Raw genomic sequence first — 55272 nt, 5'->3', positions numbered from 1 at the left:
TCATTCCAAGTGGAAAAGAGCATCAGCATCAAAACGAGAGCGAGCCCGATCCGGAACCCGATCTCCTGAGCCCGGTCGCTGAGCGGGCGCCCCCGCAGGGCCTCGATGGCATAGAACATCAGATGCCCCCCGTCGAGAAGAGGCACCGGGAACAGGTTCAGCAGGCCGATCGAGACCGACAGGATCGCCATCAGGCTCATCAGGGGCCCGAAGCCGCCCGATGCGGCGACGTCCCCCGAGACGCGCATGATTCCAATGGGGCCGGAAAGCTGGTCGGGCGACTCGCGGCCCCGAACCAGGCGCACGACGACATTCACCGTCCGCTCGAAGATCGTCCAGGTCTCGCTCGCGCCCTGGCCGAGGGACTCGATCAGCCCGTAGCGGACATAGGAGATGTCGGCGGGATTGCGGGACGCCTGGAGCCCGAGAAGGCCGATTCTCTGCTTGGCGAAGCCCGGCACCTCCACCTCGTGCACGGCCGGGGTGGCGACGATCGTGACGTGGCGGGTGTCGCGGTCGACGAGGAAGGTCAGGCTGTCCCCGGCGCTCGTCGAGACGATCCGCTGCACGTCCGAGAAGCTCGTCATCCGGCGGCCGTCGATCGAGAGGATCAGGTCACCGGCCTGGAAGCCCGCCGCCTCCGCGGCGGAGCCGGGCTGGACCGCCTCGATCCGGGGCAGCAGGACCTGGCGCCCGGTGACATAGGTGAGCCCGGCGAAGATGACGATGGCCAGCAGGAAATTGGCCATCGGCCCCGCCGCGACGATCGCGGCCCGCTTCCACAGCTTCTGATGATGGAAGCTGACGCGCCTTTCCTCCTCGCTCATGACGGCGAGCGTCTCGTCGTCGGGTGCGCTGGCGCCGTTCTTGTCGCCGACGAACTTCACGTAGCCGCCGAGCGGAATGGCGGAGATCTTCCAGCGTGTGCCCTGCCGGTCGTTCCAGCCCCACAATTCGGGCCCGAAGCCGATGGAGAAAGCCTTCACGCCGACCCCGCACAGGCGGCCCACCCAGAAATGCCCGAATTCGTGGACGAACACGACGATCGTCAGCACGAACAGGAAGGCGAGCGGATAGACCAGCGCTCCGCCGAGCTTGCCCATGAGCAGGGACAGCGATTCCATGATTCCTTCCTCGCTCAGCCGGCAAGAGCCGACGGCAGGGGACCCCCCGCCAGCTTTTCCGCCGCGACGGCTCTCGCCTCGGCATCAAGGGCCAGGGCATCCTCGATCGTGCGGGGCGCCGGCAGCGGCGCTCCGGCGGCCCAGTCGAGAGTGGACTCCACCACGCGGGCAATGTCCAGAAAGCCGAGACGGCCTTTCAGAAACGCTTCCACCGCCACCTCGTTGGCGCCGTTCAGCACCGTGGGCATCGGCCCTCCCCCGGCGAGCGCCTCCCGCGCGAGGCGCAGGCAGGGAAAGCGGCCCAGATCGGGCTCTTCGAAAGTGAAGCGCCCGATCGCGGCGAGATCGAGACGGGGAACCCCGGTCGCGAGCCGGCGGTCGAGGCCGAGGCAATGGGCGATCGGCACGCGCATGTCGGGATGGGCCATGCCGGCCGTCACGGCGCCGTCGCGCCACTGGACGAGCCCGTGGATGATCGATTGCGGGTGGACCACCACCTCGAGCCGCTCCGGCGGGACGCCGAAGAGATGGTGGGCCTCGATCAGCTCGAGGCCCTTGTTCATCAGGCTCGCCGAATCCACGTTGATCTTCGCACCCATCGAATAGGTCGGGTGCCTGGCGGTCTGGGCCTGGGTCGCGGCGCGCATCGCTTCGAGCGTCCAGGTGCGGAACGGGCCGCCGGAGGCCGTGAGCGTCAGGGATTCGACGTCCTCGGGATGGCCCGCCGCAAGGGCCTGGGCCAGCGCGTTGTGCTCCGAATCCATCGGCAGGATCGCCGCGCCCCGCTCCGCCGCCTCGCGCATGAAGGCCGTCCCGGCCGAGACGAGGCTTTCCTTGTTGGCGAGCGCGACGCTGCGGCCCTCCCGCAGGGCGTCGCGGGTCGGCACGAGGCCGGCCACCCCGCTGATGGCGGCGACGACGAGATCGGCCTCGCGGTCGACCGCCTCGCGCAGGGCGGAAGCCCCCGCCCCGCAGGCGATCCCCGTGCCCGCGAGCGCCTCGCGAAGCTCCGCCAGGAGGGTCGGCTCGGCCAGGGCCGCGAAGCCGGCTCCCAGATCGATCGCCGCTGCCGCCAGTCCCGCGACATCGCGGCCGGCCACGACGGCCGAGACGGAGAAACGCTCGCGATGGCCGCGCAGCACGGCGGCCGTCGATCGCCCGATCGATCCCGTCGCTCCGAGGATGGTGACGCGCCCGCTCATGGAGCGACCGCCCAGAACGACGTTTTCGCGAAAGGCGCCAACAGGAAAACCAGGATCGCCACCGCGGCGAATCCGTCGAGACGGTCCATGAACCCCCCATGGCCGGGAATGAGCGAGCCCGAATCCTTCACGCCGAAACGCCGCTTCATGGCCGATTCGGCGAGATCGCCCGCCTGGCTCGCGCCCGATGCCAGCCCGGACAGAACCACGAGCGCGGCGATATCGAGCGCCTGAAGGGGCTGGGCGGCTCCGAGCGCGGCCACCGCCGTTCCCGCCACCATGGCGCCGGCGAGGCCGCCGGCGAAGCCCGACCATGTCTTGTTCGGGCTGACGGCCGGCCAGAGCTTCGGCCCGCCGACCGCCCGCCCGACGAAATAGGCGGCGACATCCGTGGTCCAGACCACGGCGAACATCCACAGGAGCGGCGTGAGGCTTCCGCCAGGATGGACGCGAAACATCACCGGCACCAGCGCAATCGGGGCGGCGTAGGCGAGGCCGGCGACCGCCCAGGCCCGGTCCCGCCCGGTGCGCGCGATCGCCGCCAATGCCGCGACCGCCGCCGCCACGACGCAGGCGAAGACGAGGGGCGTTCCGAAGATCCAGCTCCCCTGGATCGCCGCCAATCCGACGCCCGCCGCCACGGAGAGGGCCGGGACAGGAGCCGCGCGCGTCATCGCCGTCCATTCATGGACCACCGCGATCGCCGCGCCGAGCCAGACGATCGCGAGGAGCCAGCCGCCGAGCCAGGCCGATCCCAGCGCGACGGCCCCAAGCGCGGCCGAGGAGAGAACCCGCAGCCGCAGTTCCGACGAGCCGGCCGCATGGGGCGGGAACAAGCGCAAGCCTCAGACGGCCCGGGCATTCCGCCCGCCGAAGCGGCGGTCGCGCCGGAGGAATTGCTCGACGGCTCCCCGCAGCGTGGCCTCGTCGAAATCGGGCCAGTGCTCGGAAAGAAACACGAATTCGGAATAGGCGGTCTGCCAGGGCAGGAAATTCGAGATGCGAACCTCGCCCGAGGTTCGGATCACGAGGTCGGGATCGGGAAAGTCCCGCGTGTCGAGGACGCTTCCGAGCAGGTCGACATCGATCGCCTCAGGATCGAGCTGTCCCGCCCGGACCAGCCGGGCGAGAGCCCGCGCGGCCCGCGCGATCTCCTGGCGGCCGCCGTAGTTGAACGCCACCACGAAGGTGAGGCCCGTATTGCGGCGCGTCAGATCCTGGGCCTCGTCCAGGAGGGCGACCACATCCTCGTCGAGGCCCGCGCGATCCCCGATCACGCGGACGCGGACATTCGATTCGTGAAGCTCCGCGAGGTCGCGGCGTATGAAAATTCTCAGGAGGCCGAACAGGTCCGCCACCTCCTCGGCCGGGCGCCGCCAGTTCTCCGTCGAGAAGCCGTAGACGGTGAGGTAGCGGATCCCCATGGCGTCGGCGGCCCGCACGGCCCGGCGGAGCGCCACGACGCCGCGGCGATGTCCTTCCACGCGGGGCAGGCCCCGCGCAGCCGCCCAGCGTCCGTTTCCGTCCATGATGATGGCGACATGGGCGGGCATGCGCGCCCGTCCGGCATCCGGGCATCCGGCCTCGTCGGGCGGCGGCACCTGGGCCAGCTGTGATGGGAAGGGCATGAGCGTGTCCGGTCGTCCGATCCGACCCTACACCTGCATGATTTCCTTTTCCTTCGCTGAAAGCACGCTGTCCACCTCGGAGACGGCATTGTCGGTCGCCTTCTGGACCTCGGCCGATTGCCGCTTCTCGTCATCCTCGCCGATATGGCCGTCCTTGAGGAGCTTCTTGAGGATGTCGAGGCCGTCGCGGCGCACGTGCCGGACCGCCACCCGCGCCTCCTCGGCATATTTATGGGCGACCTTCACCATCTCCTTGCGGCGCTGCTCGTTCATCTCGGGAATGCGCAGGCGGATCACCTGGCCTTCGGTCTGCGGGTTGAGGCCGAGATCGGATTCGCGGATCGCCTTTTCGACCGCGCTCACCATGCCCCGGTCCCAGACCTGCACCGAGAGGAGGCGCGGCTCGGGCACGGTGATCGTCGCGACCTGGTTCATCGGCAGCGACTGGCCATAGGCGTCGATATGGAGCGGCTCGACGAGCCCGGGCGAGGCGCGGCCCGTCCTCAGGCTGCCGAGGTCGTGGCGCAGGCTCGCGACGGCACCTTGCATGCGGCGCTTGAGGTCGTTGACGTCGAAAGTCGGTACGGCCATGGGGCTGGTCTCGCGGAAGGATTTTTCGGATTACGCGGGCGGCGGGCCGGCTTCAAGCCCGCGTCGCGCCGCGGCGCGGGCAGATCAGGGGGCGACGAGCGTGGACGGCGCCTCGCCCGACAGGATCGCTTCGACAGAGCTCGGCGCATGGACCGAGCCCACGATCACCTTGAGCCGGTTCTCTCGCGCGAGCGCGAAGGCGGCCGTGTCCATGACCTTGAGATCGCGCGCGATCGCCTCGTCATGGGTGATGCGGTCGTAGCGCCGCGCCGAGGGATCGAGCTTCGGGTCCGCCGAATAGACGCCGTCGACCTGCGTGGCCTTGAGCACGGCGTCGCAGCGAAGCTCTGCCGCCCGCAGCACCGCCGCCGTGTCGGTGGTGAAGAAGGGATTGCCGGTGCCCCCGGCGATGAGCACCACCTGCTTGCGCTGGAGATAATGCAGCGCCGGCTGGCGCGCATAGGTCTCGCAGATCGTCGGCATCGAGACCGCCGACATGGTCCGCGCGCTGACGCCGGTGGCGTTCAGCGCCGTCTCCAGCGCGAGGGAGTTCATCACGGTCGCCAGCATGCCCATCGAATCGGCCGTCGGGCGGTCGATCCAGCCCGCCTGGGCCATCCGGGCGCCGCGGACGATGTTGCCGCCCCCGATGACGATGGCCAGCTCGAAGCCGCGCCGGGTGGTCGCGGCGAGATCCGTGGCGAGATGAGCCAATGTCTGGGCATAGAGCCAGTAGCCGTCCGGCGCGGCGAGCGCCTCGCCGGACAGCTTCACGAGCACCCGCTTGATCTCGTCGCTCACCACGTCACCCCCTCGCGCCACGCATTCCATGAAAAAGGCGGCCTCTCGGCCGCCTCCTTGCTCAGGTGCGGGGACCGACGCCTGATTGCGCCGCCACCTCGGCCGCGAAATCGGTCTCTTCCTTCTCGATTCCCTCGCCGAGGGCGTAGCGCACGAAGCCGGTGAGCGCGACGGGCTTGCCGAGCCGGCTCTCCGCCTCCTTCAGGAGCTGCGTGAAGGTCTTGCCCTCGTGCTCCGGGATCACCGAAGGCTGGTCGAGGAGGGTATTCTCCTTGAAGAACGACTTCAGGCCGCTCTCGACGATCTTCGCCAGCACGTGGTCGGGCTTGCCCGCATTCTTCTCGCGCAGGATGGCGCTCTCGCGCTCGATCACCGAGGCCTCGACGCCCGAGGCGTCCACGGCCGCGGGGTTCATCGCCGCCACGTGCTTGGCGATCTGGCCGCCGAGCTTCGCCAGGGCATCCACGTCCCCCTCCGATTCGAGGGCGACGAGCACGCCGATCCGGCCGAGCCCCTCGTTGACCGGATTGTGGACGTAGCTCGCCACATAGCCCTTGCGGACCGCGAGCTTGGCGACGCGGCGGAGCGTCATGTTCTCGCCGATGGTCGCGATCAGCTCCTGGAGCTTGTCCTTGACCGTGATCGCCTCGCCGGGGAAATGGATCGCCTCCAGCGCGCCGAGCGTGCCGTCCGTGTTGAGGGCCATCTTGGCCGCCTCGCGGGCGAAGGTCTGGAACGCCTCGTTGCGGGCCACGAAGTCGGTCTCGGAATTCACCTCCACGATCGCCGCGGAATGGCCGGGGCTCTCGACCGCGACGAGGCCCTCGGCCGCCGTGCGGCCCACTTTCTTCGCGGCCTTGGCCAGCCCCTTCTTGCGGAGCCAGTCCACCGCGGCCTCGATGTCGCCGCCGACCTCGGCCAGCGCGCCCTTGCAATCCATCATGCCCGCGCCGGTCTTCTCGCGCAGCTCCTTGACCAGTGCGGCGGTGATCGTCGCCATCCTCGTATCCTTTCCTGGAAATAGGAGAAGCCGGCGGAGAGCGCCGGCTTCGGTGTCTCGCGGTGCGTGCGGTGCGCCGTCAGGCGGCGTCGATCAGCTTGCGCGCCTGGGCGATCCAGCCGTCGCGGTCGATGCGCCCGTTGAGCTTCAGCTCGGCGTCGAGCTTCCTGACATCGGCCGGCGTCATCGCGCTGACCTGCCAGTAATGGAAGATGCCGGCATCGTTCAGCTTCTTGTCGAGCTGCGGGCCGACGCCGCTGAGCTTGGTCAGGTCGTCGGGCGCGCCGCGCGGAGCGGAGAGAAGCTCGAAGGTCTCGGCGGGAACCTCCGGCGCCTCGTCGGCGGCCGGCTCGGCGGGGGCAGCCGGGAGCGTCTCCATGATCGGCTCCTCGGATTCGCCGAGATCGATTCCGGCATGGCCCTGGCTGCGGCCGATCCCGTCGATGGCCGCTCGGGCGACGAGGTCGCAATAGAGCGCGATGGCGCGGCCCGCATCGTCATTGGCCGGAACCGGGAAGGCGATACCCTCGGGATCGCAATTCGTGTCGACGATCGCGGCGACCGGAATGCCGAGGCGCTGCGCCTCCTTGATGGCGAGCTGCTCCTTGTTCGTGTCGATCACGAAGATCAGGTTCGGCAGGCCGCCCATGTCCTTGATGCCGCCGAGCGCCTTCTCCAGCTTCTCCTTCTCGCGGGAGAGCATCAGGCGCTCCTTCTTGGTCAGGCCCTGGCCGCCGGCCTCCAGCGTCTCGTCCACGGAGCGCAGGCGGTTGATCGAGCCGGAGATCGTCTTCCAGTTCGTCAGCATGCCGCCGAGCCAGCGGGAATTGACGTAATACTGGGCCGACCGCTTGGCGGCATCGGCCACGGCCTCGGACGCCTGGCGCTTGGTGCCGACGAAGAGCACGCGCCCGCCATTGGCGACCGTGTCGGACACGGCCTGAAGCGCCCGGTGCAGCATGGGCACCGTCTGAGCGAGGTCGATGATGTGGATGTTGTTGCGCGTGCCGAAGATGAAGGTCGACATCTTCGGGTTCCAGCGATGCGCCTGGTGGCCGAAATGCGAGCCGGCTTCCAGGAGCTGGCGCATGGTGAAATCAGGAAGGGCCATTGTCTCGAATCTCCGGTTATGCCGCCGCGGGGCGATGGTCCGGCGAGAGCCGGACACCGGGACGCCTCATTGAATCATGAGGCCAGCACCGCGTGTGGAATGCGCGGGCATATAGGCCATGTCAGCCAAACCAACAAGCCGGCCTCGGGAGGAAAGCGCACCTTCCCCGTCAGCGCGCATATTCCCAAGAGGTCGTGCCGTTCCTGTTGTCCTTCAGCACGATGCCCATGGCTTTCAGCTCGTCCCGGATCCGGTCGGATTCCGCCCAGTCCTTCGCGGCGCGCGCGACGAGCCGCCGGTCGATCAGGTCGGCGATCCGGGTCTCGTCCACCTGCGGCCGCCGCCGCTCGGACCGCTGGAAGCCGAAGGCGCGCAGGCTCGCGCCGAGCCGCGGCGCGTCGCCCGCCCGGTCGAGGCTGTGGAGCGCGGCGATGGCCTTGGGCGTGTTCAGGTCGTCGCAGAGCGCCTCGATCACGCTCGGCGCGAAATCGTCTCCCCCCGTCTCCAGGTCGTCCCTCTCGAGCCAGCCCGACAGCACCTTGTCGCTCTCCTCCAGCCCCCGGAGCGTCCAGTCGATCGGCTGGCGGTAATGCGAGCGCAGCATGTTGAAACGCACCACGGCGCCGGGCCAATCCTTCAGCACCTCGCGGATGGTGACGAAGTTGCCGAGGGATTTCGACATCTTCTCCCCCTCCACCTGGAGGAAACCGTTATGGAGCCAGACATTGGCCATGACCGGCGTGCCGAAGCAGCAGCGCGACTGGGCCACCTCGTTCTCGTGGTGAGGGAAGATGAGGTCGATGCCCCCGGCATGGATGTCGAAGGTCTCCCCCAGATGCTTCCATGACATGGCCGAGCACTCGATATGCCATCCGGGCCGTCCGGGCCGCTCGATCCCGCAGGGAGAGGGCCAGGCCGGCTGGTCGTCCCCGGAAGGCTTCCACAGGACGAAATCGAGCGGCGAGCGCTTGTAGGGCGCGACGTCGACGCGCGCTCCCGCCTCCATCTCGTCGAGGGGGCGCCCGGAGAGCGAGCCGTAATCGGGCATCGAGGGCACGTGGAACAGGACATGGTCCTCCGCCGCATAGGCGTGGCCCGCCTCCACGAGCCGCTCGATCAGCCGGCGCATCTCCTCGATGTGCTCCGTCGCACGCGGCTCGATCATGGCGATGCGGGCGCCGGGCCGGTTCACGTCGTCGGGCGTCAGCACGCCCAGGGCGGCGACGTCCTCGTGGAACTGCCGCTCCGTCGTCGCCGTGACGCGCGCGATGGCCTCGTTCAGCGGCAGGTCCGGGAAATCCCTGTGCGCACGCGCACTGATCTTGTCCTCGACGTCGGTGACATTGCGAACATAGGTCACGCTGTCGGGGCCGTAGATATGACGAAGCACCCGAAAAAGCAGATCGAACACGATCACCGGGCGTGCATTCCCAATATGTGCGAAATCGTAGACCGTAGGCCCGCAGACATACATCCGCACGTTGGCTGCATCGATCGGGGTGAAGACTTCCTTGGTCTTCGTGAGCGTATTGGTCAGGCACAGCATGGACGTATGTCTATCCTCGTGTCCTTGAGCGATCTCATGCAAATAGGCAACACCATGGCGCCAATCCGGCCCCGGGCGCCGCTCCGCGATTGCCCTCGCGAGTCCCATGGGTCAAGACGGCGGCCGATCCGCCGGGGCCTTCCCGCCGGCGGATCAACCAAGTCTGAAGGTTTTTACGCTTAAGCCTTTGTTGAAGCGCAGGCGATCGAATATCGCCGAGACGCGACGGTCGGGTCGAGGGGCAATTGATGAGACGAGGGTCGTTCGCAGTCCTGGGTGCCGCATTGGCCGCGCTTGGCCTTGCCGCCTCCGCGACGCTCATGCCCGCTTCCAGGTCGCAGGCCGCCGAGGGGCCGACCTTCGTGATCCCGCTCAATGACGGCTACGGGGTGGGAGAATGCGTCGATGGCGGCTCCAGCACCTGCGGCAAGGTCGTCGCCGATGCCTGGTGCGAGGCGCAGGGCTTCCGCCGTTCCGCCTCGGTAGGCCCCGCCGATGTCGAGACCACCGGATCGATCAGCCGGGCGCGGAGCCGCATCGCGGTGACCTGCGCTCCCTGAAACGGACCTGATCGCTCCGCCTCCGCCGCAAGGAGCGGAGCGGGCTATCCCTTGACCCATTCGGCGCAGCGGGGCGCCTCGCCGGCCGCCCCCCACGGCATGATGGGAACGCTGGAGGTCGAGTTCTTCGGCGAACCCTCCACGACCCTGTCCGAATAGACGAGATAAACCAGGACGTTGCGCTTCGTGTCGCAACCGCGCACGATCTGCATCGTCTTGAAGACGAGCGAGCGGCGCTCCCGGATCACGACGTCCCCCTGCTCGAACGCCCCCTTGAAGCGGATCGGACCGATCTGCCGGCAGGCGAGCGAGATGTCCGACAATTCCTCGGCGAGGCCGAGCCCTCCCTTGAGGCCGCCCCTTTCGGGGACGGTGTAGTGGCAGGCGACGCCCTCGACGAGCGGATCGTCGATCCCGTAGACCGCGAGCTTGTCGTTCGGCGTCAGCGGACGCCAGACGGTCGATTTCCTGAAGATCAGGTCGGGCTCCTGCGCCCGCGCCGGCACCGCGCCGGCGAGGAGAAACAGGACGGCAAAGGCGGCCGCCCGTCGGCTCCCGGCCATGCCGGCATGCGGAACAGGCGGCCTATTCCGCGGCGGAGGGAGCGGCAGCGGCGGCATCGCGCTTCTTCTCCGCCATCACCACGGCGATGATCGAGGCTTCGTAGAGCAGCAGGGTCGGCACCGCGAGCGCGAGCTGGCTGATGACGTCGGGCGGCGTCAGGACGGCCGCGATGACGAACACGATCACGATCGCGTAGCGGCGCTTTTCTTTCAGGAAGGCCGAGTCGATGAGCCCCGCCCGCGCCAGCAGCGTGAGAATCACCGGCAACTGGAAGCAGATGCCGAAGGCGAAGATCAGGGTCATGATCAACGAGAGATATTCGTCGACCTTGGGCAGGAACTGGATCTGCGCCTCGCCGGGGCCGACCCCGAGCTGCTGCATGCCCACGGAAAACCGCATCACCAAAGGCATGGCGATGAAATAGACCACCGCCGCCCCGATCGTGAACAGGATCGGGGTCGCGACGAGGAAGGGCATGAACGCCTCGCGCTCGTTCCGGTAGAGGCCCGGCGCGACGAACTTGTAGATCTGGGCGGCGATCACCGGAAAGGCGAGGAAGCCCGCCCCGAACACCGCCACCTGGATCTGGGTGAAGAGGTATTCGAGCGCGTGCGTGTAGATCATCGGCGCGTTCTGGGTGCCGACGGCCCAGAGATAGGGCTGCACGAGAATGTTGTAGATGTGCTTGGCGAAGGCGAAGCACACGAAGAACATGACGACGAAAGCCGCCAGCGCCTTGATCAGGCGCGCGCGCAGCTCGATCAGATGATCGATCAGGGGCGCGCGGGACGCCTCGATTTCCGCCTCGTCCTCTTCGGTCCTCATGCGTGCCTCTCCTCCGGCGCCTGTGGCGCGGGATCGGCCTTGCGCGGGTGCAGCAATTCTTCCGCCGGCAGGGGCGGCTGAACCTCGGGATTGATGAAGCCGGGATTGAGGGTGCCGGCATCGAGGGGGCCCGCGGATTCCTGGCCGGGCGGCTCGCCCGGGCCATATTCCGACCAGCCGGATTTTTCCTCGCGCACGGCGAGGGGAATCTCCGTGGCCGGCTCCGGCGTCGCGGGCAGATCGACCGCCGCCGGGGCGCCGGACGGGGTGCCTTCCACTGCCCCCTTCAGTTCATCCCGGATAGTCTGGATGGGATTGAAGCCGCTGACGCCCGAGGCGGTCGAGCCCACCTCGCGGCCGAACCCTTCCATCTCCTTCTTGATGTCCTCGAGATCGGCCTCGCGCATCGCCTCGGAGAACTGGGTCCGAAACTCGCCGGCGAGCCGGCGGACCTTGGCGGTCATCTGCCCGACAGTGCGAAGCGCCTTGGGAAGATCCTTGGGGCCGATCACGATCAGCGCGACGCCGCCGATCACCATGACCTCGCCCCAGCTCATGTCGAACATGACAAGGTCTCACCCGGCCGCGCGAAGCCCGGCCGGCATCGAAAGAAAGATGCACAGGCCGGTATCAGCCGAGCTTGCGGTCCGCAACGCTCGACGGCGTGGAGATGCCGGCATTGTCCTGGCGGTGCTCGATCGGGCGCGCGGCCTCGGGCGTGGCCGGAGGAGGGCTGGCGGGATCGTCCGCCATGCCTTTCTTGAATTCCTTGATGCCCTTGGCCATGTCGCCCATCAGCTCGGAAATCTTGCCGCGGCCGAAGAGCAGCATCACGATGACGCCGACGACCACCCAGTGCCAAATGCTCACGCCACCCATGGCGAACCTCCTGCGCGCGAGCGCGCCCGTGTCTCCGATTGGCCGCAAACTAGGGATGCGGCCCCCCGAAGACAAGGACGCGAACCGCCCCCGCGCCCTATTGTCCCGGCCCGTCCCGCACCGCGCGGGACGGAGGGCGCTGGATCATATCGCGGCACCCTCTGGCTGAAACGGCCCGCATATGCCGATATTTTCCGCATAAGCCGGGGGATATCGCCAAAAAACTGTTCATGCTGCCTAAATGTTGAGCTAGAACCGCGCGCCTACCCTCAAAATGGAATGCGCGTACCGTGGTTCATATGGATGAGAAGCTGGAGCCCATCTTCACCGAGGTTCTGCGTCGGAACGCGGGCGAGGGAGAGTTCCATCAGGCTGTCAAGGAAGTGCTCGAGAGCCTGGGCCGGGTCGTGGCCAAGCATCCGCGCTACGCCAACCACGCCCTGATCGAGAGACTCTGCGAGCCGGAGCGGCAGATCATCTTCCGCGTGCCGTGGGTGGACGACGAAGGCCAGGTGCGGATCAACCGCGGGTTCCGGGTGCAGTTCAATTCCGCGCTCGGTCCCTACAAGGGCGGCCTGCGCTTCCATCCGTCGGTGAATGTGGGAATCATCAAGTTCTTAGGGTTCGAGCAGACCTTCAAGAACGCGCTGACGGGCATGCCGATCGGCGGGGGCAAGGGTGGCTCCGACTTCAACCCGCGCGACCGCTCCGCAGCCGAGATCATGCGCTTCTGCCAGTCCTTCATGACCGAGCTGCACCGGCATCTGGGCGAACATGTCGACGTGCCGGCGGGCGATATCGGGGTCGGGGGCCGCGAGATCGGCTACATGTTCGGCCAGTACAAGCGGCTGACCAACCGCTACGAGGCGGGCGTCCTGACCGGCAAGGGACTGGCCTATGGCGGCTCGCGCGCCCGCACGGAGGCGACCGGCTACGGCGCGACCTATTTCGTGCAGAGCATGCTGAAGACGAAGAGCCAGTCCTTCGACGGGCGGCGGGTCGTCGTCTCCGGCTCGGGCAACGTCGCCATCTACGCAGTCGAGAAGATCGCCCAGTTCGGCGGCAAGGTGGTGGCCTGCTCCGATTCCAACGGCTACGTCCTCGACGAGGAGGGCATCGACCTCGATCTCCTCAAGGAGGTCAAGGAAGTCCGGCGCGAGCGCATTTCCGAATATGCCCGCCTCAAGGGCGCCGGGGCGCATTACATCGAAGGCGGGTCGATCTGGGACGTGCCTTGCGACGTCGCCATGCCGTCCGCGACGCAGAACGAACTGACCGGCAAGGATGCGCGAACCCTGGTCGGCAACGGCGTCGTGGCGGTCGGCGAGGGCGCCAACATGCCCTCCACGCCCGAGGCCGTGCACATCTTCCGGGAAGCCGGAATCCTGTTCGGTCCGGGCAAGGCGGCCAATGCGGGCGGCGTCGCGACCTCGGCGCTCGAGATGCAGCAGAACGCCTCGCGCGACAGCTGGAGTTTCGAGCAGACCGAGGCGCGCCTCGCCGCGGTCATGCGCAACATCCATGATATGTGCGCAGAGACCGCGAGCGAATATGGCGCACCCGGCGATTACGTCCTCGGGGCGAACATTGCTAGCTTTGTCCGTGTCGCCGAGGCTATGGAGGCGCTGGGGGTGATCTGAGGCACGGAGAGATTCGCATGGTCCGAACACCTCTATGCGGGGTGGCGCTGAGCTTCGTGCTCGCGGCGACGGGGGCGGCGGCTCAAAGCACGCCCGCCCTTCCCGCCATGCCGCCGCCGCCTTCCTTCGGGGACGCCGCGCCCGCCAAGGCCGGCACCTCGGTCAGGAAGGCCCGCAAGGCGAAAGGGGCGGCGAATGCGCGCGCGGCGTCGCCCACATCCGACCCAATGGCTTTCGAGCGTCCCAACAAGTTCGTCCCGGCGGAATTCGATGGTCCCCGCTCGGGCTCGGCCCGCGGCGGCGTCTCCCCGATGATGTCGGGGAGCGGCCGGCCCGGCATGGGCATGAAATTCTGAAGCAGGTGACGCGGGACCGAATCGGGCCTCTGTCATCCCCGGTGGCCCGAAGGGCCGGGAAGGAGATCCAGGAGGGCTCGCTTGCGGCTCTGGATCCCCTTCCCCTCCGCTTCGCTCCGGCCGGGGATGACAGCGGGGGTGGTCCCGCGACGGCTCAGCGTTGCTCGCGCCGAGCCAGGAAGGCGAGCTTCTCGAAGAGCGAGACATCCTGCTCGTTCTTGAGGAGAGCCCCGTGCAGAGGCGGGATGAGCTTGCGCGTGTCGCGCTCGCGCAGATGCTCCGGGCCGATCTCCTCCGACATCAGAAGCTTCAGCCAATCCAGAAGCTCGGAGGTGGAGGGCTTCTTCTTCAGCCCCGGCACCTCCCGCACCTCGAAGAAGATGCGCAAGGCCTCCTCGACCAGGCGCCGCTTGATGCCGGGATAATGGACCTCGACGATCCGGTTCATCGTCCCGGCGTCGGGGAAGCGGATATAGTGGAAGAAGCAGCGGCGCAGGAAGGCGTCCGGCAGGTCCTTCTCGTTGTTCGAGGTGATGACCACGATCGGGCGCCGCGCCGCCTTGATGGTCTCGCCCGTCTCGTAGACGTAGAACTCCATCCGGTCGAGTTCCAGCAGAAGGTCGTTCGGGAACTCGATATCGGCCTTGTCGATCTCGTCGATCAGCAGCACCGGCCGCGCCTCGGAGGCGAACGCCTCCCAGAGCTTGCCGCGGCGGATGTAGTTGCGAATGTCGCTCACGCGCGGATCGCCGAGCTGCGAATCGCGCAGCCGCGAGACGGCGTCGTATTCGTAGAGCCCCTGCGCCGCCTTCGTCGTCGACTTGATGTGCCAGGTCAGGAGCGGGGCCCCGACCGCCTTGGCGATCTCCTCGGCCAGCACCGTCTTGCCGGTGCCGGGCTCGCCCTTCACCAGGAGCGGCCGCTCGAGCACGATCGCCGCATTGACCGCGATCTTGAGATCGTCGGTCGCGACATAGGACTCGGTGCCTGTGAAACGCATGGGACCTCCGGGAATCTTTGTCTTGTAGGCATCCCCCAAACCAGGGACAAGGAAATGATACGGACATCGCAGAGTTGCATGGTCCGGCCTCGCCGGAGGTCGGCGAGAAAGGGGAGCAATGGCGGCGGCGAGCTTTGATGCGGGAGCCTACAAGGAAGCCATCCTGTTCCTGGGGACGGCGGGGATCGTCGTCCCGCTCTTCACCAAGCTCCGTCTCAGCCCGGTCCTGGGCTTCATCGGCGCGGGCGCGCTGCTCGGCCCGTTCGGGCTCGGGCGCCTCGTCGCGGACGTCCCCTGGCTGCGCTACGTCACGATCTCCCAGCGCGACGAGTTCGCCCATCTCGCGGAGCTGGGCGTCGTCTTCCTCCTGTTCACGATCGGGCTCGAATTGTCCTGGGAGCGCCTGCGGGTCCTGAGGCGGCTCGTCTTCGGCTTCGGCGCCGGCCAGGTGTTCCTCTCGACTGCGCTGCTCGCCGGCATCGCCATGGCCTTCGGCCAGTCCGCGAAGGCATCGCTGATCGCGGGCATCGCGCTGGCCTTGTCCTCGACAGCCATCGTCATCCCGATCCTCGCCGCGCAGCGGCGGCTGAATTCGCCGAGCGGCCGGGCCAGCTTCTCCATCCTGCTCTTCCAGGATCTCGCCGTCGCGCCGATTCTCTTCACGCTCGCCGCCCTCGGCGCGACGAAGCCCGGCAGCCTCCTGACGGATCTCCTCGCCGCGCTCGGCCAGGCAGCGGTGGCGATCGCCGTCATCTTCATCGTGGGGCGGCTGGCGCTCCGGCCGCTGTTCAGCCTCGTCGCGCAGACCGGAAGCTCCGAGCTGTTCATGGCGATGTCGTTCCTGACCGTGATCGCAGCAGCGTTCGCGGCGGGCGCGACGGGATTGTCCATGGCCCTCGGCGCCTTCCTCGCCGGCTTGCTGCTCGCGGAAACGGAATACAGGCGGGCGATCGAGGCCGTGGTCGATCCCTTCAAGGGGCTTCTCCTCGGCATCTTCTTCGTCTCGGTCGGCATGGGGCTGGACGTCACCGCCCTCCTGCGGGCGCCGGTCACGATCATCCTCGGCTCGACGGTGGTGGTCCTGGTCAAGGCGGGCGTGATCTTCGGGCTGTCGCGAATCTTCAAGCTGCCGATGCAGGTCGGGGTCGAGACGGGGATCCTGCTCGGACCGGGCGGCGAATTCGCCTTCGTCACGGTCGGCGTCGCCGTCGCCACGAATCTTCTCCCGGCGGATGTCGGCCAGACCATCCTCGTCATCACGACCGTGACGATGATCGCGATCCCGCTCCTCGCGCGGCTTGCGCGCCCGCTGGGCCAGCGCCTGGCGCGGCCGGCCGCCATCGCGCCGGCCGAGATGCCCGTGCAGGATGCCGATGCCAAGGGCCGTGTCATCCTGGCCGGGTTCGGCCGGGTCGGCCAGCTCGTCGCGGGGATGCTCGAGCGGCACAAGATCCCCTACCTCGCGATCGATGCGAATCCGGCGCTCGTCGCAGCCCAGCGCGGCATGGGAAAGCCGGTCTATTACGGCGATTCGGGGTCCATTCCCTTCCTGCATGCCTGCGGGATCGATACGGCGCGGGCGCTCGTGATCACGCTCGATTCGCCGGCCGCGATCCGCGGCGTGGTGGAGGCCGCACGACAGGAGCGCAAGGACATCACGATCGTCTCGCGCGCCCGCGACGCGCGTCATGCGATCGACCTCTACCGCCTCGGCGTGAACGACGCGGTCCCCGAGACGATCGAGGCGAGCCTGCAGCTCTCGGAGGCCGTCCTGGTCGATCTCGGCGTGGCGATGGGGCCGGTGATCGCCTCGATCCACGAGCGGCGCGACGAGTTCAGAAAGCTTCTGCTCGCAGGGTCCACCGGGGAGACGAAGGCGGAAGCCCCCGAGGGATCGCGCAGGCGCGGCGAGTTCCGCTCCCGCCGCACGGTGGGCAAGAAGCTGGCCTGAGCGTGCTCAGGCCGCCCGCGATTCGACGAGCGTGTCGAACATCGCCTTGCCGTCCGTGCCGCCGACGATCGGATCGACGAAATTCTCCGGGTGCGGCATGAGGCCGAGCACGTTCAGCTTGGGCGAATAGATGCCCGCGATCGAATTGATCGAGCCGTTGCGGTTGGCATCGGGCGTCACCTGCCCGTCCCGGTCGCAATACCGGAAGGCCACGAGTCCTTCGCCTTCCAGCCGCGCGAGGGTCTGCGCATCCGCCGTGTAGTTGCCCTCGCCATGAGCCACGCAGATATTGATGGCCTGCCCGCTCTCGTAATGGCGCGTGAAGTCGGTGTCGTCGCGCTCGACACGGACATATTGGCGGTGGCAGATGAAGCGCAGATTGGCGTTGCGCACGAGAATCCCGGGCAGAAGGCCGGATTCGCACAGGATCTGGAAGCCGTTGCAGATGCCGAGCACGAGCCCGCCGCGCGCCGCGTGGGCACGGACCGCACCCATGATCGGCGAGCGGGCGGCGATCGCCCCGCAGCGCAGGTAATCCCCATAGGAGAAGCCGCCCGGCAGGACCGCGAGATCGGTGCCCGCCGGCAACTCCTTGTCGCCGTGCCAAGCGGTGGTCACCTGCGCGCCGGAGCCCCGGAGGGCGCGCGCGACATCGCCGTCACGGTTCGAGCCGGGAAAGAGAACGACGGCGGCCCGCATCAGGCTTGCGCCTCTTTCGCTGCCTTGGCCGGAGCGCTTTCCTTCGCCGCGGCGGGAGCAGGCTCAGCCGCCTTGGCGGGGGGAGCCTCCAGCTCGATGCGGAAATTCTCGATGACCGTATTGGCGAGAAGCTTCTCGGAAGCCGCGCGCAAGGACGCCTCGGCGGCGGCCCGGTCGCCCTCCACCTCGATCTCGAAGAGCTTGCCCTGGCGCACGCTCCCGATCCCCTCGACGCCGAGGGACTTGAGCGCGCCCTCGATCGCCTTGCCCTGCGGATCGAGAACGCCCGTCTTCAGAGTCACCGTCACGCGCGCCTTCATGCTTCGCTCGCCTTGCACACGGCGCCTCTCTACTGCGAGCCCCGCATCTTGTCACCGCATCGCCGGGGCCGCCTTGTGGATGCGTGACCGCCTTACGGCGTGAACCAGTAGCGGGTCAGGTGGAAGAAGATCGGCGCCGCGAAACAAACCGAATCGAGCCGGTCCAGCACGCCGCCATGTCCCTCGATGGACGAGCCCCAGTCCTTGACGCCGATCGAGCGCTTCGCCGCCGAGAGCACGAGGCCGCCGAAGAAGCCCATGATCGCGATGACCGCCGAGAGGCCCATCGCCTGGAGCGGCGTGAACGGGGTCAGCCAATAGAGCCCCGTCCCGATCGCGATCGCGGCGAGGCCGCCGCCGACCAGTCCCTCGACGGTCTTCGAGGGGGAGACGAGCGGGGCGATCTTGATGCGGCCGAAGAGCTTGCCGAAGACGTATTGCATCACGTCGGACAACTGGACGACCACGATGAGATAGACGAGCAGGAGCGGAGACCTGCCCTCGAATCCGTCGATCCGCAGCACGAGAAGCGCCGGAGCGTGGCTGAGGCAATAGACGGCCAGCATCACGCCCCATTGGATGCGGGCCATGCGCAGCACGTAATCCTGGGTATCTCCCCGCACCACGCCGAGGATCGGCAGGAGGAGATAGGCGTAGACCGGAATCAGGATCGAGAAGAGGCCGTACCAGGCCCGCCCGATCAGAAGATATTGCGCGGGCAGGAAGAGATAGAAGGCCGCGAGCAGCGGCCAGTGGTCGGCGGGCTTCGTCGGCGTCAGCGAGAGGAATTCCCGCAGGGCGTAGAAGGACAGGAGGCCGAAGAGCACAATGGTCGCGGTCCAGCCGAGCGCGAGCGCCCCGGCGAGGATCGCCACCATCACCCACCAGGCACGGATGCGGGCATTGAGGTTCTCGACCGTCGCCCGCGCGCTTTCGCTCGTCGCCCGGCGGCCGAGCACCCAGCCGACCGCCGAGGCCAGGCTGAGGAAGACGAGGATGCCCGCGACGAGCAGGCGGAAATGCGGATCGTGGATCACCCGGCCAGCTCCGTCACGGCGGCCCGCGCCCGCTCCAGGAAAACCTGCTTCTCCTCCCCCTCCCCGAGCCGGATCGGCGCGCCGAAACGGGCCGTGCAGGCGATGGGCGCCGGGATGAAGGCGCCTTTCGGGAAGGCCCGCGACAGGTTCTCCAGATAGACCGGGATCAGCTCCGCCTCGGGGTGAGCGGCGGCGAGATTGTAGAGGCCCGACTTGAAGGGGCCCGGCAGGCGGTCCGGGCCGCGCGTCCCCTCGGGGAAGAGGATCAGCGAATGCCCCTCCCCCAGCGCGTCGTGGAGCGGCTTCAGGACGTCGTCCCTCGGCCCCTGCCCGCTGCGGTCGATGAGGATCGAGTTGAGGACGTCCACGCCGACCAGCCGGCGCAGGCGCCCCTTGCCCCAATAGTCGCGCGCGGCGACCGGATGCGTCACGGCGCGCAGGGGCTCGGGAAGCGCGAACCAGAGCACGATCGTGTCGAGATGGCTGCCGTGATTGGCGAAATAGATCCGCTGGCGGCTGCTCGGCACGCAGCCGACCCAGCGCGCATGGCCGCCGACGAGAAAGCGCGTCAGGCCGAGAATGACGGTGCCGATCACGGCCGGGCCTCGAGTTGGCGGGCGATCGCAAGGGTGCGTGTTCCGCAGGTCACGAGCGAGCCCAGGAAGACGGCCCACGAGGCCAGGAGGATCGCGATTCCGCTGCCCAGGGCCCATTGCTCCAGGCAGGCGAGCAGGCAGGCCAGGGTCAGGACCGCCATCCGATGCTGCTTCGCCATGGGCCCGCGGAAATCCTGCGCGAGGCCGAGCGCTCCGCCCGAGACGCGTACATAGGCCGTCAGCGCCGCCGCCAGCGCCCCTGCCCAGCCGAGCCAGGGCGTCCCCGCAGCATATCCCGCCGCGACGATGAGGAGGCTGTCGGCCACGCGGTCAGGGAATTCGTTGTAGAGCGCGCCGAGCGTCGAGGCGCGTCCGCCCTCGACCGCGACGAGCCCGTCCATGAGGTTGCAGACCAGCCGGAGCTGGATGCAGGCCGCCGCGGCCACGTAGAGGAGGGGCCGGTGGGGCGCGAGGGCGAGCGCCCAGGCGCCCAGGGCCGCGAAGGCGATCGAGAGGAGCGAGATCTGGTTCGGGGTGATGGGAGTCGCGAGGAGAAGACGCAGCAGATAGCGCGTCCACCCTGCCCCGCGCGCCGCGATCGGGCGGCGATCTGATTCAGCCATGGTGCCTCATATCGAGGCGCCCCCGGTACGGAACCCGCATTTCCGGGCGATGTCCGCTTCGTGTCGCGAGCCCGGCTCACGCTCAGAGCGGGATGTTGTCGTGCTTCTTGAGCGGCGTCTCGACCGTCTTCTCGCGCAGCATCGCGAGGGCGCGGGCGATGCGGCGGCGGGTCGAGTGAGGCATGATGACCTCGTCGATATAGCCGCGCTCGGCCGCGACGAAGGGAGAGAGGAAGCGGTCCTCGTATTCCTTGGTCTTCGCCGCGATGCCGGCCTCGTCGGAGCCGCGGAAGATGATCTCGACCGCGCCCTTGGCGCCCATGACGGCGATCTGGGCCGTCGGCCAGGCGTAGTTCACATCGCCCCCGATATGCTTCGAGGCCATGACGTCGTAGGCGCCCCCGAACGCCTTGCGGGTGATGACGGTGACGAGCGGCACGGTCGCCTCCGAATAGGCGAAGAGCAGCTTGGCGCCGTGCTTGATGAGGCCGCCATATTCCTGCGAGGTGCCGGGAAGGAAGCCGGGCACGTCCTCGAAGGTGACGATCGGGATCTCGAAGGCGTCGCAGAAGCGCACGAAGCGCGCGCCCTTGCGGGAGGCGTCCGAATCGAGGACGCCCGCGAGAACCATGGGCTGGTTCGCGACGACCCCGACCGTCCGCCCCTCGATCCGGGCGAAGCCGGTGATGATGTTCCGGGCGAAGGCTTCCTGGATCTCGAAGAAGTCGCCCTCGTCGACGACCTTCGAGATCAGTTCCCTCATGTCGTAGGGCTTGTTCGGATTGTCCGGGACGAGCGTGTCGAGCGATTCGTCGTCGCGGTTCGGGTCGTCGAAGCTGTCCCATTCGGGGGCGCCCGAGACATTGCTGGACGGCAAGAAATCGACGAGGCGCCGGACCTGGAGCAGCGCCTCGACGTCGTGGTCATAGGCGCCGTCGGCGATCGAGGATTTCGCCGTATGGACCTTGGCCCCGCCCAATTCCTCGGCGGTGACGATCTCGTTCGTGACCGTCTTCACGACGTCCGGACCGGTCACGAACATGTAGGACGTGTCGCGGACCATGAAGATGAAGTCGGTCATGGCCGGCGAATAGACGTCGCCGCCCGCGCAGGGGCCCATGATGACGGAGATCTGCGGGATCACGCCCGAGGCGATGACGTTGCGCTTGAACACCTCGCCATAGCCGCCGAGCGCCGCGACGCCCTCCTGGATGCGCGCCCCACCCGCATCGAAGAGGCCGATGACGGGCGCGCGCGCCTTGAGCGCCATGTCCTGGATCTTGGTGATCTTGCGCGCATGAGCCTCCGACAGCGAGCCGCCGAAGACGGTGAAGTCCTTCGAGAAGACGAAGACGGTGCGGCCGTTGATCGTACCCCAGCCGGTCACGACGCCGTCGCCCGGGATCTTCACCTTCTCCATGCCGAAATCCGAGCAATTATGCTCGACGAACATGTCGTATTCCTCGAACGAGCCGTGATCGAGGAGCAATTCGAGCCGCTCGCGGGCGGTCAGCTTGCCGCGCTTGTGCTGGGCCTCGATCCGCTTCTCGCCTCCGCCGAGGCGCGCGCTCTCGCGCCGTTTCGCCAGAAGCCCGAGCATGTCCTTCATGGTGGTTCCGTCCACTGCGTCGGGAGCCGCGTATCACGATGCGCGGCAAGGGCAAATGCTCACTCCGTCGAGAGGGCCAGGATACGCGACGCCGCCAGGAACTCGGCCTCCCGCCGGGATCGCCGCTCGGCCGCCTCCGCATCGAGCCCCCAGAGGATTTCCTGGAAGAATTCGTCGACATGCGCCGCCCGCCAGGCCGCTTCCGCCGAGATTGCCCCCGCCTCATGCATGAGGGCCAGCAGGACGGAGCCGGACAGCGTCGTCATCACGTGGAGGGCCGCCAGCCGGAAGGGCGAGGTCTCGCCTTCCAGCGCGGCACTGACGCGGGCGAGCGAAGTCTCGGGCTGGGCGACGAAGGTCACGCCCTCGCTCAGCACGAAGCGGGCGCCGAGGCTCTCCCGCGCCCAGTCGAGCACGGGGTCCCAGGCTTCGGCCTGCGCCCGGACGAGACCTTCGGGGGCATCGGCCCGGTACATGACGAGGTCCGAGCCCGCATAGCGCGCAAGTTCGGCCCGCACCGCCGCCATGTCCCGCGCCACGCCGTCGATGGCGGAATTGGCGAAGCGGGTCAGCGGCATGGAGGACGGATCGATCGTCTCGCCCTGAGCGGCCCATTCCGCCGCGACGGCCTCGCCGAGCGCCCTCGTCGGCAGCGCGAGCGGGTTTTTCGCGGGCGTGCGGGCGGGGCGCCCGTCGAGCATCAGGACATGGCCGTCCAGCCCGGCCTCCGCCTTGGCCTCGCGATAGAAGCGCTTCGGCTTCGCGACCGGCTCACGCATGGGCCGTAGCCTGCGACGGCGCGGCCCCGCGCGGGCCGATCAGCGGGTGAAGCTCGCCGATGGAGGAGATCACCGATTCCGCTCCCGCCTCCCGGAGCGCCGGAACGGGATGATAGCCCCAGGTCACGCCGATCGGCCGCACGCCGGCCGCGCGCGCCATGCTCATGTCGAAGGTCGTGTCGCCGAGCATCGTCGTCCGGTCCGGGGAGAGGCCGGTCTCCGCCATCGCCTGGAGCAGCATTCCGGGATCGGGCTTGGAGGGAGCGTCGTCGGCGGTCTGGATGGTCGAGAAGATCCCGCCCCAGCCGTGGCGCTCGACGAGATAGGAGACGCCGCGCCGCGACTTGCCGGTGGCGATGCCGAGAAGGATGTCGTCCCGGCGCGAGAGATCGGCGATCATCTCCTCGATGCCGGGAAAGAGCGGCTCATGCCAGGCCGGATCCCGCCGCAGGTCCTGGAAGGCGAGCTTGTATTCCTCCGCCAGCCGCCCGACCGGACCGGCCGGGCCGACGAGGACCGTGAACGCCTCGATCAGCGACAACCCCACGATCGAGAGGGAACGCTCGCGCGTCGGAGCAGGAAGGCCGCAGGCCGCGAAGGCGCGGGCCTGCGCCTCGACGATCAGCGCCTGGCTGTCGACGAGGGTACCGTCGACATCGAGAACGAGAAGCTGCACGGGCGGATGTCCGGAGGTCGGGCTCATGCCTCAGGCGCGTCCTCGATGGGATCGAAACGCGAGAGGTCGAAGCCGAGGAGGTTGAAAGTCTGCTGCATATGGGGCGGCAGCGGCGCGGTCACATCCAGCGGTCGCCCCGTCCGCGGATGCGGGACGACGATGCGGCGGGCCAGAAGATGAAGCCGGTTCTGGATGCCCCCCGGCAATTCCCAGTTCTCGACGCTGAAATATTTCGGATCGCCGATGATCGGATGGCCGATATGCGCCGCGTGCGCACGGAGCTGGTGCGTCCGGCCGGTCACCGGCTTCAGCGACATCCAGGCGAGCTTCTGCGCGGCCTGGTCGATGACGGCATAGTAGGTCAGGGCGTGGCTCGCGCCCTCGTCGCCGTGCCGCGCCACCTCCATGCGGGTTTCGTTCTCCCCGCTCTCGCCGCGGGCGAGATAGGTGGAGACGCGGCCCTGGCGCACCCGCGGCACGCCCGCGACCACGGCCCAGTAGATCTTGCGCGTCGCGCGCGAGCGGAAGGATTTCGCGAGAGCCGCCGCCGCGAAGCGGGTCTTGGCGATGACGAGGCAGCCGGCCGTATCCTTGTCGAGCCGGTGGACGAGGCGCGGCTTCTGCCCGTCGCGGCTGCGAAGCGCCTCCAGCAGGCCATCGACGTGCCGCGTCATGCCCGAGCCGCCCTGCACCGCAAGGCCGAAGGGCTTGTTGATCACGAGGACGTCGTCATCCTCGAACAAGGCGAGCGAGCGCAGGAAGGCGGCATCGGCCTCGCTCGCCTCGGGCGCGCGCTCGGGCCTCCCTTCGAGCCGCAGCGGCGGCACCCGGATGCCCCAGCCGGTCTCGAGGCGGTCGGACGGCTTCGCCCGGTGGCCGCTCACCCGCACCTCGCCCTTGCGGACGATGCGCTGGATATGCGTCTGGGCGAGGCCGGGAAACCGGGCCTGGAGAAAGCGGTCGAGCCGCATCCCGGCCTCGTCCGGCTCGACCGAGAGGATCTGGACGGCGGCCGGCAGGGCCGGCGCGGCGAGGCTTTCCGATTCGGCGCGCGAAGGACGCGCCGCCGGGGCGGCCTTCGGCGGCCGCGCCGCTATGGCCGAGGGTGGCCTGCGGGGCTTCGCCGCCGGCCTCGGCGCGGAGCGTCCGGGCTTGCCGCCCTGCCGGTCGCGCGGGCTCATGCGAGGCTTCCCGTCGATGAAAGGCCCGCGGGCGGCTTGCCGCTTCCGGCGCCGGGAAGGACGATGAAGGTCGCCTGCATGGCCGTCCTGTAGCAGGATGTCGACGGCGGGCGAAAGCGGAGTATCCTGCGCGCGGGAGGTATCGCATGAGCGAGACGGTGACTGGTGCGATTCTCTCGTCCACGACTGGGGGAGGCCGCTCATGAGCGGGGAGGACCTTGCCGTCCTGGCCGGGCTGAATGCCGACTACGTGGCGGCCGTGCAGAATGGCGACGTGCAGCGCTTCGAGCTGCTCCTCTCCGAGGATTTCCGCTGCTCGAACCCGGACGGCTCGATCGTCGACAAGAAGGGCTTCCTGGCCCAGACCGCCCTCCCCGTCACGATACGGGGCCTCGAGGCCCATCAGGTCGAGATCCGCCTTTTCGGCGACGTCGCCGTCATCCACGCCCGGACGGAATACCGCACCTCCCACGGCGAGCCCCGCCACGGGCGCTATACGGATGTATGGGCGAAGCAGGACGGCGCATGGCGCTGCGTCGCGGCGCATGTGACGCGCTGAGCCGGCGCCGGACATCTCTTAATCGAATCTCAACGATCTTGGCGCGTTTTTAGGTCTCGTGCCGAGGAGAGCCGGATTTGTATCGGCTTTCCGGCTCCTGTGTTGCGTATTGGAGTCACGCTTTGGCGAGACCGATCAAGGGCGCGCCCACCGCGGCGGCGGCTGCCCTCGCCCTGTCCGTGGGCGCCTGCGGCCACAACCCCTTCACCACCGCGTCGTGGCAGACGCGCCATTCGCTGAGCGAGCGCGAATGCCTGGCGCGCGCCATGTATTTCGAATCCAACCGCTCCAGCGAGGACGGCATGACCGCCGTCGGCACCGTGGTGATGAACCGCCTGCAATCGGGCCGCTATCCGAAGACAGTGTGCGGCGTGGTCGGCCAGCACAACCAGTTCGCCGACGGCGCGCTCTCGAAGCCCGTGAGCGGCCGTTCCTGGGCTCTCGCCCTGGCAAGGGCGGATGCCGTGCTCGCCGGCGAGCGCCACGCCAAGGTCGGCGCGGCCATGCATTTCCATACGGCCGGCTATACCTTCCCCTACCGCAACATGGCCTATGTCGTGGCGGCGGGCGGCAACGTCTTCTACGAGAAGCGGACGCCGGGCACCTTCACGCCCGTCAACCCGAACATCCTCGTCGCGCAGGCGGAGCGCGCACGGCGGCGGCCTTCCGACGCCATCTTCCTCGCGCAGGCCGAGCAGGCCGCGCCCTCCAGGCATGCGATCGAGCGTCCGGTGCGCCGCCCCGAGGCGCGGGTGCAGCTCGCCAGCCTCGAGGAGCGCGAGCCCCGTCCGGCCGCCCACGGGTCGCGGGCCGCCCATCGGGTCGCGCTTCTGCGCCCGGAGGAGATGCCGCGCATCCGCAGCAAGCCGGAGCGCATCCGCCTCGCCCATCTCGACGACGAGGACCTGCCCAAGGTCGCGCGCCAGCGCAGCGATGCGATGCCCTCAGGCCGCCTCGGCGGCATGGCCCTCCCCTACAAGGCCGGAAGGGAAGAGGTCGAGCCGCCCAGGAAGGGCCATTCGGCCGCGGCCCCGCATCCGGGAACGCCCAAGGTCGGCGGCGCCGGGAGCGCCCCGCGCCTCGCCGCGAAAGTCGAGCCCGCGCGGGGCGTCGCTCAAAGGCCCGCTCCGGGCGCCCCCAAGGCTCTCGCCGAGAAACCCAAAGCGGCCACCGGGGAGCCCCTGCCCTATCGCGTCGCACAGGCGAAGCCTGCCGATGCCGCAAAGCTGGGCTGGAAGCGCGGGCCCGAACCCGCTCCGACCACCGACAGAAACAAAGCGAAGAACCACCGCTCGCCGTCCGGGCGGGAGCACTGAGCCGAAAATGTCGCGCCGCCAAGTCGAGCGCACTGAAAACTTGGCTTCGTCTTACGAGAAGACTTGCCGCGCGCGCGGCCCCGTGCCCTATTTCCCGGCCGGACGGGAGTGCGACGCGTGGCCCATGCGGGGATTTTGTCTCAAGATGACGCGCCGTCGCATGGCGGGCATCGTCATTCGCTTCCCGCCGCCTCGCTGAGCGCGCTCGGGATCGTCTACGGCGATATCGGAACGAGCCCCCTCTACGCCCTGAAGGAGGCGGCGAGGGCGGCGAGCGCAGGCTCCGTGCTGACGCCCGAGGCGGTCGTCGGCTGCGTCTCGATGATCCTGTGGGCGCTGATCCTCGTCATCTCGGTCAAATACGCGGCCCTGATCCTGCGCGCCGACAACCGGGGGGAAGGCGGCATCATGGCGATGCTGGCCCTGCTCAAGGCGCGCCACGCGAAACCCGGCAGCTGGCGATCCTATGCCCTCGTGGGAGGATTGGTGGGCGCCGCTCTTCTCTACGGGGACGGCACCATCACGCCCGCGATCTCGGTGCTCAGCGCCGTCGAGGGCCTGAAGGTCGATGCTCCGATTCTCGAGCCGGCCGTCGTGCCGCTGACCGCGGCGATCCTCCTTTGCGTCTTCCTGGTCCAGCGCAAGGGAACGGGCTTCATCGGCAAGCTGTTCGGGCCGATCATGCTCCTGTGGTTCATCTCCCTCGCCCTTCTGGGCTTACGGGGAATCGTGATGGCGCCGCAGATTCTCGGCGCCATCAATCCGTTCAAGGCCCTGTATTTCATCACCCACACCGCGCCCATGGTGGGGTTCGCGGTCCTCGGCGCGACCTTCCTCGCCGTGACCGGCGGCGAGGCGATGTATGCGGATATGGGCCATTTCGGCCCCGTCCCGATCCGCGCCGCCTGGTTCACCGTCGTGCTGCCGGCCCTGATGCTGAATTACTTCGGCCAGGGCGGCCTGCTGCTGGTCGAGCCCGGGGCGGCCGACCATCCCTTCTACCAGCTCGCCCCCGACTGGGCCCATTACCCCATGGTCTTCTTCGCCACGGCGGCGACCGTCATCGCCGCGCAGGCGGTGATCACGGGGGCCTTCTCCCTGACGCAGCAGGCGACGCAGCTCGGGCTGTTCCCCTCCGTCCACATCCGCCACACCGCCGACGACCAGAAGGGGCAGATCTACATCCCGATCGTGAACTGGATGCTCTGCTTCGCGACCATGACCTCCGTCTTCATGTTCCGCTCCTCGGACGCGCTGGCCGGCGCCTACGGCATCGCCGTCTCGGCGCTGATGGCCATCACGACGGCGCTCGCGGCGCTGATCGCGGTCAAGTGGGGCTACAACCCGATCCTCGTCGCCGCCGTGAACGGATTCTTCCTCCTGATCGACCTCTCCTTCTTCTCGGCGAACCTGCCAAAGCTGCACGAGGGCGGCTGGTATCCACTGGTCCTGGCGCTGGTCCTGACGGTGATCATGCTGACCTGGCGGCAGGGGCTCGTGCTGGTCGAGGCTGCCCGGGGCAGGCAGCGCGAGCAGGAAAAGACCTTTCTCCACATGCTGGCGACGAAGCCGCCGATGCGGCTGCCCGGAACCGCCGCCTTCCTGGCCTCCACCTCGCGGGGCCTGCCACTCTCGCTGACCCATTTCGTGCGCCACAATCACGCGCTGCACCAGAACATCCTGATCGTGACCGGAAAGCTGGAGGAAGTTCCGCGCGTGTCCGACGACGATCGCATGCAGGTGATTGAGCTGACGCAGGGCGTGCGCCGCGTGATCCTCCATTTCGGCTTCATGGAGATGCCGCGAATCCACGACGGCCTGCGCTGCGGAGTGGAGCGCGGGCTCCTCCCCAACGTCGATCTCGACGAATTGTCCTATTATATCGGTCGCGAGACCGTCATTCCTCGCGAGGAGATCGAGGGAATGGCGGTGTGGCGCGAGTCGCTCTTCTCCTTCATGCAGCGCAACGCGGAACGCTCCGCCGCCTATTTCCACATCCCGGCCACGCAGGTGGTGGAGGTCGGCGTCGAGATCGAGATCTGATCTCCGGCTACCCGCCCCGCTCGCGCCTGAGCTGCGCCCAGCGCTCCAGCCGCTCGGCGATGCGCGGCTCGAGGCCGCGTCCGGTCGGGCGATAGAAGACCTGCCGGCCGAGCTTCTCGGGCCAGTAATCCTGGCCCGAGAACGCATTCGGCTCGTCGTGGTCGTAGCGATAGGCGGCGCCGTAGCCCTCGCGCTTCATCAGCTTCGTCGGCGCGTTGAGGATCGTCTTGGGCGGCATCAGCGAACCGTGCTCCCGGGCGACCGCGCTCGCGGCCTTGTAGGCCATATAGGCCGCGTTCGATTTCGGCGCGGTCGCAAGGTAGATGACGGCCTGGGCGAGGGCCAACTCGCCCTCCGGCGAGCCGAGGAAATCGAAGGCGTCCTTGGCCGCGTTCGCGACGACGAGCGCCTGCGGATCGGCCATCCCGATATCCTCCATGGCCGCCCGCACGAGCCGGCGCGCGATGAAGAGGCGGTCCTCTCCGGCTTCGAGCATGCGGGCGAGATAGTAGAGCGCGGCGTCGGGATCGGAGCCGCGGATCGTCTTGTGCAGCGCGGAGATGAGGTTGTAATGCCCCTCCTGCGCCTTGTCGTAGATCGGGGCGCGGCGCTGGACGATGTCCTGAAGCTCCGCGGCCGTGAAGATCTCGCCGGGCTTCGCCGAGCGCCAGACCTCCTCGGCGAGCGTCAGCGCCGCGCGTCCGTCCCCGTCCGCCATCCGGGCCAGGGAGGCGCGCGCCTCTTCGTCGAGCGGCAGCGCCCTGCCCTCCGCCTCCTCCGCCCGCGCCAGGAGCCGGCCGATCGCCTCCTCGTCGAGCGCGCGGAAGATCATGACGCGGGCGCGGGAGAGCAAAGCCGCGTTCAGCTCGAAGGAGGGATTCTCGGTCGTCGCGCCGACGAGGGTGATCGTGCCGTCCTCCATCACGGGCAGGAAGGCGTCGAGCTGGGCCCGGTTGAAGCGGTGGATCTCGTCCACGAAGAGGAGCGTGCCCTCCCCTGTCGAGCGCCGCCCCCGCGCCGCCTCGAACAGCTTCCTCAGGTCCTGGACGCCCGAGAAGATGGCGGAGATCTGCTCGAAGCGAAGCTTCGTCACGCCCGCGAGGAGCCGTGCGACCGTGGTCTTGCCGGTGCCCGGCGGGCCCCAGAACACCAGCGAGCCGATCGAGCCGGCCTCGACGAGCCGCGTCAGTGCGCCCTCCGGCCCGACGAGATGCTCCTGCCCGACCACTTCGGCGAGGGAGCGCGGCCGCAGCCGGTCGGCGAGCGGGCGGGGCGCGCCCCGGTCGAGGCCCGCCGCGGCGAAGAGGTCGGACATCACGGGCCCTCGGCTCTCTGACGCATCGAAACGCAGCGGCTTTCGCTACGCAATGTTCAGGCTCTTTCTCAACCCTGCGGTCAGACGAGTCCGGCAGGATGAAACGAGCGGGAGGGCCGCTTTCGGCCGCAGCCCCGAAAAAACGGGAAGGAAGATCATGCGCGCCCTCGTTGCCTCAGCCGCCGTCGTGGTCCTCGTGTTCTCGGCCTCGCATGCGGAGGCGCGCGCTGGGTTCAAGCTCCGCTCCTTCACCTCCCGGACGCCCTCCTCTCCCGCGGCGGCGCGGCCCGCTCAAAGCGGCATCGCCCCCGTGGTTTTCATCGGAGGCAGCTCCGGGGCGCGCCGGGAGGGCATCCGCGACGACATGCCGACAAGCTCCACGGTGCCGGCACCCGCGCCGGCGATCATGCCACCGGCGGCGAAGCCGAGGATCGCGGCCAAGCCCGCCTTCGTCTGCCCCCAGGACCGGACCGTCGGAGCCGGCAGGGGCTTCTGCGAGCTGAACTGACCCTCAGCCTCCGAAGACCGTCGTCAGGACCTGCCCGCCGCGCCGGATCGACACTTCCCAGTTCCGCGCCCCGCCCCGGATGAGACTTTCGAACCTGCGCGTCGTCTCGACCTGCTCGCCGTTGATCTGGACGATCACGTCGCCTTTCTGGAAGCCGAGCCGGTCGGCCGTGCTGCCCTCCTCGATGGCGGAGATGATGATGCCGTCCTGCTGGTCGACATGCATCTCGTCCGAAACGGCGGGCGAGAGATTGACGAGCGTCGCGCCGGCGAAAGGATTCCGTCCCTTGGGTTCGACCGGGTCGCGCGGGGGAACCTCCGGCGGCGGCGCGAGCCTGATCGCGAGCGCCTGGCGCTTGCCGCGGCGGTTGACGACCACGGAAGCCTCGCCGCTGACGCCCTTCAGCACGAAGCGCCAGCCGAACGCGTCGGGATCGTCGACCGGATGTCCGTCGACCTCGGTGATCACGTCGCCCGTCCGCAAGCCGGCCTTTTCGGCCGGACCGTCGCGGCGCACCGAGGCCACCAGCGCGCCCGCCGGAGGATCGATGCCGAGGCCCTCGGCGATATCGGGGCTCACCTTTTGCAGCGACGCGCCGAGATAGGGGCGCTGCATCGTCTTCGCACCGGCCTTGGCCGAGGCCAGGACGGCCTTGACCATGTTCGAGGGAATGGCGAAGCCGATCCCGACGCTGCCGCCGGATTGCGAATAGATCGCCGCGTTGATGCCGACGAGGCGCCCGGCCATGTCCACCAGCGCCCCTCCCGAGTTTCCGGGATTGATCGCGGCATCGGTCTGGATGAAATAGCCGTAATCGGTGAGCCCGACATTGGTCCGGGCGAGCCCCGAGACGATGCCCTGGGTCACGGTCTGGCCGACGCCGAAGGGATTGCCGATCGCGAGCACGAGGTCGCCGACTTGGAGGCTGTCGGGGTCCCCCAGCTCGATCGCCTTGTAGGTGCCCTTCCCCTTGAGGCGAAGGACGGCGAGATCCGTGCGCGGATCGCGCAGGATGATCTCGGCCTCCACCTCGCGCCGGTCGTGCAGGGCGACCTTGACCTCCGTCATGTCGGCGATGACGTGATGGTTGGTGACGACGAGCCCGCTGTCGTCGACGATCACGCCCGAGCCGAGGGAGCGCTGGATGCGCTCGGGCGCCATGCCCGGGCCGCCCTGGCCGAAGAAGCGGCGGAAGAATTCGTCCATCTGCGCCATGCGCGAATTCCGCTCGATCCGCGCGCCGTAGACGTTGACCACCGAGCCCGCGACCGAGCGGACGATCGGAGCGAAGGAAAGCTGGACCTGCGCCGGGCTCGCGGGCGCCGCGCGCCCGTCCTTGAGCGTCTGCGCGACAGCCGGCGGCGATCCCGCAAGGGCGGCGGCGACGACCGCCATGACGGCGAAACGACATGCGCTCTGCATGCTCTCTCCTGCTTCGATTCAAGCGGACCCGCTGCCGCTCTAGGCCGACTTCCCCGCCCGCGAAAGGCCGCGCCTCGCGTTAAGGGCGGCGCAAATCAACGCGTGTACGAATGGGAGGGTTCGGTTTCGGCTTGAAGAAGGACGTCCACGTGCACGTCGTCATCGTCCTCGATCACGCGCATATCAACGGCGGCCAGGCGAATGTCGCCCTCGCCTCCGCGCTCGGCCTGAAGGCGCGGGGCCACGAGGTCACCGTCTTCGCCGCGGTCGCCCCCGTCGATCCGCGCCTCATGGCGGCGCAGATCCGCGTCGTCTGCCTCGACCAGGACGACATCGCCTCGCAGAAGAATCCCCTCGTCTTCGCCGCGCAGGTGGTCTGGAACGGCAAGGCGCGCCGCGCGCTCGACGACCTGCTCGGAACGCTCGATCCGGCCCAGAGCCTCGTCCATGTCCACGGCTGGGCCAAGGCGCTCTCGCCCTCGATCGGGCGCGCGCTCCGCGCGCATCCGGCGATCCCGGTCGCCTATACGATGCACGAATTCTTCCTCGTCTGCCCTAATGGCGGCTTCTACGATTACCGGGCCCAGGCCGTCTGCACGCGCCGGCCGATGTCGCTCGCCTGCGTCACGCGCAATTGCGACAGCCGCAACTACCCTCGCAAGGTGCTGCGCCTCGTCCGCCACGCGGCCCTCGACCATGTCAGCGGCCTGCCCGAGGCGTGCCGCCACATCGTCACCATCAGCGACCTCCAGGTCGAGGTGGCGGGCCGGTATTTCCGCCCCGGCACGGTGCTCCACCGCATCGACAACCCGATCGACACGCCTGACCTCGGACCCAAGCCGGAGGCTGCCGCCGGCGACTTCCTGTTCGTCGGCCGCCTCTCCCCGGAAAAGGGAGCGCCGCTCTTCGCGGAGGCGGCACGCAGGGCGGGCCTGAAGGCGACCTTCGTCGGCGACGGGCCGAGCGGCGACGAATTGCGCCAAGCCTATCCCGAGGCGACCTTCCTCGGCTGGAAATCGCCGCCCGAGGTCCGCGCGCTAATGCGCGAGGCGCGCGCCCTCGTCTTCCCCTCGGTCTGGTACGAGGGACAGCCGCTGACGGTGCTCGAGGCGCTGGCCGTCGGCACGCCGGTGATCGTCAGCGACATCTGCGCCGGACGCGAATCGGTGCGGGACGGCGAGACCGGACTCTGGTTCCGCTCGGGCGATGTCGAGGATCTCGGCCGCGCCCTCACCGCGCTCTCGGACGACGAGGCGGCAGCGGCGATGTCCCGCGCGGCCCATGCGCGATACTGGGCTCATCCGCCGACCCTCGACGCCCATCTGGACCGGCTGGAAGAAGTCTATCGCCTCGTCATGCGCGATGCGCATCCGGCGGCGAAGCCGGCTTCGGCCCCGGCCAAGCCCGCTCTCCTGGCGGATTCGCGCGCCTGAGCCTCATTCCGCGGGCGCCAGGGGCGCGATCGCCCCGCTCCGCTCCCGGGCGCGTGGAGCGAGGCGCACCGTGAGCGCCCGCGTCACGGGCCTCTCGACATAGAGGTAAAGCAGCCAGGCCGCCGGGAGCGTCGCCAGGACCGCCAGCACGAAATAGACCGGCAGCCAGTCGCGGCCGAGGCCCAGCGTCATCCAGAGCCTGGCCGTGACGGTCAGCACGAGCGCATGGAAGAGATAGAGGCTGTAGGAGCTGTCCCCGACGCCCTTCAGCAGGCGGCCGGGGGCGGAGCTTTCGAAATTCCGATCGGGCGCGGTCAGCGCGGCCAGGGCGACGATCAGCGCGGCGAGGAGCCAGTGCAGGGGCCGCCAGCCGAGCGCCTCCAAGTCCGAGCCCGGAAAGAACGTCGTCTCCAGGATGACAAGCCCGATCGCGAGAAGGAAGGGCCAGCGCACAGGCAGGAACCAGCCGCGCTCGCGCATGGCCAGGGACAGCCGCCCGAGCAGCATGCCGAACATGAATTCCAGAAGCAGCGGAGCGGTCCAGGCGACCGCCGCCGTGTTTGCCGGCTGCGCGGCCCCGCCGACGAGGACCAGGCCGAGGAGCCCGGCGCAGATCAGCGCGAGCCCCGCATCGCGGCGCAGGACCAGCCCGGCGGCGAAGATGACATAGAAGAACATCTCGTAGTCGAGGCTCCAGCCGAGCCCCACCACCGGTCGGAAGATGCCCCCGTCGAGGCCGTAGGGAATGAAGGCGAGGGACAGCAGGACGTCGCCCGCTCCGAACCGCGCCCCCGCCGCCTCCGGGCGGATGATGCGCAGCGCGACCTCGATCGCGACGAACAGCCAGTAGAGCGGCACGATTCGGATCACGCGGCGCAGCAGGAAGCGCGACGGCGCCCCCCCGGCGCCGAATTCCCTCGCCGCCGTCGTGGACATCAGGAAGCCGCTGATGACGAAGAAAATGTCGACGCCAAAGGTTCCGTCGATCCGAAGGCCGAGGGGCGGCCAGCCCTGAATCTCACAGATGCGGTCGAGCTTGATCAGCGCATGGGACAGCACGACCAGGAAGGCGGCGAGCCCGCGCAGATATTGCAGTCGATGAAGTGTTTCCACGGCCGGGCCGCAAGTTTCGCCGCCGCCACCATGCCGCCCATTCGATGCGAAGTGCTTAATCCGATCTTTCGAATCGAAACGAAAAGGGCCGCGACATCGTCGCGGCCCGGTCTCGCGGTGCGGAAGCGGCGCTCAGGCGTCGCTCTCGGCGTCCTCGTCCTTCATGCTCGGGCCGGAATCCAGGCCCTTCGCATTCACGTCCCGATCGACGAATTCGATGACGGCCATGGGGGCGTTGTCGCCCTGGCGGAAGCCGGCCTTGAGCACGCGGCAATAGCCGCCCGGCCGGGTCTTGTAGCGGGGGCCCAGCACCTCGAAGAGCTTCTTGACCATGTCGGCGTCGCGAAGCTCCGACATCGCGTTGCGGCGCGCATGGAGGTCGCCGCGCCTGCCGAGCGTGATCAGCTTCTCGACGACGGGACGCAGGTCCTTGGCCTTCGGCAGGGTCGTGACGATCTGCTCGTGCTTGATGAGGGCCGCCGACATGTTGGCGAACATCGCCTTGCGATGCTCCGCTGAGCGGTTGAAGCGGCGGCCGCGAAATCCGTGACGCATGATCTGGCTCTCCTGGTCTTCACGGCCGCCGTGCCAAGGGCCGGCCGTTCCTTCTTGGGGGATAGCCTCGCCCCGCAAAGCGGGGAGAGGTCGAGTCGCTCGTCAGAGCGACCGGGTGAGGGGCAAAGGAGACACGACGAGGGGCGCCCGCCCCTCATCCGGTCGGCTGCCGCCGACTCGACTTCTCCCCGCTCGCGGGGAGAAGCACGCGGCTCAGTAATGTTCCTCGAAGCGCTTGGCGAGGTCCTCGATGTTCTCCGGCGGCCAGCCGGGCACTTCCATGCCCAGGTGCAGCCCCATGCCGGCGAGCACTTCCTTGATCTCGTTGAGCGACTTGCGGCCGAAATTCGGCGTGCGCAGCATCTCGCCCTCGGATTTCTGGATCAGGTCGCCGATATAGACGATGTTGTCGTTCTTCAGGCAGTTCGCCGAGCGGACCGACAGCTCCAGCTCGTCCACCTTCTTGAGCAGGGCCGGGTTGAAGGGAAGCTGCGGGGCGAGGGCCTGGGCCTCCTCGCGGCGCGGCTCCTCGAAATTCACGAAGATCGAGAGCTGGTCCTGGATGATGCGGGCCGCATAGGCGACGGCGTCCTCCGGCGAGACGGCGCCGTTGGTCTCGACCGTCATGGTCAGCTTGTCCTTGTCGAGGTCCTGCCCCTCGCGGGTATTCTCGACCCGGAAGGAGACCTTGCGCACCGGCGAGAACAGGCTGTCGATCGGAATGAGGCCGATCGGAGCGTCCTCGGGACGGTTGCGCTCGGAGGGCACGTAGCCCTTGCCGCTCGTGACCGTGAACTCCATGCGGATCTCGGCGCCGTCGTCCAGGGTGCAGAGCACCAGCTCGGGGTTGAGAACCTGGATGTCGCCGGTCGTGTTGATGTCGCCGGCGGTGACGACGCCGGGGCCGGTCTTGCGGAGCGACAGGCGCTTGGCCGTGTCGCCCTGCATGCGGATCGCGACCGTCTTGACGTTCAGGATGATGTCGGTCACGTCCTCGCGCACGCCGGGGATCGACGAGAATTCGTGCAGCACCCCGTCGATATGCACCGAGGTCACGGCCGCGCCCTGGAGCGAGGACAGGAGCACGCGGCGGAGCGCGTTGCCGAGCGTCGTGCCGAAGCCGCGCTCCAGCGGCTCGGCCACCATGGTGGCGACGCGCTTCGCATCGTCGCCGGGGGTGACGACGAGCTTGTTCGGCTTGATCAGCTCTTTCCAGTTCTTCTGAATCACGGGCCTACCCCTCGGACGGCGATCGCGGGACGACGGTTTTCACCGCGCCCCGCCCGATCGCATGGGAATGACGGGGGCCACGCCCCCGGAATGCATCAGACGCGGCGGCGCTTGCGCGGCCGGCAGCCGTTATGCGGGATCGGCGTCACGTCACGGATCGAGGTGACGGTGAAGCCCGTGGCCTGGAGCGCCCGGAGAGCCGATTCGCGTCCCGAGCCGGGGCCGGAGACCTCGACCTCGAGGGTGCGCATGCCGTGCTCGGCGGCCTTGCGGGCGGCGTCCTCGGCCGCAACCTGGGCGGCATAGGGGGTCGACTTGCGCGAGCCCTTGAAGCCCATCGAGCCCGACGACGACCAGGAGATCGTGTTCCCCTGCGCGTCGGTGATCGTGATCATCGTGTTGTTGAACGAGGCGTGGACATGGGCGACGCCCGACACGATGTTCTTGCGCTCGCGGCGGCGGACGCGGGTTGCTTCTTTTGCCATCTCGTCGTGATCCTTCAGGCGCGCCCGTATCTCCAGGCGCTCGGGATGTGGAGGTGATCGGCCCGGCGGACCGGGCGACTGTCATCCCGGCCGCGGCGAAGCGGAGAGCCGGGACCGGATTGGGCATCGGCGACGCCCGATCCCCGGGTCAAGCCCGGGGACGACCTGTCGCGCCGGGGGCGCGCCGGGTCACTTCTTCTTGCCGGCGATCGGCTTGGACTTGCCCTTGCGGGTGCGGGCATTGGTATGGGTGCGCTGGCCGCGGACGGGAAGGCTGCGGCGGTGACGCAGGCCCCGGTAGCAGCCGAGATCCATCAGCCGCTTGATGTTCATGGAGACCTCGCGGCGGAGATCGCCCTCGACCTGATAGTCGCGGTCGATCGCCTCGCGGATCTGGAGAACCTCGGCATCCGTCAGCTGGTTGACCCGGCGCTCGGACGGGATCGAGACCTTCTCGACGATCTCCTGCGCCTTCTTCGGGCCGATGCCGTGAATGTACTGGAGCGCGATGACGACGCGCTTGTTCGTCGGAATGTTGACGCCTGCGATACGGGCCACGCCGCCTCTCCTTGCCCCTCGTCAGGGGAGTTTAAAACCTGCTCGATTGAGCGAATCTGCCGCCCTCAAACACGGAAAGCGCGCTAGCACACCCTTATCGGGAGCACCGCACGGCGATCTTGATCCGTTCGATGGACGCCGCCCCTTAGGACCGAAACAAGAGAATGTCAATTTGCCGTTTCCGGCCGGACCCGCCGGGCCGGACCCTGCCGCGGCTCCCCGAAGCCTTCGCGAAAGGACCGAACGCCCGCCGAAACATCCCTGCAAGGAAGCCGAAACAAAGGCCGCTCTTCTTAACCGTACCGAAAGGGGACAATAAAACGGCCCTTTACACTGGCCGTCAAGCGAAGAAAAATCGCCCCGGATGCGGAAAGATCGAGGCAGGATGCGCGTTTTCAAGCGCGGCAGTCCCGCCCCTTGTGAGTATGACCATGCGTCGCATCCTTCTTGCCCTGACGGCCCTCGCGGCCCTCGCCACCCCCGCGGCCGCCTCCGTCGTCGCCCGCGTCAGCAATTCCAGCCAGCGCATGTATGTCTATGTCGGCGGCAGCCTGGCCCATGTCTGGCCGGTCTCGACCGCCCGGCGCGGCTACGTCACCCCCGCGGGCTCCTATCGTGTCCAGCGGATGGAGCGGATGTGGTATTCGCGCAAATACCACATGTCCCCGATGCCCTACGCGATGTTCTTCCGCGGCGGCTATGCGGTCCACGGCACGGGCGCGGTGCGTTCGCTGGGCTCGCGCGCGAGCCACGGCTGCATCCGCCTCGCCACCGGAAACGCGCGCACGCTCTACGGCCTCACCCAGCGCCATGGCGGGGCGACCATCGTCGTCACCAACTGAGCCCCGCGGCGGCGGGGCCCTGCCCTCGGGCGGATGGCCCCGCCACTTGTCGTGCCGTTTTTACAACGCATAGACGATGAGCATCGTCGAATCGCGCTCCATCAACAACGCGAAGCAAGATCGGCTGTGGACAATCCGCAAGGATGAGTTTATCCTGGTTCCGTCGCAAGTTGTGTTGGAGGCGACTATGTTGCGTGGTGATGCATTTCAAATGGAGAGGCGGGCCGAGGCGCTGCCGATTGCCAGACTGGTCGGGATCGTCATTCTTTTCATGACCGGCGTCAGCGCCGCGCTGATCGCCCTCACGCCCTGACGGCCTATACCCGCCGGCTCGGGTTTTCGCGCCGGGTTCGAGGTGAAATTCCGGGCCGGACCCGCTACATGATCCTTGAGGGATTCGGCGCCCGCGCGCTCGCGGCGCTCCTTCCGATCACGTCAAGGAATCCGTAGTATGGTCGCTCCGCAGCCAGAGGCCTATGGCGCCGATTCGATCAAGGTGCTGAAAGGGCTCGACGCGGTCCGCAAGCGGCCCGGCATGTATATCGGCGACACCGATGACGGCTCGGGCCTCCACCACATGGTCTACGAGGTGGTGGACAACGCCATCGACGAGGCGCTGGCCGGCCATGCGACCGAGGTGGGCGTCACGCTCAATCCCGACGGCTCCTGCACCGTCTCCGATAACGGGCGCGGCATCCCGACCGGCATCCACAAGGAAGAAGGGGTCTCGGCCGCCGAGGTCATCATGACCCAGCTCCATGCCGGCGGAAAATTCGAGAACACGTCCGAAAGCGGCAACGCCTACAAGGTCTCGGGCGGGCTGCACGGGGTCGGCGTCTCCGTCGTCAACGCGCTCTCCGAGTTCCTGCGCCTGCGCATCTGGCGCGAGGGGCAGGAGCACTACATGGAATTCCGCCACGGCGAGCGCGTCGAGCCGCTGGCCGTGGTCGGCCCGTCCGAGGGCAGGCGCGGCACGGAGGTCACCTTCCTCCCCTCCTCCGCCACCTTCAGCCTCACCGAGTTCGACTTCCCGACGCTCGAGAAGCGCCTGCGCGAGCTGGCCTTCCTGAATTCCGGCGTCCGCATCGTGCTGACGGACAGCCGGCACGGCGACGTCAAGCGGGAGGAACTCTCCTACGAGGGCGGCGTCGAGGCTTTCGTGCGCTATCTCGACCGCTCGAAGACCCCGCTCATCGAGAAGCCGATCGTGGTGCGGGCCGAGAAGGACGGCGTTCAGGCCGAGATCGCGCTCTGGTGGAACGATTCGTTCTACGAGACGGTCCTGTGCTTCACCAACAACATCCCGCAGCGGGACGGGGGGGCGCATCTCACCGGCTTCCGCAGCGCGCTGACGCGGCAGGTCAACGGCTATGCCGATTCCTCGGGCCTGACCAAGAAGGAGAAGGTGTCGCTCACCGGCGACGATTGCCGCGAGGGGCTGACCGCCATCGTCTCCGTGAAGGTGCCCGATCCGAAATTCTCCTCCCAGACCAAGGACCGCCTCGTCTCCTCCGAGGTCCGGCCCGTCGTCGAGAGCATCGTCAACGAGGGGCTCTCGACCTGGCTCGAGGAGCATCCGGGCGAGGCCCAGAAGGTCGTCTCCAAGGTCGTCCAGTCGGCCCGCGCCCGCGAGGCCGCCCGCAAGGCCCGCGAGACCGTGCGCAAGGACCCGCTCGGCATCGCCTCCCTCCCCGGCAAGCTCGCCGATTGCTCCGAGCGCGACCCGGCCAAGTCCGAATTGCTGCTGGTCGAGGGCGACTCGGCCGGCGGCTCGGCCAAGCAGGGGCGCGACCGCTCCTTCCAGGCCGTGCTGCCGCTCCGCGGCAAGATCCTGAACGTCGAGCGCGTGCAGTTCGAGCGCATGCTCTCGTCGGACCAGATCGGCACGCTGATCACGGCCCTCGGCACCGGCATCGGCCGGGGCGACGGCTCGAACGCCTTCAATCCCGACAAGCTGCGCTATCACCGCATCATCATCATGACCGACGCGGATGTGGACGGCGCCCATATCCGCACGCTGCTCCTCACCTTCTTCTTCCGCCAGATGCCGGAGCTGATCGATCGCGGGCACCTCTACATCGCCCAGCCGCCGCTCTACAAAGCGAGCCGCGGCAAGAACGCGACCTATCTCAAGGACGAGCGCGCCCTCGAGGACTACCTGATCGAGGCCGGCTCGGACGGCGTCGTCCTGCGGCTCGCGAACGGCACCGAATTCGGCGGCGCCCAGTTGCGCGCCCTGATCGACGAGGCGCGCGTGATCCGCCAGATCCTGTCCTCGCTCCACTCGCGCTACGACCGCGTGACCATCGAGCAGGCCGCCATCGTCGGCGCCCTCTCGCAGGAGGTGGTGCACGATTCCGAGCGCGCCGCCCGCGCCGCCCGCGCCCTGGCCGAGCGCCTCGACGCGCTGGCCGAGGATACCGAGCGAGGCTGGGGCGGAGAGGCGCAGGACGGCGGCTATGTGCTGACCCGCACCGTGCGCGGCGTGACCCAGGCGGCTTTGCTCGACCAGGTCCTGGTCGCCTCGCAGGAGGCGAAGAAGCTGCACGAGCGCTCCGCCGCGCTCGCGGAGATCTATGGCGGCTCGGCCGTCCTGGTGCGGAAGGACCACCAGACGCCGATCAGCGGGCCGCTCTCCCTCTTCGAGGCCGTCACGGGCTATGGCCGGCGCGGCATCCAGCTCCAGCGCTACAAGGGGCTCGGCGAGATGACCGCCCAGCAGCTCTGGGAAACCACGCTCGACCGCGAGGTGCGCTCCCTTCTCCAGGTGAAGGTGAAGGACAGCGAGGATGCCGGCGATCTCTTCGTGAAGCTGATGGGCGACGTGGTCGAGCCGCGGCGCGAGTTCATTCAGGAAAACGCGCTCTCGGTGGCCAATCTCGACGTCTGACCCCCTCGGGGCCGGCTTGGCCTCGCCTCGATTTGGCCATTCCGCGCTTCGATTGTGGGACGTCCGGCGCGCTTCGCCCGCCTGACGTCGATTCCATCACCGGCGTCCCTTCGAGACCCTGTTTCGGGGACGCGCCGATTCGAGGACCAGATGACACGAGCCATGGCCGCGGCCCTTCTCGCCGCCGTTGCGATCACGATGCCCGCCCAGGCGCGCGCTCCGAAGGAGCACAGCCATGGCGAATCCCTGCGCCACCAGAATTTCGCGGCGGGCGAGCCCGGCAATCCGCATGAGGGGGCCGTCCAGATCGTCATCACGATGCAGGAGACCTACGACGGCAAGATGCTGTTCGCGCCGGACAAGGTGTCCGTGAAGCCGGGAGAGCAGGTCCTCTTCGTCCTCACCAACTACGGCAACGTGGACCATTCCTTCGTCATCGGCACGGACGGCGAGCCGAAGGAGCAGCGGATCGGCAGCGAGAAGGCCGAACCCAATGCGCGCTTCGTGCCCGCCGCCTCGCAGCAGCAGCTTCTGTGGCGCTTCTCGAAGCCCGGACGTTACGAATTCGCCTCCGTGCTTCCAGGGCAATATGCGAGGGGGATGAGGGGCACGATCAGCGTCAGCGACACGCCGCCCGCCGACGAGTGATCGAACTGTCATCCCCGGCCGGAGCGAAGCGGAGGGGAAGGGGATCCAGAGGTTCGCTTGCGGCTCTGGATCCCCTTCCCGCGCCTTCGGCGCGCCGGGGATGACAGGGGAGCCTCATCCGAAATCTCTTCTCTTCACCCGCCCGAAAGCCCAAAAGCGGAGGGCATGAGCGCCCCCCACGCCACCGATCCCTCGCCTGTCGCCCTCGGCGAAGCGCGCCGGGCGCTGAAGGACGTCTTCGGCTACGACGATTTCCGCCCCGGCCAGGAGGAGATCGTCGCCGCCGCCCTCGCCGGCGAGGACGTCTTCGCCGTCATGCCGACCGGCAGCGGCAAGTCGATGTGCTTCCAGCTTCCGGCCGTCGTAGACGGGGGGCTGACGGTCGTCGTCTCGCCGCTCATCGCGCTCATGCGCGACCAGGTGCGCCAGCTCGTCGGGCTCGGCGTCAGGGCGGCCTCGCTCAACTCCGCCGACAGCGAGGAGGAGCGGCGCGGGACCTGGGCGGCGCTCGACAGCCGAGAGGTCTCGCTGCTCTTCGTCTCGCCCGAGCGCCTCGCGACGGGCGGCCTGCCGGAGCGTCTGCGCCGCCTCGGCATCGTCCGGCTCGTGGTCGACGAGGCCCATTGCGTCTCGCAATGGGGGCATGATTTCCGGCCCGAATACCGCCAGATCCCGCGCATCCGCGAGGCGCTGGGCGAGGTTCAGGTTCTCGCCTTCACGGCCACCGCCGATGCGGCCACGCGGGCCGACATCCTGCGCGAGCTGTTCAGCCGTCCGCCGCGCCAGGTCGTCCACAGCTTCGACCGGCCGAACCTGTCGCTGCGCTTCGAGCCCAAGGAACGCCCGGCCGCCCGCATCGAAGCCTTCGCGCGGGAGCGGCGGGGCCAGAGCGGCATCGTCTATACGGCCTCGCGCGCCGGCGCGGAGCGCCTCGCCGCGCTTCTCGACCGCGCCGGGCTCCCCGCCCTCGCCTATCACGCCGGGCTCGACGCCGAGACGCGCGCGCGCCGTCAGGACCGCTTCCTCCAGGAGGACGGGCTCGTGATGGCGGCGACGGTCGCCTTCGGCATGGGCATCAACAAGCCGGACCTGCGCTACGTGGTCCATGCCGACATGCCCGGCGGCATCGAGAGCTATTACCAGGAGATCGGCCGCGCCGGGCGCGACGGGCTGCCGGCCGACACCCTCACCCTCTACGGCCTCGACGACATGATGATGCGGCGGCGCCAGATCGCCGAGAAGGAGATCGGCCCCGAGCGGCGGCGCATCGAGGAGCGGCGCCTCGCGGCCATGATCGACCTCTGCGAGGTCGCGGTTTGCCGGCGCCAGTCCCTCCTCGCCTATTTCGGCGAAACGTCCGGCCCTTGCGGACATTGCGATCTCTGCCGGGCGGCCGAAGCCCCCGTCGACGCGACGGTCGACGCGCAGAAGGCGCTCTCGGCCGTGGTCCGCACCGGCCAGCGCTTCGGCGCGGCCCATCTCGCCTCGCTCCTGGTCGGGGAGGACACCGAGGCGATCCGGCGCCACGGCCACGACCGGCTCAAGACCTTCGGCGTCGGCCGCGAGCGCGACCGGCGCGCCTGGCAGGCGACGATCCGCCAACTCTTTGCGGCCGGCGCCCTGGCGGAGGCGAGCGAGGATTACGGCGGCTTCGCGCTGACCCCCAAAGGCGAGGACATCCTCTTCGGCCGCGAGCGCATCGCGCTCCGCCCCCTCCCCGCCCGTGTCACGACCCCGCGCAGCCGGCGCGGCGGCGAGGAGCGCGTCCAGCGCCTGGCCGGACTCGACGAGGATCAGACGCGGCTGTTCGAGAAGCTGCGCACGGTGCGCTCCGGCTTCGCCAAGGAGGAAGGCGTTCCCGCCTTCATGGTCTTCCCCGACCGGACGCTGGCCGAGATGGCGACCCTGCGCCCCCGCAGCCGCAGCGAATTGCGTGCGGTCCAGGGCGTCGGCGACCGCAAGCTCCTCCGCTACGGGGACGCCTTCCTCGCCGCCATCACGGAAGCCGAATGATGGCGAGTGCGCTGAAAGCCCCCCTGCCGCCCGATACGGTCCATATCTGTGTCGACATGCAGCGCATGTTCGCGGAGAAGACGCCCTGGCACGCGCCCTGGATGCCGCGCGTTCTGCCCAAGGTCGAGCGCCTCGTCGCGCATCGGCCGGCCGATACGATCCTCACCCGCTTCATTCCGGCCGAAAAGCCCGGCGACGGACAGGGAACCTGGAAGCGCTACTGGGAAAGCTGGGCCGAGATGACGCGAAGCCGCCTGCCCGCCGGCATGATCGATCTCGTTCCCTCCCTCGCCGCCTTCGCGCCGCCGGGCGAAGTGATCGACAAGACGAGCTACTCGCCGTGGCAGGGGCTCGCCCTCGATCAAACGCTGGAGGCTTTCGGCGCGACGACGCTGGTCGTCAGCGGAACGGAGACCGATGTCTGCGTCCTGGCGACGATCCTCGGGGCCGTCGATCGGGGCTATCGCACGATCGTGGCGACGGATGCGGTCTGCAGCTCGTCCGACGAAGCTCATGAAGCGATGATGACGCTGTTGCGCGAACGCTACGGTCATCATGTCGAAATCGCCGAGACCGAGGAGATTTTGTCGGCCTGGACGGCGCCTTCCCCTCTTGGCCGGGACGGAAGACGCAAGCGCCGCGTGCAGCCGGTCTGGATTCTCGGCTGAGCGCGCCACGAAACGGCCACGAACCCTTTCGAAGTCAGGTGACCCTGGGCGTTTCGCCGCGCCCCGGTCAATAAGAGTCATCGGAACGGGGGCGTTCATGGTCCGAAAGGCCGACATCCGAATTTCAGCGGTCGTCCTGGCGGGACTGTCGGCGACCGGGCTGGGAGGATGTCAGTTCCTGACGACGGCCTCGCGCGAGCCCGCGCCGAAGGTCGTCGCCGCGCCGACCCCCCGCGAGAAGGATTGCCTGGCCCGCGCCATGTATTTCGAGGCGAACCGATCCAGCGACGACGGCCTGCTCGCGGTCGGGACGGTGGTCATGAACCGTCTGGATTCTCCCAATTACCCGGACAGCATCTGCGGCATCGTGGGCCAGCCGAAACAATTCGCCGAAGGCGTGCTGACCAAGCCGATGAAGGAGGGAGAGAAGGAGCGGGTGGAGAAGGTCGCGACCGCGCTACTCGCCGGCAAGCGCCATCCCGAGGTCAAGGGCGCCCTTCACTTCCACATCGCCGCCCGCACCTATCGCTACCCGAACATGCGCTATGTCGCGGCGACGGGCGGAAATCGCTTCTACGAAAAGACCGACCGCGCCGGAAACCGCCCCCCGATCTTTCCCCGCGCGGTGGTGAAGATGAAGGAGGGGCTGGTGCCGATCCAGCTCGCTTTCGCCGAGATGGCCCCCGAGGCGGACGAGGCGCAATAGAGCACGCCCTCCTCAAGCCGCGGTATTCGCCAGGGCGGCTGTCCGGCGCTCTCCGAGTCGGGCCAGCATCGAGGCGCCGACCGGCAGGATCGCGTCGTCGAACGTGTAGGCGGCGTTGTGGAGCGAGGCGCCCGGCGTCATGCCGAGGAAGAAATAGGCGCCCGGCACCTGGTGCAGCATGTCGGCGAAATCCTCCGAGCCCATCATCGGCTCCCCGGCGATGCGCGTCAGGTCCTCTCCCACGATCTCGTGCGCCACTTCGAGAACGGCGTCGGTCTGCACCTCGCCGTTCATGGTGACGCTGAAGATGTCGCGATAATCGACCTCCGCCTTGGCGCCGAAGCCGGCGGCGACGCCGCGAGCCAATTCCTCAATCCTGCGGCGGACCAGGAGCCGCACCTCCGGGTCGAAGCAGCGCACGGTTCCGGCCAGATGCGCCGTTTCCGGCACGACGTTGTAAGCCGCCCCCGCATGGATCTGGGTGATCGAGACCACGGCCGCGCGCAACGGGTCGACATTGCGCGAGACGATGGTCTGCATCGCCTGAGCCAGCGTCACCGCGATCATCGTCGGGTCGTTCGCCTGCTGGGGCAGCGCGCCGTGGCTGCCCTTGCCCTTGATGTGGATGTCGAAGAAATCGGCCGCCGCCATGGCCGGGCCGGACTTGACCGACACCTCGTAGCGCGGGCCTGCGGGCGTGTTGTGCAGGCCGTAGACCTCCTGGCAGGGAAAGCGCTCGAAGAGCCCGTCGGCGAGCATCGCGCGCGCGCCGCCGAGCCCCTCCTCGGCCGGCTGGAAGATGCAGACGACGCGGCCCGGAAAATCCCGCGTCTCGGCGAGGTAGCGCGCCGCGCCGAGGAGCATGGTGGTGTGCCCGTCATGGCCGCAGGCATGCATGGTGCCGGGCCGGGTGGATTTCCAGGCGACGTCCGTGGCCTCCTCGATCGGCAAGGCGTCCATGTCGGCCCGCAATCCGATGCTGGCCCCCGGGCGCCCGTTCCCCTGGATGATGCCGACGACGCCGGTCTTGCCGACGTTCCGATGCACCTCGACGCCCCAGGAGGCGAGCTTCTCGGCCACGATCCCGGATGTCCGGGTTTCCTCGAACCCGATTTCGGGATGCGCGTGAAAATCGCGCCGGAGCGCGGTGAGTTCGTCGGCATAGGCCGCGATGCGGGAGATCGGCTTCATGGCGCGAGCATGCCTCATTCCGCGGGCCTGCGCATCTTCGAAATGACGTCCGGTCCGAGACTCGACGCCGCCGCTCCGGGATCGATATAGGCGTCGCGGGCACCGCCCTCCCGAGGCCCCTTCCGCGCGATGACCTCTCTCGCCCAGGACTTCTTCTCCCGCGACGTGGCCGCCGTGGCGCGCGACCTGATCGGCGCGACGCTTCTCTTCGACGGGGTCGGCGGCGAGATCGTGGAGACGGAGGCTTACGACCGCGAGGATCCCGCCTCGCACAGCTTTTCCGGACCGACGCCGCGCAACGCCGTGATGTTCGGGCCTCCCGGCCACGCCTATGTCTATCTCTCCTACGGCATCCATTGGTGCCTGAACTTCGTCTGCGGGCCGCAGGGGCACGGCGCCGCCGTCCTTCTGCGGGCCCTGCGCCCGATCCGGGGCCTCGAGCACATGCGTGAAAGACGCGGGGTGGTCGGCGAGCGGCTCCTGTGCGCAGGCCCCGGACGCCTGGCGCAGGCGCTCGGCATCACGCGGCAGCAGAACGGCCATGCCCTCGATGCGCCGCCCTTCCAGCTCCTCGCCGCCAATGGCGGGCCGCCGGTCGCGGCAGGTACCCGGATCGGCATCCGCAAGGCGACCGAGACGCCCTGGCGCTTCGGCCTCGCCGACTCGCCCTATCTCAGCCGGCCGTTCCCCTCGCCCGGTCAGCGGGCGTTGCGATAGGCTTTCGTCGAGAACACCGTGCGGAACAGGATCCGCAGGTCGAGGAGCATCGACCAGTTGTCGATGTAATAGAGGTCGTGCTCGACGCGGCGGCGCATCTTGTCCTCCGTATCGGTCTCGCCCCTCAGCCCGTTCACCTGCGCCCAGCCGGTGATCCCCGGACGCACGTTGTGGCGGCGCGCATAGAGCGCGATCCGGCGCTCGTAGGCCCGGTTGTGCGGGACGGCGTGCGGACGCGGCCCGACCAGCGACATGTCGCCTTTCAGCACGTTGAGAAGCTGGGGCAGTTCGTCGATATTGGTCGCCCGCAGCAGGCGCCCGATCGGCGTGATGCGGGGATCGTTCTTCGTCGCCTGCGGGACGTCGCCGCTGTCGTGATAGGTCGACATGGTGCGGAACTTCACGATCCGAAACGGGCGCTGGTTGAAGCCGTAGCGGGTCTGGAAAAAGAAGGCCGGTCCGGGGCTTCCGAGCCTGATCGCAAGGGCGACGAGCGCCAGCAGGGGCGACAGCAGGACCAGGGCGGCCGAGGCCAGGACGAGGTCCAGGATGCGCTTGGCCACCACCGCGATGGGAGACATCGGCCGCGTCAGCTCGAGGCTGGCCATCGCGCCGACCCTCGAGATCGACACCTGATCGAAGCGGTTGAGAATGCGCTCCGGGGCGAGGTGAACGGCCGTCGGCGTGTTGAGGAACGCCTCGACGCACAGGTCGATCGTCTCGGTTTCGGACCAGGGAACAGCGATATAGACGTCGTCGACATTGAGATGGCGGGTGCGCTCGATCGCCCGAAGGAAGGACGCTGTCGGGACGGGCTCCTCCCCGTGAGGCACGGGCGTCACCGAGATCGTGCCGACGAGTTCGTAGCCGAGCCTCCAAGGCTGATGCTGGCGCAGGAAGGTCGCGACCGCCGCTTCCGTCCCGACGACGAGAAGTCGCTGCGCCGCCGTGATCCTGTGCCGGCTCGCGATCTGGAGGAGGCGTGCCGTGACGCGGCGCGCGCTCCACAGGGACAGGAAGCCGGACAGGTAGAACAGGATCATGAAGCCGCGCGACACCTCGTCGGCGCGGCGGGTCAGGAAAGCCATGACCAGCAGCACGACGAAGGAGACGTTCCAGAGGCTCGCCGTGCGGGCGAGCTTGTGCTCGTCGGCCAGATAGAAGCTCAGCCGATGCTCGCCGCGCACGACCGCGAAAACCGTGGCGAGGACGGCAGCCTCGATTCCGAGCCGCCCGTGCAGCGCGAAATGGCCGGCATTGGCAGCCGGAACGAGGCTCCAGACCTTCCAGGACAAGGCCGAGGCGAGGACGATCGCGAGGCCGGATCCCAGAAGGGCGAGAAGCGGAAAGGCATAGCGGAAGAAGCTCGCATGGAGCGACCGCCCCCTGACCGCGTCCATCGAATGTGAAACAGACATCGAGCCCGCATCCTTCGGCCGGACACGTTCTCCCTCAGCGGGACAACGCGCCTCGTTCGCGGGACGAAAGCGCGATCCGCATGCCAAGCCGCGCGGCGGCTGCCCTCTCCGGGGCGGTGCCCGTGAAAAGGCCCGCGGCATCCGGGCCTCCCCAGGGAAATGCGCCGGGGCCGCCATCTGGCAAGGATTTCTCAACCATCTCGACCGGGGCGGAGAGGTGCCCCCTCCCGATACAGGCATGTGCCGTCCCGGGGCGGCGCCCGCACGCATTCCAGGCCATCCCTGTGGCCTCCGGGACACGATCCGCGGCACACAAGGTCTTGACACCCCTGCGCCCCATTCGGCGTGGTTTGGCCCAAGTTTCGGCGCAGAGTCGCGTCACGGGCTAATCATGAGACGCTTCCGCCTCCCCTTGATTCTCGTTGCCGCGACGCTTGGCACCGCTCAGGCCGCGCAGGCTCAGAACTTCTTCGAGCGCCTTTTCGGCATCGGCCCCCGGGCTCCGGAGCCCGTCGCGCCCGCCCCTGCCGCGCCGGAGGCTCCTCCTCCGGGCGAGGCCCCCAAGCCGCGCGCGCCGGCCGCTCCCGTGCAGGCGCGCGTCGTCTCTCTCCGCGTTCCGACGGAGGACGGGGTCATCGGGCGCGAGCTGAAGCAGAACGGCTCTTCCGGCTCGCTGAAGATCGAGCGCGTCGGCGGCGGATCGGACCTGCGCGCCCGCATGACGCTGATCGGGCGGCGCGGCCAGTCGGTCGAAAGCTGCTCGGTCCAGCTCGAGGGCAAGCTCGCCTCCGAAGGCCGCACCGAGGGCCTGAACCGCTACAAGATGGACGAGAGCGGCTGCGCCTTCTCGATCGACGTGTTCGACGACGCGGTGCTCGTGAGGGGAACCGGCGAGGCATGCCAGTTCAGCGCCGCCAATTGCCAGGCCGACCCGGCCGGGCTCTGGGGCCCGGACCCGGGCACGCTGATCCCCAAGGCGCGCGACTACGAGTCGGCCCGCGCCAGCGCCGACAAGGCGGTTCGCGACAATTACAAGGCCCTCGTCCAGAGAGCGCGCCCCGAAGCCGTGCGGCCGATCGTGGCCGAGCAGGCCGCCTTCTCTTCCGATCGCGAGATCACCTGCCGCACCTATGCCCGCGAGCCGCAGCACAGCTTCTGCGACGCCCGCTACAGCGAAGGCCGCGCCATCATGCTGGCGCAGCGCCTGGGCGTCACCGTCGCCTCCGCCCAGCCCAATCCGGGCGGCTCGACCCGGGTCCGCATCCGGGAGCAGGCGAGTTCGGAGCCGCGCGACCCCTACGCGCTGCCCGCCACCAACGAGATCGTGGAACGCAACCCGTTCGACGATTGAGTTCGGCCCGGCCCATTGGGATTGTGGATTGCTCGCGCCCTACGGGGCGCGAGCTTTTTTATGATGCCGCTGGCCTAACGGCTGGGCGACATATCTCTCCCGCTCATCCCCAGGGCTATCGCATCTGGCGGCTTCCGCCGCGCCAACCCTTCCCCCGCGAAGCGGCGGGGTGGGTTCACGCGCGGCGAGCCGCCGAGGCGGAGACTTCGCCCTCGAACCGGATTGAGCCGCATCAGCTCTTGACCGCCCCCGCGGTCAGTCCGCCGACCATGTAGCGCTTGAAGACGTAGTAGATCGCCGCAGGCGGCAGCGCATAGAGGAAGCCCGTGGCCATCAGCAGTTCCCACGGGCTGTCGTCGGCCGCGAGGAAGTTTCCCAGGGCGACCGGCAGCGTCACCTGACTGTCGCCGGACAGAAGCAGGAAGGCGAACAGGTACTCGTTCCAGGCGAGCAGCACCGCATAGATGCCGATGGCCACGAGCGAGGGCAGCATGAGCGGGATGTAGACGAGCCGGAAGAGCTGGAGCGGCGAGGCGCCGTCCATGACGGCCGCCTCGTCGAGCTCGTAGGGAAGCTTGTCGGAAGCTTGCTTCAGCACCCAGATCGCATAGGGACTCGCGATCGTGACCATGGCCAGGATCAGTGCCCAGCGCGAATTGAGGAGGCCGTAGGCCCCCATCGTCTTGTACATGGGCACGGCCAGGAAGGCGGCCGGGATGAAATAGGTGAAGAGGGCGAGGTTCAGCACCGTCCGGCCGCCCCGGACCTTGAGGCGGCTGATCGCGAAGGCCGCGGTGGTCGCGATGAAGAGCGTCAGGATGCCGGTGACGGCCGCGATGACCACGGAATTCGCGAGCTGCTGCCAGAAATGCGACAGGAAATAATGCTTCTCCCCGAACACGATCCTGAAGTTGTTCAGGGTCGGGTGGTCGGGAAACAGCTTGCCGGAAAAGGCGTCCTGCTTCGGGGAGATCGCGAAGAGGAAGAGATGGTAGATCGGCAGAATGGTCCAGATGGCGACCGGGATGCCGATCAGCAGCAGCCTGGCATCGGTCCCGATCGTCTTCCAGCGGGATTCGTTGGACCGATAGGCGTCGTCGGAGGTCCGGCTGTTCGCCGTTGCGGCGGCTCCGCTCATTTCGACAGCCTCCCCATGAGGACCCAGACCAGCGGAAGGACGAGCGGCATCGCGCAGACGACGGCCGCCATCGAGAGATCCACCTGATCCAGGCGCAGATAGCGGATGCCGAGCGTCGCGAGGACATGGGTCAGGTCGGCCGGCCCGCCGCCGGTCAGCAGGTAGACGCTGTTGAAGTCGCCGAGCGTCCAGATCATCGAGAGGATCGTGCAGGTGACGTAGAGCGTCCGCATGGACGGCCAGGTCACATGCGCGAATTTCTGCCAGTTCGTGGCGCCGTCGACGGATGCGGCCTCGTAGAGATCGCTGGAGATCGCCAGCCGCCCCGCGAGCAGAATCAGCGTCCAGAACGGCAGCGACTTCCAGATATGCACCGCGATCGCGAAGCCGAGCGCGAGGCTCGGATCGTTCAGCCAGTTGGGGCCGTCATCGCCCGTCAGCCTGAAGATGGTCTGGTTCACGACGCCCCATTCCGGGTTCAGCATGAACCGCACGGACAGGATGGTGGGGATCGAAGGAACGGCCCAGGGCAGGATGAACAGGACCGAGAGCCAGCGGATCCAGGGGCGCTCGTAAGTGAAGAACCCCGAGAGCAGGAGGGCTACGATCATCTTCAGGTTGATCCCCAGGATCAGGAAGACGAGCGTGTTGACCACCGCCCTTTTGAAGATCGGGTCGTCGGCGAGTTGCACGTAGCTCGCCGGATGCCGGGCGAGCCAAAGGCCGTAGCCCACCGGATAGACCACGAAGAGCAGGAAGACGAGGAGATAGGGGGCGACCAGGATCAGCCCCCAGGCTTGCCAGGAACTGAGCAGCGAAGGCTTCGCCGGGGGCGCTGCGCCTTCCTCGACCGTGGCTGCGGATGCCGACATGGCGCCACCCTCCCCTCATGTTCCGTGTGTTGCGCCGCGCGCAGGATCGCCCTGATCGGAGGGCGCCGCCGTGTCCGGCGGCGCCCATGGCCGGCTCTATTGCTGGCCGGCGACCTGCTTGATGCGAAGGAGCATCTCGTCCGCCGCCTTGTCGACCGGCACCTTCTCGCTGACGACCCGGTTCATCGCCTTGGCGAAGACGTTCTCGTTATTCAGGATCGTGAAGCGGAAGTTCTTGACGTAGTCGAAGGGCTCGGTCCCCGCCTTGAACTGGGTATAGACGGCCTTGCGATGCTTGTCGGCCTGCCAGAAGGGGCTCTCCTGGCTCGCCGTCGTGACGGGGAACCAGCGGCCCAGCGCGCCCTCGATATAGGGCCGGAGATTGTCCTCCTCCATGAGGAACTTCACGAATTCTTTCGCACCGGCCTTGTTCTTGGCCTGCGTGAAGATCACCCCGTGCTTGACGTCCGAGCGATAGGTCATCGGCTTGCCGTCTGGCCGCTTGGGGAAGGAGGCGGTGATGATGGTGTCGTAATAGGCTTTCTTGGCCGCGTCGCGCTGCTCCTGGGTCAGGGCAGGATTGATCGAATCCTCGTACCACTTCGCGGCGATCGAGATCGTGAAGTTGTGCGTCATCACGATCGTGCGGTTGTGGAAGGCGACGTTGTTGTCCGGGTCCTTCCAGGTGGTGGAGGAAGGCGGCGTGCAGCCCTTCACATAGACGTCGGTATAGTCTCTCAGCGCGTTGATGACGCCCTGGCGCACCTTCGGATCGTCCACCAGCAGCTTGCCGTCATTGTCCACGAGCTTGGCGTCGTAGGCATCCATGAAGGCATAGAAGGACTGGAACGAATCGGTCGATTCGACCCCCATGGGCGAGCCGATGCCGTAGACGCGCGATCCGCTGGCCTTGCGATAGGCGGGCTGCACCTTGTCGCACCAGAAGGACCAGTATTCCTTCCAGGTCGCCGGGATATCGCTCTGCTTGAAGCCCGCCTTTTCGAGCATGTCGCCCCAGATCTGCACGTGAAGCGACTGCTGCTTCATCGGGAAGCCGTAATAGGCTTTCTTCTTCGTCTCGTTGTTATAGAGCAGCATGTGCTCGACCGTGCTCGGCGCGAAGCGCGGCATCATCGGCTGGAGGATATCGGTCAGGTCCTCGAGCTTGCCTTCATAGGCCCACTTGCCGGCGGCCTGGTTGTTGTAGGTGTCGGCATAGGCCACATCCGGCGGCGAGCCGGAATCGAGCGCCGCCACGGTCTTCGGGATCATGTCCTGAAGCGCATATTGCGACAGCTCGACCTTGATGCCGGTCTTCGTCTCGAACTTCTTGATGGCGGCCCAGAGAGCCTCGTCCTCGGACCGATAGAAGCCCTTGCTGAACCAGACGGTGATGCTTTGCTGCGCGAGAGACGGCAAGGTCTGCGCCAAGACGAAGCCGGCCGCCAACGCGGCGACGATGGAGCGTGCCATCCAAAACTCCTCCCATGCCCTTCACGGCCGCTGAGGCGGCTCTGCGTCCATGATAGAGCACGGCCCGGAATGGGACGCAAACCGACATCAGTCGTAGGGGTGCATCCGGCGGCAGGGGCGGCGGGCGGCCCGAAAGCTATTTCTCGAGGAGGGCCGCGATCTTCTGGAGGCGCCTCGCGGCATCCTCCAGCTCGAACAGCGCGATGGATTTGGTCCCGGCCTTGATGGCGCGCTCGCAATCGTCGAGCTGCATCTTCACGACCTTGCGGATCTCGGCGGCAAGCTGGGTCTTGGTCATCGCTTTCGCACGTTCGAGCGCACAGCCCCTGTCTGAAGCGAAATGGTCAAGCGGCGGTTACGACGGCGATCGCGCGATGGACATTGCCGGGTCGCTGTGGCCCAAGAAGCCCCTCGCAGGGAGGACATCGTGACGGCAATCAGCAGCGTGCGCCCGGAGGAGGTCGGCCTGTGCTCGAGGCGGCTCGAGCGGATCGACGGCTGGATGCGGCGGCTCGTGGAGGACGGCAAGCTGCCGGGGGTGCAGGTCCTGGTGATGCGGCGCGGCGGCATCGCCTTCAGCCGGGAGCACGGCCTCGCCGACATCGCGCGCGGCAAGCCGATGGCGCCCGACACCATCGTGCGCATCTATTCGATGACCAAGCCCCTCGCCTCCGTGGCCGCCATGATGCTGTACGAGGAGGGCCGCTTCCAGCTCGACGACCCGATCACGCGCTTCCTGCCTTGCTTCAGGAACATGCGGGTGGCGGCCGGCGGCATGTGGGGGAAGGTCGACACCGTGCCGGCGGAGCGCGACATCACCTTCCGCGACCTTCTCACCCACACCTCGGGGCTGACCTACGGCTTCCTGCAATCGACCCTGATCGATGCGATCTATCGCGAGCACGGCATCGATTTCCAGACGTCCGACCTGAGCCTCGCGGCGCTCGTCGAGGAGGCGGCGAAGCTGCCGCTCCTCGCGCAGCCCGGCCGCGAATGGAACTATTCGATCGCGACCGACGTGCTCGGCCATCTCGTCGCGGTCATTTCCGGCATGCCGTTCGGCGACTTCCTGCGCGAGCGCGTGATCCGGCCGCTCGGCATGGTCGATACCGATTTCCACATCGCGCAGGACAAGATCGCGCGCTTCGCCTCGAACTACACGCCGGGCGGCGACGGACGGCCGAAGCTGATCGACGATGCGGTGACAGGCCCCTTCGCCACGCCGCGCCTCATCGCCTCCGGCGGCGGGGGCCTCGTCGGCACGGCCTCCGACTACATGCGCTTCTGCCGCTTCATGCTGAACAAGGGCGAGCTGGACGGTGTCCGGCTCTTGAGCCGCAAGACGGTCGAACTGATGACGATGAACCATCTGGGCGGCGACATGGCCGCGATGGGCCAACCCCGCTTCTCGGAATCGCCCTATTTCGGCATCGGCTTCGGGCTCGGCTTCTCGGTGATGCTCGACCCGGCCAAGGCCCAGATCCTCGGCACGCCCGGCGAATACGCCTGGGGCGGGGCGGCCTCGACGGCCTTCTGGTGCGATCCCGGCGAGGAGATGGCGGTCGTGCTGCTGACGCAGCTCATGCCCTCCTCCACCTATCCGATCCGCCGCGAATTGCGTGTCCTGACCTACCAGGCGATCCTGGAATGAAGGCGCCTTCGCCCGGACAAGGAAAAGGCCGCCCCGGCGGGAGCGGCCTTCGGTTTCCCGGGCGGGCGTGATCAGCCGGCGTTGGGCGTCAGGGCGATGGCCACGAAGCGCGTGCCTTCCCGGCTCTTCACCCGCATCAGCACGGCCTTGCGGCCTTCCGCCTTGGCGGCCTTCACGCCGGCCGCGACGTCGGAGGGCGTCGAGACGGCCTTGCCGGCCACCTCCAGGATGGTATCGCCTTCGCGGATGCCCTTGCCCGCCGCCGGGCCGTCGGGATCGACATCGACCACGGCCACGCCTTCCTCGCCGCGCGGGGCGGGGGCGAGCTGAAGCCCGAGGCGCGGGGAGCGGCCGCCGCGATCGTCCTGATCGTTCAGGCTCGCGCTCTTGCTGCCCGGAAGCACGCCCAGCTCGACATCGGCCGTCCGCTCCTTGCCGTTGCGCAGATAGACGATCTCGACCTTGCTGCCCGGCTTGATCCCGGCGATCCGGCGGCTGAGGTCACGCGCATCGGCGACGGGCTGGCCGTTGACCGAGACGAGGACGTCGCCCGATTGCAGGCCCGCCTTCGAGGCCGGGGTCCCGGGCTCGGTCGCGTTGACGAGCGCGCCCTTCGACCGGTCGATGCCGAGGCCCTCGGCGAGATCCTTCGTCAGCGGCTGGATCTGCACGCCGAGATAGCCGCGGGTGACGGTGCCCGTCGCCTTGAGCTGGTCGACGACCGATTCCACCGTGGCGGAGGGGATCGCGAAGGCGAGCCCGACGCTGCCGCCCGAGGGAGAGGCGATCGCAGTGTTCACGCCCACGACCTCACCCTTGAGGTTGAAGGTCGGGCCGCCCGAATTGCCGCGGTTGATCG

54 protein-coding genes and 2 pseudogenes (1 of these 56 only partly in view) are annotated in these 55272 nt (G+C 68.1%); 19 read left to right on the top strand and 37 right to left on the bottom strand.

The features are described 5' to 3' along the window. The 9 genes from rseP to cysS form a co-directional block, all read right to left on the bottom strand. Positions 1-1124: the 5' portion of an RIP metalloprotease RseP gene (gene rseP / locus PKD06_RS02740; protein WP_324377458.1), read on the bottom strand. 43 nt of this gene lie to the left of the window's left edge; the window shows 1124 of its 1167 coding nt (coding positions 1-1124); the start codon lies at positions 1122-1124; its stop codon lies off the left edge, out of view. A 14-nt stretch (positions 1125-1138) separates the two neighbouring features. Further along, the gene (gene dxr / locus PKD06_RS02735) at positions 1139-2326 is read right to left on the bottom strand and encodes a 1-deoxy-D-xylulose-5-phosphate reductoisomerase (protein WP_324377457.1); all 1188 of its coding nucleotides are present in this window, start codon (positions 2324-2326) and stop codon (positions 1139-1141) included. Then, on the bottom strand, positions 2323-3162 hold the full coding sequence (locus PKD06_RS02730; RefSeq protein WP_324377456.1) for a phosphatidate cytidylyltransferase: 840 nt from the start codon (positions 3160-3162) through the stop codon (positions 2323-2325). The genes dxr and PKD06_RS02730 overlap by 4 nt, the downstream gene beginning before the upstream one ends. Before the next feature lie 9 nt (positions 3163-3171). Continuing rightward, entirely contained in the window at positions 3172-3879 is a 708-nt protein-coding gene (locus PKD06_RS02725; protein ID WP_324377483.1) for an isoprenyl transferase, read from the bottom strand. Positions 3880-3981: 102 nt separating this feature from the next. After that, positions 3982-4545 (bottom strand): ribosome recycling factor, encoded by a 564-nt coding sequence (gene frr / locus PKD06_RS02720; RefSeq protein WP_324377455.1) that lies wholly within the window; start codon positions 4543-4545, stop codon positions 3982-3984. A gap of 84 nt (positions 4546-4629) precedes the next feature. Further along, positions 4630-5376, bottom strand: coding sequence for a UMP kinase (gene pyrH / locus PKD06_RS02715; RefSeq protein WP_324377454.1), 747 nt, complete (start codon positions 5374-5376; stop codon positions 4630-4632). 31 nt (positions 5377-5407) lie between these two features. After that, complete coding sequence (tsf, locus tag PKD06_RS02710) at positions 5408-6346, bottom strand: translation elongation factor Ts (protein WP_324377453.1); 939 nt, start codon at positions 6344-6346, stop codon at positions 5408-5410. 79 nt (positions 6347-6425) lie between these two features. Beyond that, positions 6426-7457: a 30S ribosomal protein S2 gene (locus tag PKD06_RS02705; protein ID WP_324377452.1), complete on the bottom strand. Its 1032-nt coding sequence runs from the start codon at positions 7455-7457 to the stop codon at positions 6426-6428. Positions 7458-7626: 169 nt separating this feature from the next. Continuing rightward, positions 7627-9003, bottom strand: a complete 1377-nt coding sequence (gene cysS, locus PKD06_RS02700; RefSeq protein WP_324377451.1) for a cysteine--tRNA ligase — start codon at positions 9001-9003, stop codon at positions 7627-7629. A gap of 320 nt (positions 9004-9323) precedes the next feature. On the opposite strand from cysS, the gene PKD06_RS02695 reads away from it, so the two are divergent. Continuing rightward, the gene (locus tag PKD06_RS02695; protein ID WP_324377450.1) at positions 9324-9563 is read left to right on the top strand and encodes a hypothetical protein; all 240 of its coding nucleotides are present in this window, start codon (positions 9324-9326) and stop codon (positions 9561-9563) included. Between the two features lie 44 nt (positions 9564-9607). Here PKD06_RS02695 and PKD06_RS02690 read toward each other — a convergent pair whose 3' ends face one another. From PKD06_RS02690 to PKD06_RS02675, 4 genes are all read right to left on the bottom strand, one after another. Next, positions 9608-10126, bottom strand: a complete 519-nt coding sequence (locus tag PKD06_RS02690) for a CreA family protein (RefSeq protein ID WP_324377449.1) — start codon at positions 10124-10126, stop codon at positions 9608-9610. Between the two features lie 22 nt (positions 10127-10148). Then, entirely contained in the window at positions 10149-10952 is an 804-nt protein-coding gene (tatC, locus tag PKD06_RS02685; RefSeq protein WP_324377448.1) for a twin-arginine translocase subunit TatC, read from the bottom strand. Then, on the bottom strand, positions 10949-11518 hold the full coding sequence (tatB, locus tag PKD06_RS02680; protein WP_324377447.1) for a Sec-independent protein translocase protein TatB: 570 nt from the start codon (positions 11516-11518) through the stop codon (positions 10949-10951). The genes tatC and tatB overlap by 4 nt, the downstream gene beginning before the upstream one ends. 64 nt (positions 11519-11582) lie before the next feature. Next, entirely contained in the window at positions 11583-11831 is a 249-nt protein-coding gene (locus tag PKD06_RS02675; RefSeq protein WP_324377446.1) for a twin-arginine translocase TatA/TatE family subunit, read from the bottom strand. Positions 11832-12130: 299 nt separating this feature from the next. On the opposite strand from PKD06_RS02675, the gene gdhA reads away from it, so the two are divergent. Together gdhA and PKD06_RS02665 are read left to right on the top strand one after the other, a co-directional pair. Then, on the top strand, positions 12131-13471 hold the full coding sequence (gene gdhA, locus PKD06_RS02670; RefSeq protein ID WP_324377482.1) for an NADP-specific glutamate dehydrogenase: 1341 nt from the start codon (positions 12131-12133) through the stop codon (positions 13469-13471). 17 nt (positions 13472-13488) lie between these two features. Next, positions 13489-13827 carry a hypothetical protein gene (locus PKD06_RS02665; RefSeq protein ID WP_324377445.1) on the top strand — a complete coding sequence of 113 codons (339 nt, stop codon included), beginning with the start codon at positions 13489-13491 and terminating at the stop codon, positions 13825-13827. A 154-nt stretch (positions 13828-13981) separates the two neighbouring features. On the opposite strand, the gene PKD06_RS02660 is transcribed toward PKD06_RS02665, so the two are convergent. Next, on the bottom strand, positions 13982-14827 hold the full coding sequence (locus tag PKD06_RS02660) for a MoxR family ATPase (RefSeq protein ID WP_324377444.1): 846 nt from the start codon (positions 14825-14827) through the stop codon (positions 13982-13984). A 118-nt stretch (positions 14828-14945) separates the two neighbouring features. On the opposite strand from PKD06_RS02660, the gene PKD06_RS02655 reads away from it, so the two are divergent. Further along, positions 14946-16778 carry a cation:proton antiporter gene (locus PKD06_RS02655; protein ID WP_324377443.1) on the top strand — a complete coding sequence of 611 codons (1833 nt, stop codon included), beginning with the start codon at positions 14946-14948 and terminating at the stop codon, positions 16776-16778. Positions 16779-16784: 6 nt separating this feature from the next. Here the strand turns inward: PKD06_RS02655 and purQ are convergent, their stop codons facing one another. From purQ to PKD06_RS02610, 9 genes and pseudogenes are all read right to left on the bottom strand, one after another. Beyond that, complete coding sequence (purQ, locus tag PKD06_RS02650; protein ID WP_324377442.1) at positions 16785-17477, bottom strand: phosphoribosylformylglycinamidine synthase subunit PurQ; 693 nt, start codon at positions 17475-17477, stop codon at positions 16785-16787. Between the two features lie 89 nt (positions 17478-17566). After that, a pseudogene (gene purS / locus PKD06_RS02645) lies at positions 17567-17797 on the bottom strand (phosphoribosylformylglycinamidine synthase subunit PurS); the annotation flags it as partial. A 92-nt stretch (positions 17798-17889) separates the two neighbouring features. Continuing rightward, positions 17890-18834 (bottom strand): phosphatidate cytidylyltransferase, encoded by a 945-nt coding sequence (locus tag PKD06_RS02640; protein WP_324377441.1) that lies wholly within the window; start codon positions 18832-18834, stop codon positions 17890-17892. Then, a complete protein-coding gene (locus PKD06_RS02635; protein ID WP_324377440.1) occupies positions 18831-19430 on the bottom strand; it encodes a lysophospholipid acyltransferase family protein in 600 nt (199 codons plus the stop codon). The genes PKD06_RS02640 and PKD06_RS02635 overlap by 4 nt, the downstream gene beginning before the upstream one ends. Then, the gene (locus PKD06_RS02630; protein WP_324377439.1) at positions 19427-20053 is read right to left on the bottom strand and encodes a CDP-alcohol phosphatidyltransferase family protein; all 627 of its coding nucleotides are present in this window, start codon (positions 20051-20053) and stop codon (positions 19427-19429) included. The genes PKD06_RS02635 and PKD06_RS02630 overlap by 4 nt, the downstream gene beginning before the upstream one ends. Before the next feature lie 82 nt (positions 20054-20135). Continuing rightward, the gene (locus PKD06_RS02625) at positions 20136-21662 is read right to left on the bottom strand and encodes an acyl-CoA carboxylase subunit beta (protein ID WP_324377438.1); all 1527 of its coding nucleotides are present in this window, start codon (positions 21660-21662) and stop codon (positions 20136-20138) included. A 59-nt stretch (positions 21663-21721) separates the two neighbouring features. Beyond that, complete coding sequence (locus tag PKD06_RS02620) at positions 21722-22441, bottom strand: ATP12 family protein (protein WP_324377437.1); 720 nt, start codon at positions 22439-22441, stop codon at positions 21722-21724. Next, complete coding sequence (locus PKD06_RS02615) at positions 22434-23144, bottom strand: HAD-IA family hydrolase (protein WP_324377436.1); 711 nt, start codon at positions 23142-23144, stop codon at positions 22434-22436. The genes PKD06_RS02620 and PKD06_RS02615 overlap by 8 nt, the downstream gene beginning before the upstream one ends. Continuing rightward, the gene (locus tag PKD06_RS02610; RefSeq protein WP_324377435.1) at positions 23141-24298 is read right to left on the bottom strand and encodes an RluA family pseudouridine synthase; all 1158 of its coding nucleotides are present in this window, start codon (positions 24296-24298) and stop codon (positions 23141-23143) included. The genes PKD06_RS02615 and PKD06_RS02610 overlap by 4 nt, the downstream gene beginning before the upstream one ends. A 202-nt stretch (positions 24299-24500) precedes the next feature. On the opposite strand from PKD06_RS02610, the gene PKD06_RS02605 reads away from it, so the two are divergent. From PKD06_RS02605 to PKD06_RS02595, 3 genes and pseudogenes are all read left to right on the top strand, one after another. After that, positions 24501-24857: a nuclear transport factor 2 family protein gene (locus PKD06_RS02605; RefSeq protein ID WP_324377434.1), complete on the top strand. Its 357-nt coding sequence runs from the start codon at positions 24501-24503 to the stop codon at positions 24855-24857. A 179-nt stretch (positions 24858-25036) separates the two neighbouring features. Beyond that, positions 25037-25450: pseudogene (locus tag PKD06_RS02600) on the top strand (cell wall hydrolase); the annotation flags it as partial. 858 nt (positions 25451-26308) lie between these two features. Further along, complete coding sequence (locus tag PKD06_RS02595; protein WP_324377433.1) at positions 26309-28216, top strand: potassium transporter Kup; 1908 nt, start codon at positions 26309-26311, stop codon at positions 28214-28216. A 7-nt stretch (positions 28217-28223) separates the two neighbouring features. Here PKD06_RS02595 and PKD06_RS02590 read toward each other — a convergent pair whose 3' ends face one another. Then, positions 28224-29531 (bottom strand): replication-associated recombination protein A, encoded by a 1308-nt coding sequence (locus PKD06_RS02590; protein WP_324377432.1) that lies wholly within the window; start codon positions 29529-29531, stop codon positions 28224-28226. A gap of 157 nt (positions 29532-29688) precedes the next feature. Between PKD06_RS02590 and PKD06_RS02585 the strand changes: the two genes are divergently transcribed. Further along, entirely contained in the window at positions 29689-30039 is a 351-nt protein-coding gene (locus tag PKD06_RS02585) for a hypothetical protein (protein ID WP_324377431.1), read from the top strand. 3 nt (positions 30040-30042) lie between these two features. On the opposite strand, the gene PKD06_RS02580 is transcribed toward PKD06_RS02585, so the two are convergent. After that, positions 30043-31461 (bottom strand): Do family serine endopeptidase, encoded by a 1419-nt coding sequence (locus tag PKD06_RS02580; RefSeq protein WP_324377430.1) that lies wholly within the window; start codon positions 31459-31461, stop codon positions 30043-30045. Between the two features lie 149 nt (positions 31462-31610). Here PKD06_RS02580 and PKD06_RS02575 point away from each other — a divergent pair, with 149 nt between their 5' ends. After that, positions 31611-32894 carry a glycosyltransferase family 4 protein gene (locus PKD06_RS02575; RefSeq protein WP_324377481.1) on the top strand — a complete coding sequence of 428 codons (1284 nt, stop codon included), beginning with the start codon at positions 31611-31613 and terminating at the stop codon, positions 32892-32894. Positions 32895-32897: 3 nt separating this feature from the next. On the opposite strand, the gene PKD06_RS02570 is transcribed toward PKD06_RS02575, so the two are convergent. From PKD06_RS02570 to rpsM, 5 genes are all read right to left on the bottom strand, one after another. Then, on the bottom strand, positions 32898-34007 hold the full coding sequence (locus PKD06_RS02570) for an acyltransferase (RefSeq protein WP_324377429.1): 1110 nt from the start codon (positions 34005-34007) through the stop codon (positions 32898-32900). Positions 34008-34139: 132 nt separating this feature from the next. Continuing rightward, the gene (rplQ, locus tag PKD06_RS02565) at positions 34140-34562 is read right to left on the bottom strand and encodes a 50S ribosomal protein L17 (RefSeq protein ID WP_324377428.1); all 423 of its coding nucleotides are present in this window, start codon (positions 34560-34562) and stop codon (positions 34140-34142) included. A 213-nt stretch (positions 34563-34775) separates the two neighbouring features. After that, on the bottom strand, positions 34776-35792 hold the full coding sequence (locus tag PKD06_RS02560) for a DNA-directed RNA polymerase subunit alpha (protein ID WP_324377427.1): 1017 nt from the start codon (positions 35790-35792) through the stop codon (positions 34776-34778). 95 nt (positions 35793-35887) lie between these two features. After that, the gene (rpsK, locus tag PKD06_RS02555; RefSeq protein ID WP_324377426.1) at positions 35888-36277 is read right to left on the bottom strand and encodes a 30S ribosomal protein S11; all 390 of its coding nucleotides are present in this window, start codon (positions 36275-36277) and stop codon (positions 35888-35890) included. A gap of 189 nt (positions 36278-36466) precedes the next feature. Further along, positions 36467-36835: a 30S ribosomal protein S13 gene (gene rpsM, locus PKD06_RS02550; protein ID WP_324377425.1), complete on the bottom strand. Its 369-nt coding sequence runs from the start codon at positions 36833-36835 to the stop codon at positions 36467-36469. Between the two features lie 431 nt (positions 36836-37266). Here rpsM and PKD06_RS02545 point away from each other — a divergent pair, with 431 nt between their 5' ends. The 7 genes from PKD06_RS02545 to PKD06_RS02515 all read left to right on the top strand — a co-directional run bounded on the left by PKD06_RS02545 (position 37267) and on the right by PKD06_RS02515 (position 44602). Continuing rightward, complete coding sequence (locus tag PKD06_RS02545) at positions 37267-37677, top strand: L,D-transpeptidase (RefSeq protein ID WP_324377424.1); 411 nt, start codon at positions 37267-37269, stop codon at positions 37675-37677. 76 nt (positions 37678-37753) lie between these two features. Beyond that, positions 37754-37990 (top strand): hypothetical protein, encoded by a 237-nt coding sequence (locus tag PKD06_RS02540; protein WP_324377423.1) that lies wholly within the window; start codon positions 37754-37756, stop codon positions 37988-37990. A 138-nt stretch (positions 37991-38128) separates the two neighbouring features. Next, a complete protein-coding gene (gyrB, locus tag PKD06_RS02535; RefSeq protein WP_324377422.1) occupies positions 38129-40567 on the top strand; it encodes a DNA topoisomerase (ATP-hydrolyzing) subunit B in 2439 nt (812 codons plus the stop codon). 150 nt (positions 40568-40717) lie between these two features. Continuing rightward, entirely contained in the window at positions 40718-41215 is a 498-nt protein-coding gene (locus tag PKD06_RS02530; protein WP_324377421.1) for a plastocyanin/azurin family copper-binding protein, read from the top strand. 165 nt (positions 41216-41380) lie between these two features. Then, positions 41381-43228: a DNA helicase RecQ gene (gene recQ / locus PKD06_RS02525; RefSeq protein ID WP_324377420.1), complete on the top strand. Its 1848-nt coding sequence runs from the start codon at positions 41381-41383 to the stop codon at positions 43226-43228. Next, complete coding sequence (locus PKD06_RS02520; protein WP_324377419.1) at positions 43225-43896, top strand: cysteine hydrolase; 672 nt, start codon at positions 43225-43227, stop codon at positions 43894-43896. The genes recQ and PKD06_RS02520 overlap by 4 nt, the downstream gene beginning before the upstream one ends. A 97-nt stretch (positions 43897-43993) precedes the next feature. Then, positions 43994-44602, top strand: coding sequence for a cell wall hydrolase (locus PKD06_RS02515; protein WP_324377418.1), 609 nt, complete (start codon positions 43994-43996; stop codon positions 44600-44602). A gap of 12 nt (positions 44603-44614) precedes the next feature. On the opposite strand, the gene PKD06_RS02510 is transcribed toward PKD06_RS02515, so the two are convergent. Further along, a complete protein-coding gene (locus PKD06_RS02510) occupies positions 44615-45793 on the bottom strand; it encodes a M20 aminoacylase family protein (protein WP_324377417.1) in 1179 nt (392 codons plus the stop codon). Positions 45794-45922: 129 nt separating this feature from the next. On the opposite strand from PKD06_RS02510, the gene PKD06_RS02505 reads away from it, so the two are divergent. Beyond that, positions 45923-46510, top strand: a complete 588-nt coding sequence (locus PKD06_RS02505; RefSeq protein WP_324377416.1) for a DNA-3-methyladenine glycosylase — start codon at positions 45923-45925, stop codon at positions 46508-46510. Here PKD06_RS02505 and PKD06_RS02500 read toward each other — a convergent pair. Continuing rightward, complete coding sequence (locus PKD06_RS02500; RefSeq protein ID WP_324377415.1) at positions 46492-47928, bottom strand: undecaprenyl-phosphate glucose phosphotransferase; 1437 nt, start codon at positions 47926-47928, stop codon at positions 46492-46494. The genes PKD06_RS02505 and PKD06_RS02500 overlap by 19 nt on opposite strands. A gap of 391 nt (positions 47929-48319) precedes the next feature. On the opposite strand from PKD06_RS02500, the gene PKD06_RS02495 reads away from it, so the two are divergent. Beyond that, positions 48320-49279, top strand: a complete 960-nt coding sequence (locus PKD06_RS02495; RefSeq protein WP_324377413.1) for a hypothetical protein — start codon at positions 48320-48322, stop codon at positions 49277-49279. Between the two features lie 232 nt (positions 49280-49511). Here PKD06_RS02495 and PKD06_RS02490 read toward each other — a convergent pair whose 3' ends face one another. From PKD06_RS02490 to PKD06_RS02475, 4 genes are all read right to left on the bottom strand, one after another. Continuing rightward, positions 49512-50417, bottom strand: a complete 906-nt coding sequence (locus tag PKD06_RS02490; RefSeq protein ID WP_324377411.1) for a carbohydrate ABC transporter permease — start codon at positions 50415-50417, stop codon at positions 49512-49514. After that, positions 50414-51289, bottom strand: a complete 876-nt coding sequence (locus PKD06_RS02485; protein WP_324377409.1) for a sugar ABC transporter permease — start codon at positions 51287-51289, stop codon at positions 50414-50416. Before PKD06_RS02485 ends, PKD06_RS02490 begins: the two co-directional genes overlap by 4 nt. A 96-nt stretch (positions 51290-51385) precedes the next feature. Then, a complete protein-coding gene (locus tag PKD06_RS02480; protein ID WP_324377407.1) occupies positions 51386-52762 on the bottom strand; it encodes an ABC transporter substrate-binding protein in 1377 nt (458 codons plus the stop codon). 136 nt (positions 52763-52898) lie between these two features. Next, positions 52899-53060 (bottom strand): hypothetical protein, encoded by a 162-nt coding sequence (locus PKD06_RS02475; protein WP_324377405.1) that lies wholly within the window; start codon positions 53058-53060, stop codon positions 52899-52901. A gap of 129 nt (positions 53061-53189) precedes the next feature. On the opposite strand from PKD06_RS02475, the gene PKD06_RS02470 reads away from it, so the two are divergent. After that, entirely contained in the window at positions 53190-54413 is a 1224-nt protein-coding gene (locus PKD06_RS02470) for a serine hydrolase domain-containing protein (protein ID WP_324377403.1), read from the top strand. 71 nt (positions 54414-54484) lie between these two features. Here the strand turns inward: PKD06_RS02470 and PKD06_RS02465 are convergent. Then, the coding region (locus PKD06_RS02465) for a PDZ domain-containing protein (RefSeq protein WP_324377401.1) at positions 54485-55272 on the bottom strand (788 nt) is incomplete at its 5' end.

The organism is Enterovirga sp. (assembly GCF_035325185.1).
In the GTDB taxonomy this organism is placed as follows: Bacteria; Pseudomonadota; Alphaproteobacteria; order Rhizobiales; family Beijerinckiaceae; genus Enterovirga.
The sequence above is the reverse complement of the archived record's forward strand: the minus strand, read 5'-3'. Positions and strand labels throughout refer to the sequence as shown.

Bases quoted from the DNA above. Each gene is read 5' to 3' on its own strand.
- dxr (WP_324377457.1), bottom strand. From the start codon at position 2,326: ATGAGCGGGCGCGTCACCATCCTCGGAGCGACGGGATCGATCGGGCGA.
- PKD06_RS02725 (WP_324377483.1), bottom strand. From the start codon at position 3,879: ATGCCCGCCCATGTCGCCATCATCATGGACGGAAACGGACGCTGGGCG.
- frr (WP_324377455.1), bottom strand. From the start codon at position 4,545: ATGGCCGTACCGACTTTCGACGTCAACGACCTCAAGCGCCGCATGCAA.
- pyrH (WP_324377454.1), bottom strand. From the start codon at position 5,376: ATGGAATGCGTGGCGCGAGGGGGTGACGTGGTGAGCGACGAGATCAAG.
- tsf (WP_324377453.1), bottom strand. From the start codon at position 6,346: ATGGCGACGATCACCGCCGCACTGGTCAAGGAGCTGCGCGAGAAGACC.
- PKD06_RS02705 (WP_324377452.1), bottom strand. From the start codon at position 7,457: ATGGCCCTTCCTGATTTCACCATGCGCCAGCTCCTGGAAGCCGGCTCG.
- cysS (WP_324377451.1), bottom strand. From the start codon at position 9,003: ATGCTGTGCCTGACCAATACGCTCACGAAGACCAAGGAAGTCTTCACC.
- PKD06_RS02695 (WP_324377450.1), top strand. From the start codon at position 9,324: ATGCCCGCTTCCAGGTCGCAGGCCGCCGAGGGGCCGACCTTCGTGATC.
- PKD06_RS02690 (WP_324377449.1), bottom strand. From the start codon at position 10,126: ATGGCCGGGAGCCGACGGGCGGCCGCCTTTGCCGTCCTGTTTCTCCTC.
- tatC (WP_324377448.1), bottom strand. From the start codon at position 10,952: ATGAGGACCGAAGAGGACGAGGCGGAAATCGAGGCGTCCCGCGCGCCC.
- tatB (WP_324377447.1), bottom strand. From the start codon at position 11,518: ATGTTCGACATGAGCTGGGGCGAGGTCATGGTGATCGGCGGCGTCGCG.
- PKD06_RS02675 (WP_324377446.1), bottom strand. From the start codon at position 11,831: ATGGGTGGCGTGAGCATTTGGCACTGGGTGGTCGTCGGCGTCATCGTG.
- gdhA (WP_324377482.1), top strand. From the start codon at position 12,131: ATGGATGAGAAGCTGGAGCCCATCTTCACCGAGGTTCTGCGTCGGAAC.
- PKD06_RS02665 (WP_324377445.1), top strand. From the start codon at position 13,489: ATGGTCCGAACACCTCTATGCGGGGTGGCGCTGAGCTTCGTGCTCGCG.
- PKD06_RS02660 (WP_324377444.1), bottom strand. From the start codon at position 14,827: ATGCGTTTCACAGGCACCGAGTCCTATGTCGCGACCGACGATCTCAAG.
- PKD06_RS02655 (WP_324377443.1), top strand. From the start codon at position 14,946: ATGGCGGCGGCGAGCTTTGATGCGGGAGCCTACAAGGAAGCCATCCTG.
- purQ (WP_324377442.1), bottom strand. From the start codon at position 17,477: ATGCGGGCCGCCGTCGTTCTCTTTCCCGGCTCGAACCGTGACGGCGAT.
- PKD06_RS02630 (WP_324377439.1), bottom strand. From the start codon at position 20,053: ATGGCTGAATCAGATCGCCGCCCGATCGCGGCGCGCGGGGCAGGGTGG.
- PKD06_RS02625 (WP_324377438.1), bottom strand. From the start codon at position 21,662: ATGAAGGACATGCTCGGGCTTCTGGCGAAACGGCGCGAGAGCGCGCGC.
- PKD06_RS02620 (WP_324377437.1), bottom strand. From the start codon at position 22,441: ATGCGTGAGCCGGTCGCGAAGCCGAAGCGCTTCTATCGCGAGGCCAAG.
- PKD06_RS02615 (WP_324377436.1), bottom strand. From the start codon at position 23,144: ATGAGCCCGACCTCCGGACATCCGCCCGTGCAGCTTCTCGTTCTCGAT.
- PKD06_RS02610 (WP_324377435.1), bottom strand. From the start codon at position 24,298: ATGAGCCCGCGCGACCGGCAGGGCGGCAAGCCCGGACGCTCCGCGCCG.
- PKD06_RS02605 (WP_324377434.1), top strand. From the start codon at position 24,501: ATGAGCGGGGAGGACCTTGCCGTCCTGGCCGGGCTGAATGCCGACTAC.
- PKD06_RS02590 (WP_324377432.1), bottom strand. From the start codon at position 29,531: ATGTCCGACCTCTTCGCCGCGGCGGGCCTCGACCGGGGCGCGCCCCGC.
- PKD06_RS02585 (WP_324377431.1), top strand. From the start codon at position 29,689: ATGCGCGCCCTCGTTGCCTCAGCCGCCGTCGTGGTCCTCGTGTTCTCG.
- PKD06_RS02580 (WP_324377430.1), bottom strand. From the start codon at position 31,461: ATGCAGAGCGCATGTCGTTTCGCCGTCATGGCGGTCGTCGCCGCCGCC.
- rplQ (WP_324377428.1), bottom strand. From the start codon at position 34,562: ATGCGTCACGGATTTCGCGGCCGCCGCTTCAACCGCTCAGCGGAGCAT.
- rpsK (WP_324377426.1), bottom strand. From the start codon at position 36,277: ATGGCAAAAGAAGCAACCCGCGTCCGCCGCCGCGAGCGCAAGAACATC.
- PKD06_RS02545 (WP_324377424.1), top strand. From the start codon at position 37,267: ATGCGTCGCATCCTTCTTGCCCTGACGGCCCTCGCGGCCCTCGCCACC.
- PKD06_RS02540 (WP_324377423.1), top strand. From the start codon at position 37,754: ATGAGCATCGTCGAATCGCGCTCCATCAACAACGCGAAGCAAGATCGG.
- gyrB (WP_324377422.1), top strand. From the start codon at position 38,129: ATGGTCGCTCCGCAGCCAGAGGCCTATGGCGCCGATTCGATCAAGGTG.
- PKD06_RS02530 (WP_324377421.1), top strand. From the start codon at position 40,718: ATGACACGAGCCATGGCCGCGGCCCTTCTCGCCGCCGTTGCGATCACG.
- recQ (WP_324377420.1), top strand. From the start codon at position 41,381: ATGAGCGCCCCCCACGCCACCGATCCCTCGCCTGTCGCCCTCGGCGAA.
- PKD06_RS02520 (WP_324377419.1), top strand. From the start codon at position 43,225: ATGATGGCGAGTGCGCTGAAAGCCCCCCTGCCGCCCGATACGGTCCAT.
- PKD06_RS02515 (WP_324377418.1), top strand. From the start codon at position 43,994: ATGGTCCGAAAGGCCGACATCCGAATTTCAGCGGTCGTCCTGGCGGGA.
- PKD06_RS02510 (WP_324377417.1), bottom strand. From the start codon at position 45,793: ATGAAGCCGATCTCCCGCATCGCGGCCTATGCCGACGAACTCACCGCG.
- PKD06_RS02505 (WP_324377416.1), top strand. From the start codon at position 45,923: ATGACCTCTCTCGCCCAGGACTTCTTCTCCCGCGACGTGGCCGCCGTG.
- PKD06_RS02500 (WP_324377415.1), bottom strand. From the start codon at position 47,928: ATGTCTGTTTCACATTCGATGGACGCGGTCAGGGGGCGGTCGCTCCAT.
- PKD06_RS02495 (WP_324377413.1), top strand. From the start codon at position 48,320: ATGAGACGCTTCCGCCTCCCCTTGATTCTCGTTGCCGCGACGCTTGGC.
- PKD06_RS02490 (WP_324377411.1), bottom strand. From the start codon at position 50,417: ATGAGCGGAGCCGCCGCAACGGCGAACAGCCGGACCTCCGACGACGCC.
- PKD06_RS02485 (WP_324377409.1), bottom strand. From the start codon at position 51,289: ATGTCGGCATCCGCAGCCACGGTCGAGGAAGGCGCAGCGCCCCCGGCG.
- PKD06_RS02480 (WP_324377407.1), bottom strand. From the start codon at position 52,762: ATGGCACGCTCCATCGTCGCCGCGTTGGCGGCCGGCTTCGTCTTGGCG.
- PKD06_RS02475 (WP_324377405.1), bottom strand. From the start codon at position 53,060: ATGACCAAGACCCAGCTTGCCGCCGAGATCCGCAAGGTCGTGAAGATG.